Annotated in this window: 46 protein-coding genes and 1 tRNA gene (1 of these 47 running past the window's edge); 23 read left to right on the forward strand and 24 right to left on the reverse strand. The window is 55.3% G+C overall.

Features of this window, described 5'->3' with window-relative positions; translation table 11 throughout:
- On the forward strand, nucleotides 1-2 hold a 2-nt sliver of the coding sequence (gene argP, locus V7Q49_RS17490) for a DNA-binding transcriptional regulator ArgP (protein ID WP_106994367.1). It extends 892 nt beyond the left edge of the window; only 2 of the gene's 894 nt are visible here; its start codon lies beyond the left edge, outside the window; its stop codon straddles the left edge of the window (only 2 of its three bases are visible, at nucleotides 1-2).
- A gap of 60 nt (nucleotides 3-62) precedes the next feature.
- On the opposite strand, the gene V7Q49_RS17495 is transcribed toward argP, so the two are convergent.
- From V7Q49_RS17495 to V7Q49_RS17530, 8 genes are all read right to left on the reverse strand, one after another.
- The gene (locus tag V7Q49_RS17495; RefSeq protein WP_333853897.1) at nucleotides 63-854 is read right to left on the reverse strand and encodes an oxidative stress defense protein; all 792 of its coding nucleotides are present in this window, start codon (nucleotides 852-854) and stop codon (nucleotides 63-65) included.
- 92 nt (nucleotides 855-946) lie between these two features.
- Nucleotides 947-1,582 (reverse strand): arginine exporter ArgO, encoded by a 636-nt coding sequence (gene argO, locus V7Q49_RS17500; RefSeq protein ID WP_333853899.1) that lies wholly within the window; start codon nucleotides 1,580-1,582, stop codon nucleotides 947-949.
- A 140-nt stretch (nucleotides 1,583-1,722) separates the two neighbouring features.
- The gene (locus V7Q49_RS17505; RefSeq protein ID WP_333853901.1) at nucleotides 1,723-2,580 is read right to left on the reverse strand and encodes a small-conductance mechanosensitive channel MscS; all 858 of its coding nucleotides are present in this window, start codon (nucleotides 2,578-2,580) and stop codon (nucleotides 1,723-1,725) included.
- A 123-nt stretch (nucleotides 2,581-2,703) separates the two neighbouring features.
- On the reverse strand, nucleotides 2,704-3,633 hold the full coding sequence (allS, locus tag V7Q49_RS17510) for an HTH-type transcriptional activator AllS (RefSeq protein ID WP_333853903.1): 930 nt from the start codon (nucleotides 3,631-3,633) through the stop codon (nucleotides 2,704-2,706).
- On the reverse strand, nucleotides 3,551-4,426 hold the full coding sequence (locus V7Q49_RS17515) for a DUF2877 domain-containing protein (RefSeq protein WP_333853905.1): 876 nt from the start codon (nucleotides 4,424-4,426) through the stop codon (nucleotides 3,551-3,553). Before V7Q49_RS17515 ends, allS begins: the two co-directional genes overlap by 83 nt.
- Nucleotides 4,427-4,466: 40 nt before the next feature.
- Nucleotides 4,467-5,729 carry a DUF1116 domain-containing protein gene (locus V7Q49_RS17520; RefSeq protein WP_333853907.1) on the reverse strand — a complete coding sequence of 421 codons (1,263 nt, stop codon included), beginning with the start codon at nucleotides 5,727-5,729 and terminating at the stop codon, nucleotides 4,467-4,469.
- Nucleotides 5,730-5,745: 16 nt separating this feature from the next.
- A complete protein-coding gene (locus tag V7Q49_RS17525) occupies nucleotides 5,746-7,407 on the reverse strand; it encodes an acyl-CoA synthetase FdrA (protein WP_333853909.1) in 1,662 nt (553 codons plus the stop codon).
- A 13-nt stretch (nucleotides 7,408-7,420) separates the two neighbouring features.
- Complete coding sequence (locus V7Q49_RS17530) at nucleotides 7,421-8,644, reverse strand: MFS transporter (RefSeq protein WP_333853910.1); 1,224 nt, start codon at nucleotides 8,642-8,644, stop codon at nucleotides 7,421-7,423.
- Between the two features lie 334 nt (nucleotides 8,645-8,978).
- Between V7Q49_RS17530 and V7Q49_RS17535 the strand changes: the two genes are divergently transcribed.
- The gene (locus V7Q49_RS17535) at nucleotides 8,979-9,884 is read left to right on the forward strand and encodes a carbamate kinase (protein WP_333853975.1); all 906 of its coding nucleotides are present in this window, start codon (nucleotides 8,979-8,981) and stop codon (nucleotides 9,882-9,884) included.
- A 46-nt stretch (nucleotides 9,885-9,930) separates the two neighbouring features.
- On the opposite strand, the gene fbaA is transcribed toward V7Q49_RS17535, so the two are convergent.
- From fbaA to tkt, 4 genes are all read right to left on the reverse strand, one after another.
- Complete coding sequence (fbaA, locus tag V7Q49_RS17540; protein ID WP_166183909.1) at nucleotides 9,931-11,010, reverse strand: class II fructose-bisphosphate aldolase; 1,080 nt, start codon at nucleotides 11,008-11,010, stop codon at nucleotides 9,931-9,933.
- An 89-nt stretch (nucleotides 11,011-11,099) separates the two neighbouring features.
- Nucleotides 11,100-12,263, reverse strand: a complete 1,164-nt coding sequence (gene pgk, locus V7Q49_RS17545; RefSeq protein ID WP_333853912.1) for a phosphoglycerate kinase — start codon at nucleotides 12,261-12,263, stop codon at nucleotides 11,100-11,102.
- Between the two features lie 49 nt (nucleotides 12,264-12,312).
- Nucleotides 12,313-13,332: an erythrose-4-phosphate dehydrogenase gene (gene epd / locus V7Q49_RS17550; RefSeq protein WP_333853913.1), complete on the reverse strand. Its 1,020-nt coding sequence runs from the start codon at nucleotides 13,330-13,332 to the stop codon at nucleotides 12,313-12,315.
- Between the two features lie 356 nt (nucleotides 13,333-13,688).
- On the reverse strand, nucleotides 13,689-15,680 hold the full coding sequence (gene tkt / locus V7Q49_RS17555; RefSeq protein WP_333853915.1) for a transketolase: 1,992 nt from the start codon (nucleotides 15,678-15,680) through the stop codon (nucleotides 13,689-13,691).
- A 280-nt stretch (nucleotides 15,681-15,960) separates the two neighbouring features.
- Between tkt and V7Q49_RS17560 the strand changes: the two genes are divergently transcribed.
- A complete protein-coding gene (locus V7Q49_RS17560; RefSeq protein WP_333853917.1) occupies nucleotides 15,961-16,719 on the forward strand; it encodes a M48 family metallopeptidase in 759 nt (252 codons plus the stop codon).
- 44 nt (nucleotides 16,720-16,763) lie between these two features.
- Here the strand turns inward: V7Q49_RS17560 and speB are convergent, their stop codons facing one another.
- From speB to V7Q49_RS23565, 4 genes are all read right to left on the reverse strand, one after another.
- Nucleotides 16,764-17,684 (reverse strand): agmatinase, encoded by a 921-nt coding sequence (gene speB / locus V7Q49_RS17565; RefSeq protein WP_014071686.1) that lies wholly within the window; start codon nucleotides 17,682-17,684, stop codon nucleotides 16,764-16,766.
- 192 nt (nucleotides 17,685-17,876) lie between these two features.
- Nucleotides 17,877-19,853, reverse strand: a complete 1,977-nt coding sequence (speA, locus tag V7Q49_RS17570; protein WP_142487037.1) for a biosynthetic arginine decarboxylase — start codon at nucleotides 19,851-19,853, stop codon at nucleotides 17,877-17,879.
- Between the two features lie 8 nt (nucleotides 19,854-19,861).
- Nucleotides 19,862-19,993 (reverse strand): acid stress response protein YqgB, encoded by a 132-nt coding sequence (gene yqgB, locus V7Q49_RS17575; RefSeq protein ID WP_333853919.1) that lies wholly within the window; start codon nucleotides 19,991-19,993, stop codon nucleotides 19,862-19,864.
- An 87-nt stretch (nucleotides 19,994-20,080) separates the two neighbouring features.
- A complete protein-coding gene (locus tag V7Q49_RS23565; RefSeq protein WP_442913078.1) occupies nucleotides 20,081-20,233 on the reverse strand; it encodes a hypothetical protein in 153 nt (50 codons plus the stop codon).
- 420 nt (nucleotides 20,234-20,653) lie between these two features.
- Here V7Q49_RS23565 and metK point away from each other — a divergent pair, with 420 nt between their 5' ends.
- From metK to ruvX, 8 genes are all read left to right on the forward strand, one after another.
- Nucleotides 20,654-21,808: a methionine adenosyltransferase gene (gene metK, locus V7Q49_RS17580; RefSeq protein WP_333853921.1), complete on the forward strand. Its 1,155-nt coding sequence runs from the start codon at nucleotides 20,654-20,656 to the stop codon at nucleotides 21,806-21,808.
- 210 nt (nucleotides 21,809-22,018) lie between these two features.
- Complete coding sequence (locus tag V7Q49_RS17585) at nucleotides 22,019-23,416, forward strand: sugar porter family MFS transporter (RefSeq protein ID WP_333853923.1); 1,398 nt, start codon at nucleotides 22,019-22,021, stop codon at nucleotides 23,414-23,416.
- A gap of 72 nt (nucleotides 23,417-23,488) precedes the next feature.
- Complete coding sequence (locus V7Q49_RS17590) at nucleotides 23,489-23,986, forward strand: SprT family zinc-dependent metalloprotease (RefSeq protein ID WP_333853925.1); 498 nt, start codon at nucleotides 23,489-23,491, stop codon at nucleotides 23,984-23,986.
- Between the two features lie 94 nt (nucleotides 23,987-24,080).
- Nucleotides 24,081-24,788 carry a deoxyribonuclease I gene (endA, locus tag V7Q49_RS17595; RefSeq protein ID WP_333853927.1) on the forward strand — a complete coding sequence of 236 codons (708 nt, stop codon included), beginning with the start codon at nucleotides 24,081-24,083 and terminating at the stop codon, nucleotides 24,786-24,788.
- Between the two features lie 113 nt (nucleotides 24,789-24,901).
- Nucleotides 24,902-25,633: a 16S rRNA (uracil(1498)-N(3))-methyltransferase gene (gene rsmE / locus V7Q49_RS17600; RefSeq protein ID WP_333853929.1), complete on the forward strand. Its 732-nt coding sequence runs from the start codon at nucleotides 24,902-24,904 to the stop codon at nucleotides 25,631-25,633.
- 19 nt (nucleotides 25,634-25,652) lie between these two features.
- Nucleotides 25,653-26,600, forward strand: a complete 948-nt coding sequence (gshB, locus tag V7Q49_RS17605) for a glutathione synthase (RefSeq protein ID WP_333853932.1) — start codon at nucleotides 25,653-25,655, stop codon at nucleotides 26,598-26,600.
- A gap of 204 nt (nucleotides 26,601-26,804) precedes the next feature.
- Nucleotides 26,805-27,365 (forward strand): YqgE/AlgH family protein, encoded by a 561-nt coding sequence (locus V7Q49_RS17610; RefSeq protein WP_142487043.1) that lies wholly within the window; start codon nucleotides 26,805-26,807, stop codon nucleotides 27,363-27,365.
- Nucleotides 27,365-27,781 carry a Holliday junction resolvase RuvX gene (gene ruvX / locus V7Q49_RS17615; protein WP_180209603.1) on the forward strand — a complete coding sequence of 139 codons (417 nt, stop codon included), beginning with the start codon at nucleotides 27,365-27,367 and terminating at the stop codon, nucleotides 27,779-27,781. The genes V7Q49_RS17610 and ruvX overlap by 1 nt, the downstream gene beginning before the upstream one ends.
- A gap of 38 nt (nucleotides 27,782-27,819) precedes the next feature.
- On the opposite strand, the gene V7Q49_RS17620 is transcribed toward ruvX, so the two are convergent.
- A complete protein-coding gene (locus V7Q49_RS17620; protein ID WP_333853935.1) occupies nucleotides 27,820-28,509 on the reverse strand; it encodes an IclR family transcriptional regulator in 690 nt (229 codons plus the stop codon).
- Between the two features lie 99 nt (nucleotides 28,510-28,608).
- On the reverse strand, nucleotides 28,609-29,586 hold the full coding sequence (locus tag V7Q49_RS17625) for a type IV pilus twitching motility protein PilT (protein ID WP_333853936.1): 978 nt from the start codon (nucleotides 29,584-29,586) through the stop codon (nucleotides 28,609-28,611).
- 17 nt (nucleotides 29,587-29,603) lie between these two features.
- Between V7Q49_RS17625 and V7Q49_RS17630 the strand changes: the two genes are divergently transcribed.
- From V7Q49_RS17630 to V7Q49_RS17655, 6 genes are all read left to right on the forward strand, one after another.
- Complete coding sequence (locus V7Q49_RS17630; RefSeq protein WP_333853938.1) at nucleotides 29,604-30,305, forward strand: YggS family pyridoxal phosphate-dependent enzyme; 702 nt, start codon at nucleotides 29,604-29,606, stop codon at nucleotides 30,303-30,305.
- Nucleotides 30,306-30,326: 21 nt separating this feature from the next.
- A complete protein-coding gene (locus tag V7Q49_RS17635) occupies nucleotides 30,327-30,893 on the forward strand; it encodes a YggT family protein (protein WP_032613937.1) in 567 nt (188 codons plus the stop codon).
- Complete coding sequence (gene yggU, locus V7Q49_RS17640) at nucleotides 30,890-31,186, forward strand: DUF167 family protein YggU (RefSeq protein ID WP_333853941.1); 297 nt, start codon at nucleotides 30,890-30,892, stop codon at nucleotides 31,184-31,186. Before V7Q49_RS17635 ends, yggU begins: the two co-directional genes overlap by 4 nt.
- 3 nt (nucleotides 31,187-31,189) lie before the next feature.
- Entirely contained in the window at nucleotides 31,190-31,783 is a 594-nt protein-coding gene (locus tag V7Q49_RS17645) for an XTP/dITP diphosphatase (RefSeq protein ID WP_333853942.1), read from the forward strand.
- Complete coding sequence (gene hemW, locus V7Q49_RS17650; RefSeq protein ID WP_333853944.1) at nucleotides 31,776-32,918, forward strand: radical SAM family heme chaperone HemW; 1,143 nt, start codon at nucleotides 31,776-31,778, stop codon at nucleotides 32,916-32,918. Before V7Q49_RS17645 ends, hemW begins: the two co-directional genes overlap by 8 nt.
- A 63-nt stretch (nucleotides 32,919-32,981) precedes the next feature.
- Complete coding sequence (locus V7Q49_RS17655) at nucleotides 32,982-33,320, forward strand: endonuclease domain-containing protein (RefSeq protein ID WP_333853946.1); 339 nt, start codon at nucleotides 32,982-32,984, stop codon at nucleotides 33,318-33,320.
- An 81-nt stretch (nucleotides 33,321-33,401) separates the two neighbouring features.
- Here the strand turns inward: V7Q49_RS17655 and V7Q49_RS17660 are convergent, their stop codons facing one another.
- The 3 genes from V7Q49_RS17660 to trmB are packed head-to-tail and all read right to left on the reverse strand — an operon-like array spanning nucleotide 33,402 to nucleotide 35,219.
- A complete protein-coding gene (locus V7Q49_RS17660; RefSeq protein WP_333853948.1) occupies nucleotides 33,402-34,121 on the reverse strand; it encodes a DUF2884 domain-containing protein in 720 nt (239 codons plus the stop codon).
- A gap of 52 nt (nucleotides 34,122-34,173) precedes the next feature.
- Nucleotides 34,174-34,500, reverse strand: coding sequence for a YggL family protein (locus V7Q49_RS17665; protein ID WP_142487055.1), 327 nt, complete (start codon nucleotides 34,498-34,500; stop codon nucleotides 34,174-34,176).
- Nucleotides 34,500-35,219 (reverse strand): tRNA (guanosine(46)-N7)-methyltransferase TrmB, encoded by a 720-nt coding sequence (gene trmB, locus V7Q49_RS17670; RefSeq protein ID WP_333853950.1) that lies wholly within the window; start codon nucleotides 35,217-35,219, stop codon nucleotides 34,500-34,502. The genes V7Q49_RS17665 and trmB overlap by 1 nt, the downstream gene beginning before the upstream one ends.
- Nucleotides 35,220-35,363: 144 nt before the next feature.
- Between trmB and mutY the strand changes: the two genes are divergently transcribed.
- The 4 genes from mutY (at nucleotide 35,364) to V7Q49_RS17690 (ending at nucleotide 39,351) form a co-directional block, all read left to right on the forward strand.
- Nucleotides 35,364-36,416 carry an A/G-specific adenine glycosylase gene (mutY, locus tag V7Q49_RS17675; protein ID WP_333853952.1) on the forward strand — a complete coding sequence of 351 codons (1,053 nt, stop codon included), beginning with the start codon at nucleotides 35,364-35,366 and terminating at the stop codon, nucleotides 36,414-36,416.
- Between the two features lie 25 nt (nucleotides 36,417-36,441).
- Nucleotides 36,442-36,714, forward strand: coding sequence for an oxidative damage protection protein (locus V7Q49_RS17680; RefSeq protein ID WP_103176936.1), 273 nt, complete (start codon nucleotides 36,442-36,444; stop codon nucleotides 36,712-36,714).
- Between the two features lie 62 nt (nucleotides 36,715-36,776).
- Nucleotides 36,777-37,856 (forward strand): membrane-bound lytic murein transglycosylase MltC, encoded by a 1,080-nt coding sequence (mltC, locus tag V7Q49_RS17685; RefSeq protein WP_333853956.1) that lies wholly within the window; start codon nucleotides 36,777-36,779, stop codon nucleotides 37,854-37,856.
- 238 nt (nucleotides 37,857-38,094) lie between these two features.
- Nucleotides 38,095-39,351 (forward strand): nucleoside permease, encoded by a 1,257-nt coding sequence (locus V7Q49_RS17690; RefSeq protein ID WP_333853958.1) that lies wholly within the window; start codon nucleotides 38,095-38,097, stop codon nucleotides 39,349-39,351.
- A 38-nt stretch (nucleotides 39,352-39,389) separates the two neighbouring features.
- On the opposite strand, the gene V7Q49_RS17695 is transcribed toward V7Q49_RS17690, so the two are convergent.
- Nucleotides 39,390-41,525 carry an ornithine decarboxylase gene (locus V7Q49_RS17695; RefSeq protein ID WP_333853961.1) on the reverse strand — a complete coding sequence of 712 codons (2,136 nt, stop codon included), beginning with the start codon at nucleotides 41,523-41,525 and terminating at the stop codon, nucleotides 39,390-39,392.
- 397 nt (nucleotides 41,526-41,922) lie between these two features.
- Here V7Q49_RS17695 and V7Q49_RS17700 point away from each other — a divergent pair, with 397 nt between their 5' ends.
- Together V7Q49_RS17700 and V7Q49_RS17705 are read left to right on the forward strand one after the other, a co-directional pair.
- Complete coding sequence (locus V7Q49_RS17700) at nucleotides 41,923-42,633, forward strand: DUF554 domain-containing protein (protein WP_333853963.1); 711 nt, start codon at nucleotides 41,923-41,925, stop codon at nucleotides 42,631-42,633.
- A 95-nt stretch (nucleotides 42,634-42,728) separates the two neighbouring features.
- Nucleotides 42,729-42,804 (forward strand) — tRNA-Phe (locus tag V7Q49_RS17705).
- A gap of 55 nt (nucleotides 42,805-42,859) precedes the next feature.
- Here V7Q49_RS17705 and V7Q49_RS17710 read toward each other — a convergent pair.
- The gene (locus V7Q49_RS17710; RefSeq protein ID WP_333853965.1) at nucleotides 42,860-43,495 is read right to left on the reverse strand and encodes a deoxynucleoside kinase; all 636 of its coding nucleotides are present in this window, start codon (nucleotides 43,493-43,495) and stop codon (nucleotides 42,860-42,862) included.
- A 104-nt stretch (nucleotides 43,496-43,599) separates the two neighbouring features.
- A complete protein-coding gene (locus tag V7Q49_RS17715; protein WP_333853967.1) occupies nucleotides 43,600-43,941 on the reverse strand; it encodes a DUF1971 domain-containing protein in 342 nt (113 codons plus the stop codon).
- Nucleotides 43,942-44,158: the final 217 nt, after the last annotated feature.

The following is a 44,158-nucleotide window of genomic DNA, read 5'->3' on the forward strand; positions in this document are numbered from 1 at the left end:
AATAAAAAAGCCGGGTCGCATTAACGCTGACCCGGCCTGTTATCGGTTCTGAAAAACAAAACTTACGGTGCTTTGGTCGCCGTATCCTGCTGCTGATTCTGCTGAGCAGGTTGGCTCTGCTGAGTCTGGTCATTCTGCTGCTGAGTCTGCGTTGGCTCCAGCTGGAACACCACATCAACCTGATCGTCAAACTGAATCGTTGGCTGTTCGTAGGTATCCTGGGCAGAGACCGGGGCCGCTTCCGCTTTCATCATGCGGACCATCGGGCTCGGCTGATAGTTAGAGACGTGGTAACGCACGCTGTAAACCGGGCCCAGTTTGCTGTTAAAGCCTGAGGCCAGTTGCTGCGCCTGACGCACGGCATCATCAATCGCCGCTTTACGCGCTTCATCTTTATACTTCTCTGGTTGCGCAACACCCAGGGAGACAGAACGGATTTCGTTCAGACCCGCTTTCAGCGCACCGTCTAACAGAGAGTTGAGCTTATCAAGCTGACGCACCGTGACTTCCACAGTACGCACCGCGCGGTAACCTTTCAGGATACTTTTGCCATCCTTATAGTCATAATCCGGCTGGGTACGCAGGTTGGCAGAGTTGATATCTTTTTTACCGACGCCGTTCTGCTCCAGGAAAGAGAGATATTGCGCAACGCGATCGTCTGCCTGTTTCTTGGCGGTGGCCGCATCTTTTGCCGCCACGTTCACTTCGATGGCTAAGGTCGCGATATCCGGTGCCGCATCCACGCTTGCGGTGCCGGAGGTCACAATGTGTGGGCTGTCAGGCAGTTCGCTGGCCTGAACGGATGTTGCGCCAAAACCCATTAGTGCCGCCAGGGCGATTACATTCAACTTCACTTTTATTCCTCCATGTTGCGAAGAGTGCCCATGTAACAGGGCGCATGCCAGCAAGCTTAGCGGCTGCTGGTCGAATGTCCATAAGACAACGCTTAGTAGAATAGTTCACGAATGTGATGAATCCCCTCTTTCGCCAGCTGGAAAGCGATAAACCACATCACCACGCCGACCAGGCCGTTGATAATGCGCTGGGCTTTGGCGGTACGCAGGCGAGGAGCCAGCCAGGCGGCGAGCAGCGCCAGACCAAAGAACCACAGGAAAGAGGCGCTGACGGTCCCCAGGGCAAACCAGCGTCTCGGCTCGGCATCCAGCTGCCCACCGAGGCTGCCCAGCACCACGAAGGTATCCAGATAAACATGCGGATTGAGCCAGGTGACCGCCAGCATGGTGACGATAATTTTCCAGCGCCCCTGCTTCATCACTTCGGCGCTGGCAAGCTCAATATTGCTGCCCATCGCCGTTTTCAAAGCGCCAAAGCCATACCACAGTAAAAACGCAACGCCGCCCCAGGTGACTAAGGCCAACAGCCAGGGGGACTGCATCAGCAGCGCGCTGCCGCCGAAAATCCCGGCACAGATCAGCAGCATATCGCTCACCGCGCAGAGCAGCGCAATCATCAGATGATACTGACGACGTATACCCTGGTTCATGACGAACGCATTTTGTGGCCCAAGGGGCAGGATCATTGCCGCGCCAATCATAACCCCTTGAATATAAAAAGATAACATGGAAATTAATCTCAGAAAGCTGTCTTGAGGGCAGACTATACTGCGGGAGGATAATAAGAGGAAATGGATAATATTAATTGGCAATAAGCGGGGCTAATTAAACCCGGCACGCGTTGCACGCGCCGGGTTGCGGGAAAAGGTTATTCCGCCGGTTCTTTCACACGCTTGAAGTTTACGTCCATCTGCGGATATGGGAAGCTGATGCCGTTGGCATCAAAGTCGCGCTTCACGCGTTCCAGCACATCCCAGTAGACGTTCTGCAAATCACCGCTGTTGCTCCAGACGCGCACCACAAAGTTGATCGATGAGGCGCCGAGCTCATTCAGGCGAACGGTCATCTCGCGATCTTTCAGAATGCGGTCATCCGACTCGATAATGTTGGTCAGCAGCTGCTTCACCTTGTCGAGGTCTGAGTCATATGCCACGCCAATGATGAACTCATTGCGACGGACGGGCTCACGGGAGAAGTTGATGATGTTATTGGCGATGATTTTGCCGTTCGGGATCACCACCATACGGCCATCCGCGCTGCGCAGCGTGGTAGAGAAGATCTGCACCTGCAGCACAGTACCGGCCACGCCGCCCAGATCGACATACTCCCCGGAACGGAACGGACGGAAGGTCACCAGCAGTACCCCGGCAGCCAGGTTCGACAGCGAGCCCTGCAAGGCCAGACCAATGGCCAGACCGGCGGCACCCAGTACAGCGATCACCGACGCCGTTTGTACCCCGACACGCCCAAGGGCCGCAATCAGCGTAAATGCGATAACGCCGTAGCGCACCAGTGCCGAGAGGAAATCTGCGACAGTGGCATCAATATGACGCGCCCGCATCACGCGGTTAACCGCATTAGAGATGATGCGCGCCACAATCATACCGACGACGATAATGGCGATGGCCGCCACAATGTTTACGGCGTAACTCAACAGCAATGCCTGGTTACGCACCAGCCAGGAGCCCGCGTTATTGATGCTATCTACAACACCGAGATCTTCCATTCAATTTTCCTTGTTAATCACCCAAACACACGCTTACGAGATCTTAATCACGAAAACGCCACTGTTAAAGGTAAACAAAAACAGAAGAATATGCCATTTGCCGCACCGGATTCGTATCAAGATTTAGCCAGATGGATAATCGATCGCCTGGATAAAGTCAGCCACCAGCGGATCCTGTCGGCGAAACAACGTCACAATCTCATCAATCACTTTTCCGCTGCCGACGGACTTCCATGCAACCGAAAGCGGGGATTTTTGGCGCGGGTTTACCACATCACGTGCCACCAGCTGCCCGGCGTCGATATAGGGCTGACACTGACGTTCAGGCAGAAAACCGACACCCAGCCCACTGAGATGACAGGCAATTTTGGTGCCCATATCCGGAACCTTGATCTCTTTTTGCCCGCCGAGCAGCCATGCCACCCGACGCGTTAAATTGCGCGAGGTGTCATCAATATTGATGGCCGGATAGCGCCGTAACATGTCATCAGTTAAGGAATCGGCCGGATGGGTTGCAAGCGGATGGTCATGGGACACGACAAATCGCCAGCTCACGTCACCCAATGGAAGAAGGGAGATAGTATTGGACAGTGATTCCGACCCTGTCACACCGATAGCAAGATGAAAATCGTCATAGAGCAATGCATCCCACACGCCCATATAAACCTGGCAGGAAAGGTGAAAACGCGTGAAGGGAAAACGTTGATGTAGCCAGGTTAAGAGCCTGGCGGCAGACTGTGGCTGATAGAGCAGATTGTTTACAACAATATTGATTTGTCTTTCGACACCCGCATTGATTTGCTGCAGTTCATCCGGCATGGCATCCAGCCAGCTCAGCCACTGTCGGCAGTTTTCAAGCAGATGCGTTCCCGCGGGGGTTAAGCTCACTGAACGGGTTGTGCGCAAAAAAAGCTGCGTACCGGTCTGCTCCTCAAGCGTTTTGATCCGATAGCTGATCGCTGCTGGCGTTTTATGGAGTGAAGCGGCCGCTCGCGAGAAACTGCCTGTCTCCGCTACCCGTATAAATGTCCGCACTGTTTCCTGATCGAGCATGTCTTCGCCTTTTTTTCCGGGTCTGTAACCATCGCAACGTTATTACCATGCCGGCCACGATATCTGCGCCTGACGTATGGCCCATCAGCACCAGTCGACGAATTGCTCTGTGCGGATCGCGCCCGGCTTGCAGGCAACGCAGCAGATGAAGAACAGGGGTAGAAAACTCACCGTAGCGGGCGCTGTTGAGATAACTGCAGCTTACCGAAGTTGTGAGCGTGGTGAGTTGATCGGCCGAGGGTAAAAAAGGGCAAGCCTGGAGTTGCAGGGAAAAGTGTGAAGCATATAACACTGCCAGTGCGCCTGTGAGCATGTCGTCGCCGCCGGGTGTTAAGCCGGGCCCCATGCCGATTAATCCTGTCCAGGAAGGGGGCGTACCACGCTTCCATTGCATCAGCCCTTCCTGCAATAACCCTGCAGCGATGGCATCAGTTTGCAACCGACAAAGCGGGCCACACAAACCCGTTTGTTCTGTATAACCGAGCAAATCCGGCACGGACATCACACCGTTTTGAGGGATCAGATTGAGCCGACGTCGAAGCGAGACAGATGCCTCATGCCCCACCAAAGTCTTTCCCTGCTTGATCCATCGTTGGGCATCGTATACTTTCGCGAAATTCCGCGTGGAGAGTAACACCCCGGCTGGCGCAACCCCTTTGCCATAACGGATAAAGGTCAACAAAGTGCCATCAGCATGGCTGTAGTTGATCGCATGAGTGAAGCGGCTGTGCAGATTCCACTCCCCATCACTCAGACGGTCAACGCCGCCATAGGCCAGAGACTGTACGATCATAGTGAGAACTCCGGGGCGGTAAGACCGCCCCTTTTAGCCATTACGCGGTAACGTGATACAGCTCAGCAAGAGCCTCAAGTGCTTTTTCAAAGCACGGCAACGGTGCGCGCACCGTTCCGGCACCCACCTGGCCGATCCCCGCTTCCCGGTGGGCGATACCCGTATTGATCAGCGGCGTGATCCCGGTTTCGACAACCCGACGCACATCTAACGCCAGACAGGCCCCTTTGAAGTCCCAGGATGGGATCTGGAAGAGTGGGTTGCTGGCGAGATAAATTTCAGCCATCTCTTCTGAAACCTCCAGCGCAGCGCCCATTCCACCTGCGCCCACAAAGCGAGTGACGCCAGGCGCTGCAATCATCGCCGCCCCGCCAATCCCCAGCGTTTCGGTGATCGCGCTGTCGCCAATATCCGGGTTCGCATCCGCCTGGCTGTAACCGGTAAAGAACAGTCCCTGCGGCGTGTTCACCGGCGCGGTAAACCAGCGATCGCCGGTGCCACTGACGCGAATTCCAAACTCACGGCCATTACGCGTCATGGCTGTAACAATGGTACCGGCCTTAATTTGCGCCGCCGCATCCATCACCGCCTTGCTGTAGGCCATTGCCAGATTGAGGAAGAACTGATCGGTCACGCTCAGGAACTGCAGCACTTCGATAATTTCAGCCTGAGGGCGATCCAGACCCGCAATCACCGGGGAAAGCGTACGCAGTAATAAAGAAGACGCGGCGATATTACGCTGGTGGAACTCATCGCCCATGGTAATGGCCTGTGCCATCATCGCTGTCAGATCGATTCCATTGTCGATTTTGCTCAGCGCCGTCTGCAGGACGGGTGCCAGCGTATCGCGCATCCAGCGCAGCCGCTGCTGTACATCATCACCGTAGGCGCCAAAACGCATCACCTTGCCGATGCCTTCGTTCAGGTTACAGCAGGCCTGGTTACCATGAACCACATCACGCACAATCAGCACCGGCATGTTCGCCGAGGTGATACCGCCCATTGGTCCCACGGCACCAACATGGTGACAGGGGATGAACGCCACTTCACCCTGCTCCAGCAGGCGCACCGCATCCTCTTCGCGCTCAGCCCAACCTTCAAACAGTGCTGCCCCAATGCATGCGCCACGCATTGGCCCTGTCATATCCTCCCAGGCAATCGGTGGGCCCGCATGCAACAGCTTACGGCCGGAAGAGAGCTCAGTGACGGCTTCTTTGGCAGGACATACGGCAATCCAGTGCGGACGTGCGGCTTTAATTCGTTCGATAATGGCTTCATTGGCCTGTGCAATAGATGAATACATATCTGTACCTCTGAACTTAATGTAACTGTTTGAGTAAACTGGCGAGACGAGCGTTGCCACCGGCGACCGGTGCCCATTGATAGTGCACAACCGGTGTCCCGCTGCTTTGCAGATCCAGAGCAAAACTACGCAGACCGGCATTGATGACCTGCACGCCGTCGAGAAGTGCGCTGTGGTTTTCCGGTGCGCTCTGCGTCTGGTGTTTGATCAGAGAGGTGGCGAGCAAAACGGCCTCTTCCAGTGTCTCAACAACGGCTACACCGGCTCGCTGCAGTGTTTCGATTTGCCCGTTACGCCCCTGCGGATCGGCGTCGGTTCCGGTCAGCGTGGCAATAACCACTAACGGCTCAACGCGTCGTGAACGCACTTTTTCAATCGCCTCGACCACCGCCGCCGCAGGATCGGCACAGGCCCCATAGCCCAGCACCACATCCAGCAGCAGAACGCCCGTGTCAGGCTGAGCAGCAAGTTTTTCAATTTCGATGCTGCGGGTCGTTGGGTCGATCATCGGATGTGGTCTGCCGAGTGTGTAACTGTCATCCCCGAGATCGACGATGCGGTGCCCCCCGGACTCCAGCATGATTCCATCCTGATGACTTTCGCTCAGCGGCATATTTAGCTCCCCGGAAAGCAACATCGCCGCTTCTGCCGCCAGCGTACCGCCGGCATACAAACCGCAAATGCGCTTACCCACGACCTCAGGCTGAGAATGGCGCTGCTTAGCCACACGCATCAGCAGCACCGCGAGACGTGCGGCATCGGAGAGGGAATGCGCGAGCCAGACGTTGCCTTCGCGGCGTTGCTCCGGTTTACTCCCGAGGAAGAGCGCGACCACTGGCTTACTGACAGACTGCATGGCTGTAATAACCTGGGTGCGCACCTGTGGTGACGGCGGTTTGGAGACAAATGCGATGACCTTTGTTGCTTCATTGCCCGCCAGCATATCCAGTGCGGTGAGCGCGCTAAGGCCACCAACGTCAGCACTCAGATCGCGCCCCCCCAAACCAATGGCATGGCTTATCCCCTGCTGATGAAGTGCAATCTGAGACGTGATCTCCTGGATACCGGTCCCGGACGCACCAATTACGCCAACCCCCCCCTCAGGCAAGACGTTGGCGAAAGCCAGTGGGCTGCCAGCAATCATTGCCGTTCCACAGTCAGGCCCCATAACGATCAAACCGCGCTCGCGAGCCAGTTTTTTCAGTTCTACTTCCTGTGCAACCGGCACGTTATCGGAAAACAGCATCACGTTTTTATCTGCCAGTAATCCCTCTCTGGCGACCGATGCGGCGTACTCCCCCGCAACGGATACCAGCAGCAGATTAGCCTCAGGCAGTTTCTGGCAGGCACTTTCCCAGCGCCGCGCTTTCACCAGCTGGCGTGAACTTCCCGACGCAGTGGCAATCGCATTCAGTTCTTTCTCCAGCTGCTCGCGGATAAGCTCCAAAATCTCGGACTGTCCGGACTCCGTGCGCACAGCCACACAGATATCGTTTGGTGTCGCCAGGGAAAAATCGTCATGCCAGAAGCCCGTTGAATCCAGCATCGATTTATTTGCTGGGGTTCCCATCATGACGGAAACCTGATCAACTTCCGGGTGCTCACTTAATTTGCGGGAAATAATCATCAGGCTGACGGAATCCTGAAAACTTCCCTTTTTAACAAAGGCGTAAATCATTACCGCTACCTCTTTATGCACGTTTCTCTTTTAAGAACAGCATCCCGCACAGACCAATAGCCAGCAGAACCGCTGAGACATAAAAACTGGAAGCAAGGCTTCCTGTCATATCGCGAACTGCTCCTGCAATAATCGGTGCCAGAATGGATGAGCTCATACCAATGAAATTAAATAACCCGAATGCAGTGCTGTAATTGTTTTCATCAACGCTGTCTGCAACCAGCGCCACCAGGACCGGATCCAGCGCTAGCTTGCCCACCAGGCCATAAACGCAGAGCGCGACAATGACGCCGGTCATATTTGGCATCCAGACAATGGATAACATGCTGACAATCGCCACAGGCACTAAGAACAGAATTAAAGGCTTACGTTTGCCTAATTTATCGGAAAGGCTGGAGAACAGAAGCGCGCCCGGAATAGAGATCCACGCCACCAGCGAGGAGATAAATCCGGTTTCGCTGCCCGGAATGCCACGCTCATTCTGTAAGTAATAAGGAAGCCAGGTCAGGATCACGAAGAAGCCAAATAGACTGCAGAACACCATGATATAAGTGAGGATCAGGTTACGGTTCTTAAACAGATCGCTGAACTTGCCTTTTTTGACCGCCTGCCCTTCGACCTCTGCGGTGCGTTTCTTTTCTTTAACGAATAGCCAGATAGCAACCCCTACTAGGACAGAAGGAATAGCCATGGCATAAAAAGGCATCCGCCAGGAGTGACCCTGGTCATAGACCAGCCAGCTGGATGTCATCAATCCGAGGGCAATACCGAACGCCATACCGCTGTTAATTATCGCGCTACCCAGAGAACGATATTTTTTGGGGATCTGCTCAGACGATAAACCGTACTGAGGGCCGTAATATGTTCCTTCTCCGGCACCAGTAACAACGCGAGCAAAGAGCAGTGTGTACCAGCTTTTTGCCCAACCAGTCACAGCGGTAAAGACACCAAAGAGAATAAATCCAGGCACCAAAACTTTTTTCTTACCGATTTTATCGCCAAGGATCCCGGCGGGGATTTGCAATAAAGCATAAGAAAAATAGAACACTGAATTAAGTATTCCTAATTGCGTCCCGCTTAGGCCAAATTCTTTTTCCAGCTCCCCCATAACTGGATTTAATACTGTGCGATCGGCATACATAAAAACCCAGCCAAGCCAGAACAGTATAATAGTGACCCACCAGGCCGGTATTCCTTTTTTCTTTGTGGCCTCAGCCACGTCATACGATGCAGACATAAGCAATCTCCCGGTAGTATTTACCGCTGAATACCTCTTGTTATCGTGCTGATACGTGAGGCTTGATGTTATAACTGTCGTTACAGTATCGGGCTATTACGCTATTTCATTTGAGCAACGTCACACAAAATCTATTGTTATAAATTCCTGAGAATTGACGGCAAGTTTATTAAAAAAAATCTAATAATGACTTTCAAAATTAATTAAATAAACAAAAGCAAAACAGGATTAATTAATGAGATATTTTTTCTGCTCATCGAGTTGTAACGCTTATCACATTATCGTTTCCATAAAGCTTTATTTTGACCGCGAGATATCTACCAATGAGGTCACAATGAAAAAGAAAATTGTTATTGCTCTTGGCGGCAACGCGTTATTGCAGCGTGGAGAAGTCCTGAGTGCAGAAAACCAACAGCGCAGTATCAAGATCTTTGCCAAAATGGTCGCTGCGCTGGCGAGTGATTACCAGCTGGTGATCGTGCATGGCAACGGGCCGCAGGTAGGCCTGCTCGCATTGCAGAATGCGGCCTATACCGAATCGCCCGCCTGGCCGCTTGACATACTGGTAGCGGAAAGCCAGGGAATGATTGGCTCCGCTATCGCGCAGGAACTGACACAGTATGCAGGCAGCGTTCCGGTATCAACGCTCATGACCCGCGTTGAAGTGGATGCGAACGATCCGGCTTTTGCCCTACCTGGCAAATATATAGGCCCGGTTTATCAGCCTGAGCAACAGGCAATGCTTGAGGAGCGATACGGCTGGAAGATAAAAGCAGACGGCCAGTATATCCGTCGCGTTGTCCCCTCTCCGCTTCCCCTGAAGATCGTCGATGATAAGGCGATCGCAACGCTGATGGATGCCGGTCATTTGGTGATTTGCTGTGGCGGTGGTGGTATTCCGGTGATGGCTAACGGAGAGGGCTATCAGGGAATTGAAGCTGTCATCGATAAAGACCTGACCGCTGCGGTACTGGCGCAATCTATTAATGCCGATCATCTGCTGATTCTGACCGATGCCGATGCGGTTTATGAAAACTGGGGAACACCGCAGGCTCGCGCGCTTCGCCATGTGACGTTGCAGGAACTCGAACCTTATGCCGCACCGGACGGCGCGATGGGGCCGAAGGCCGCAGCGGTGATACAGTTTGTGAAGCAAACCGGAAACACGGCGTTTATCGGTGCCCTGAAAGACGCTCCACAAATCCTCGCTGGTGAGAAAGGAACCTGTATTACGGGCTAAAAAAAAGGCTTCCCGAAGGAAGCCTTTTTAGTGGGGCACAATCAAATTACAGAACGTCAACCGCGTTCAGCTCTTTGAATGCCTGCTCCAGACGCGTCACCATAGAGGCCTGGGCTGAACGCAGCCATACGCGTGGATCGTAGTATTTCTTGTTCGGCTGGTCTTCGCCTTTCGGGTTGCCCAGCTGGCCCTGCAGGTAAGCTTCGTTAGTTTTGTAGTACTGCAGAATACCGTCCCAGGTTGCCCATTGGGTGTCGGTATCGATGTTCATTTTGATAACACCGTAGCTTACGGAGTCTTTGATTTCCTGAGCAGAAGAACCGGAACCGCCGTGGAAGACGAAGTTCAGGCTGTTGTGCGGCAGGTTGTGTTTCTTAGAAACGTATTCCTGAGAATCACGCAGAATGGTCGGGGTCAGAACCACGTTGCCTGGCTTGTACACGCCGTGTACGTTACCGAAGGAGGCAGCGATGGTGAAACGCGGGCTGATTTTGCTCAGCTCGGTGTAGGCGTAATCAACATCTTCTGGCTGAGTGTACAGGGCAGAAGCGTCCATGTGGCTGTTGTCCACGCCGTCTTCTTCACCACCGGTGCAACCCAGTTCGATTTCCAGAGTCATGTCCATTTTGGCCATGCGCGCCAGGTATTTGGAGCAGATCTCGATGTTTTCTTCCAGAGACTCTTCAGACAGGTCGATCATGTGAGAAGAGAACAGTGGCTTACCGGTTGCCGCGAAGTGTTTTTCACCCGCGTCCAGCAGACCGTCGATCCACGGCAGCAGTTTCTTCGCGCAGTGGTCAGTGTGCAGGATAACCGGAACACCGTAGTGCTCAGCCATCTGGTGTACGTGATGTGCGCCAGAGATTGCGCCCAGGATTGCCGCGCCCTGAGGAACGTCAGTTTTCACGCCTTTACCTGCGATAAACGCAGCGCCACCGTTGGAGAACTGAACGATTACCGGAGCTTTAACTTTTGCTGCGGCTTCCAGTACGGCGTTAATAGAGTCGGTACCGACGCAGTTAACAGCTGGCAGAGCAAAGTTGTTTTCTTTTGCTACCTGGAACACCTTCTGAACGTCATCACCAGTGATCACGCCAGGTTTTACGAAATCAAAAATTTTAGACATGTTGCGAGTCCTGTATCTTCGGCCTTGGAAAGGGGCGTGCTCTTAAAAGCGCGCTGAAAATTGGGCAGGTTTCCCTGCCCTAAAATGGCTTACTTCTTAGCGCGCTCTTCGAGCATGGCTACTGCTGGCAGAACTTTGCCTTCCACGAATTCGAGGAATGCGCCGCCGCCAGTGGAGATGTAGGAGATCTTGTCGGAAATACCGAACAGATCGATTGCTGCCAGGGTATCACCGCCGCCAGCAATGGAGAATGCTTCGCTGTCTGCAATCGCGTTAGCCACGATTTCAGTACCTTTACGGAAGTTCGGGAATTCGAACACACCAACCGGGCCGTTCCACAGAATGGTTTTTGCATTCTTCAGGATTTCAGCCAGTTTCTCTGCAGAGGCATCGCCCAGGTCCAGAATCTGCTCTTCGTTTTTGATGTCAGAGACAGATTTCAGCTCAGCGGTTGCGGTTTCAGAGAACTCAGTCGCTACGCGAACGTCAGTTGGAACAGGGATATCACAGGTAGTCAGCAGGCGTTTGGCTTCGTCAACCAGGTCTGCTTCGTACAGGGATTTACCCACGTTGTGGCCCTGAGCGGCAACGAAGGTGTTGGCGATACCACCGCCAACGATCAGCTGGTCAGCGATTTTTGACAGGGAATCCAGAACGGTCAGTTTGGTAGAAACTTTAGAACCACCAACGATAGCAACCATTGGACGAGCAGGTTCTTTCAGGGCTTTGCCCAGCGCTTCCAGTTCGTCAGCCAGCAGAGGACCCGCACAGGCGACGTCAGCGAATTTACCGATACCGTGGGTAGAAGCCTGCGCACGGTGAGCTGTACCGAAAGCATCCATTACGAACACGTCGCACAGGGCAGCGTATTTTTTGGACAGGGTTTCGTCGTCTTTCTTCTCGCCTTTGTTAAAGCGAACGTTTTCCAGAACAACCAGCTCACCTTCAGCCACTTCAACGCCGTCCAGGTAGTCTTTAACCAGACGTACCGGGTTGGACAGTTTGTCTTTCAGGTAATTAACAACCGGCAGCAGAGAGAACTCTTCGTTGTATTCGCCTTCGGTCGGACGACCCAGGTGGGAGGTTACCATCACTTTCGCGCCCTGCTTCAGTGCCAGTTCGATGGTTGGCAGAGATGCACGGATACGCGCGTCGCTGGTCACTTTGCCATCTTTAACCGGTACGTTCAGATCCGCACGGATGAAAACGCGTTTACCTGCCAGATCCAGATCGGTCATCTTAATTACAGACATGGTGAATCCTCTCGTTGATTCTTAAAGTTTTGCAGACGCAATACGCGCCTTACCTGAAACCTTGTGCGGCCATGGCTAACGTGGTGTCGAGCATCCTGTTAGCAAAGCCCCATTCGTTATCACACCAGACCAGCGTTTTGATCAGATGCGCTCCACTCACGCGCGTTTGGGTGCCATCAACAATGGCGCTATGCGGATCGTGGTTAAAATCTACTGAGACCAACGGTAATTCCGTATAGTCAACTATACCATGAAATGCTTGCTGTGCCGCTTTTTGCAGCAACAGGTTGACCTCACAGGCTTTTACCGGTTTTTTTACGGTTACGCTGAGGTCGATCGCCGTCACGTTGATCGTAGGAACACGCACGGCGATGGCTTCAAAACGGTCTTCAAACTGGGGGAAAATTCGGGTAATACCGGCCGCCAGTTTGGTATCCACCGGAATAATCGACTGACTCGCCGCGCGAGTGCGTCGCAGATCCGGGTGGTACGCGTCAATGACCTGCTGATCGTGCATGGCGGAATGAATCGTGGTCACGGTGCCCGATTCAATGCCATAGGCATCGTCCAGCAGTTTGATGACCGGAATAATACAGTTGGTGGTACAGGAGGCATTGGAGACGATGCGGTGTTCCGCTTGCAGCTCATGATGGTTAACGCCGTAAACCACCGTGGCATCGAGATCGTTACTGCCGGGATGTGAGAAGAGCACCTTCTTCGCGCCAGCCGCCAGATGGGCTTCGCCGTGTTCGCGATTGCCGTAGACGCCGGTACAGTCGAGCACCACATCTACACCCAGCTCACGCCAGGGTAAGGCGTCGATTGACTGCTCGTGCAGCACACGAATCACATCATCCCCGACGAACAGCTGCTCTCTCTCCTGACGAACGTCCCAGGCAAAGCGCCCATGGCTGGTGTCATATTTCAATAAATGCGCCATGCCTGCGGCATCCGCCAGTTCATTGATGGCCACCACGGTCATTTCCGCCCGACGCCCGGATTCATATAAAGCACGAACCACGTTACGTCCGATGCGACCGAAACCATTAATCGCTACGCGTACGGTCATAAGTCTCCTGCAAAGCTTTCCCTGATTCGAGGTGGCTGACAGAGTAATCCAGCAACGCTCTGAGGGGAATCCTTGCCTGTCACAAACTCCAACTGATTGGTCATTTGTCGAACGTTTAATCGACTGAAACGCTTCAGCCAGAATAAGCGAAACGTGGAATAAAGGGAATGTCTGTCCAGACCAATAAGCCAGCTATATGACTTGCGTCACATTTCTGCTGGAATAATTCACAGTGTAGTTACATGTTTGAGGAATAGCGCATACAAAAAAGCCGGGTGGCGCGCTAGCGCTTACCCGGCCAACTTTCGTGCCATTTGTAGGCCCGGTAAGCGTAGTGCCACCGGGCAAAACAGCAATTACAGCAGTTCTTTCGCTTTCGCGACCACGTTCTCAACGGTGAAGCCGAACTCTTCGAACAGCTGCTCAGCCGGAGCAGACTCACCGAAGGTGGTCATGCCGACGATAGCGCCGTTCAGGCCCACGTATTTGAACCAGTAGTCAGCGATACCCGCTTCGATAGCCACACGGGCAGAAACGGCTTTCGGCAGCACGGATTCACGGTAAGCCGCGTCCTGCTTGTCGAAGGCGTCCGTAGACGGCATGGAAACCACGCGCGCTTTCACGCCTTCGCCTGCCAGCTGATCCCAGGCCGCAACGGCCAGTTCAACTTCGGAACCGGTGGCAATGAAGATCACCTGTGGCTGACCGTCGCAATCTTTCAGCACGTAACCACCGCGGGCGATGTTCGCCAGTTGCTCTTCGGTACGATCCTGCTGAGCCAGGTTCTGACGGGAAAGGATCAGTGCGGTCGGACCGTCCTGACGTTCAACGCCATATTTCCACGCTACCGCGGATTCAACCTGGTCACATGGACGCCATGTGGACATGTTCGGGGTGACGCGCAGGGAAGCCACCTGCTCAACCGGCTGGTGAGTCGGGCCATCTTCGCCCAGGCCGATGGAGTCGTGAGTGTATACCATCACCTGACGCTGTTTCATCAGCGCAGCCATACGCACCGCGTTACGGGCATATTCCACAAACATCAGGAAGGTGGAGGTGTACGGCAGGAAGCCGCCGTGCAGGGAGATACCGTTAGCAATCGCGGTCATACCGAATTCACGTACACCGTAATGGATGTAGTTACCGGCAGCATCTTCGTTGATTGCTTTAGAGCCAGACCAGATAGTCAGGTTAGAAGGCGCCAGGTCAGCGGAGCCGCCGAGGAATTCTGGCAGCCAGGGACCGAAGGCTTCGATGGCATTCTGAGACGCTTTACGGCTGGCGATTTTGGACGGGTTCGCCTGCAATTTAGCGATGAACTCGTTCGCTTTCGCGTCGAAATCTGCTGGCATGTCACCTTTCATACGACGGGTGTATTCAGCCGCTTCCTGTGGGAAGGCTTTAGCGTAGGCAGCAAATTTCTCGTTCCAGGCTGCTTCTTTCGCCTGGCCAGCTTCTTTGGCATCCCACTGCGCGTAGATCTCAGATGGGATCTCAAACGCGGCGTGTTTCCAGCCCAGCTGTTCGCGGGTCAGAACGATCTCTGCGTCACCCAGCGGCGCACCGTGGGAGTCGTGAGTACCGGCCTTGTTCGGGGAACCGAAACCGATGATGGTTTTGCACATCAGCAGGGACGGTTTGTCGGTCACAGCGCGTGCTTCTTCTACTGCGCGTTTAATCGCTTCAGCATCGTGGCCGTCAACACCACGCACCACGTGCCAGCCGTAGGCTTCGAAACGTGCTGCGGTATCGTCGGTGAACCAGCCTTCAACGTGGCCGTCGATGGAGATGCCGTTGTCGTCATAGAACGCAACCAGTTTGCCCAGCTTCAGGGTACCGGCCAGGGAGCATACCTCGTGAGAGATACCTTCCATCATGCAGCCGTCGCCGAGGAACGCATAGGTGAAGTGGTCAACAATGTCGTGACCCGGACGGTTGAACTGCGCCGCCAGCGTCTTCTCAGCAATCGCCATGCCCACTGCGTTAGCAATACCCTGACCCAGCGGGCCGGTGGTGGTTTCTACACCTGCGGTGTAACCCACTTCCGGGTGGCCCGGGGTTTTGGAGTGCAGCTGACGGAAGTTTTTCAGCTCTTCGATTGGCAGGTCATAGCCGGTGAGGTGCAGCAGGCTGTAGATCAGCATGGAGCCATGGCCATTGGACAGCACGAAGCGGTCGCGGTCAGCCCAGGCTGGGTTCTGCGGGTTGTGGTTCAGGAAATCACGCCACAGCACTTCGGCAATGTCAGCCATGCCCATAGGGGCGCCCGGGTGACCAGATTTGGCTTTTTGTACAGCATCCATGCTCAGCGCACGAATAGCATTAGCAAGCTCTTTACGTGAGGACATTTTGACTCCAGATCGGATGTTGAAGGCCATGCCCGTTTCGGCTTGACGACAGCGCGTTTTGGGCTACGCCGGAAAAAAGTGCCAACAATGTAACCCAAGCGACAAAGCATGTACATGGACCATTCTTTTGCCTGTTAAGAAATCTCTGGAACAGGCTCGCACGTTGCGCAATCTTCTCGCCCGCCTTCGTTGATATTCTTTATACTTAGCCATACACCGGCTTCGTTGCCGTGATGTCATTTCAGAATTTATCGTGTTTAACGAGTGCGGAAGCAACCTAATGAAAATGCGTGCGATAGTGCTGGCTCTGGGAACGACGCTCATTCTGAGCGGGTGTCAGAATATGGACTCTGGCGGTCTGATGAGCTCCGGGGCAGAGGCGTTTCAGGCCTACTCCCTGAGCGATGCTCAGGTCAAAACATTAAGCGATGAGGCCTGTAAGGAGATGGACGGTAAAGCCACCATCGCGCCGGCAGGCAGCACTTACGCTCAGCGTCTGGATAAGATTGCTTCTGCCCTTGGCGACAACATTAATGGCCAGCCGGTGAACTACAAGGTTTACATGGCCAAAGACGTCAACGCCTTCGCCATGGCCAACGGCTGCATCCGCGTTTACAGCGGGCTGATGGATATGATGACCGACAACGAAGTCGAAGCGGTTATCGGGCATGAAATGGGTCACGTTGCGCTCGGCCACGTGAAGAAAGGAATGCAGGTTGCCCTTGGCACCAACGCCGTGCGCGTGGCGGCGGCTTCTGCCGGCGGTATTGTCGGGAGTCTGTCCCAGTCGCAGCTTGGCGATCTCGGCGAAAAACTGGTCAACTCCCAGTTCTCCCAGCGTCAGGAATCTGAAGCCGATGACTACTCTTACGATCTGTTGCGCAAACGCGGCATCAACCCGTCAGGTTTAGCCACCAGCTTCGAGAAACTGGCTCAACAGGAAGCGGGCCGTCAAAGCTCAATGTTTGACGACCACCCTGCCTCTGCAGAGCGTGCGCAGCATATTCGCGATCGCATGTCCGCAGACGGCATTAAGTAACGCCAATAAAGAGGCCGGGCAACGTGTTCCGGCCTCTCTCTTTATTACTCGCCTTTTTTCGCCGCCTGGATGTAGAGCATCTCCAGCGCCAGCGTCGCAGCGGCCAGCGCCGTGATTTCAGACTGATCGTAAGCCGGAGCCACTTCCACCACGTCCATGCCGACGATGTTCAGATCTTTCAGACCACGTACCAGCTTAATGGCGCGATCGGAGGTCAGGCCGCCGATCACCGGGGTGCCGGTGCCAGGCGCAAAGGCCGGATCCAGGCAGTCGATGTCGAAGGTCAGGTAGACCGGCATATCGCCAACGATCTGCTTCACCTGAGCGATGATGTCATCCACGCCGCGATCGTTAACCTGGCCGGCGTCCAGCACGGTGAAGCCGTTGTCTTTATCGAACTCGGTACGAATACCGATCTGCACGGAGTGGTTTGGATCGATCAGGCCTTCGTTCGGCGCGGTGAAGAACATGGTGCCGTGGTCGAATTCGCAGCCGTTCGCGTAGGTGTCGGTATGGGCATCGAAATGCACCAGCGCCATCTTACCGAAGTGCTTTGCGTGGGCGCGCAGCAGCGGCAGAGTCACGAAGTGGTCACCACCGAAGGAGAGCATACGCTTGCCGGCAGCCAGCAGTTTCTCGGCGTGGGCCTGCAGTTTTTCACTCATTTCGCGCGCGTCACCGAAGGCGTACACCAGGTCGCCGCAGTCAACCACGTTCAGACGCTCGCGCATGTCGAAGTTCCACGGGAAACGGTTGTGCTCCCAGGCCAGGTTGGTGGAGACCTGACGAATGGCCGCCGGGCCATGACGGCCACCGGCACGGCCGGACGTTGCCATATCAAATGGCACCCCGGTGATCACCCAGTCCGCATCGCTGTCGTATGGCTGGAAGTTCATCGGAAGGCGTAAAAAACCAAAAGCGTTCGATACCAGGGAATTATCGTACTGATGCCCTAAAGTGCTCATGTCCTGACCTCTTTATAACGTCGGTGCATTAAAAATAGATGAAAAAAAATCCCCTCCGCGTCGTTAAACCCGACGAGGAAGGGATTGATTCGAATAGTGCCTGTTGCGGCGGATTATCGCCGCTATTTCATACGGGTTCAAGTGAGTATAGCCCGCAGGCCCGGTAAGCGTAGCGCCACCGGGCATCGGTATTTACTCGTCTTCCAGATAGGTGTAGCCGTACAGACCCGCTTCAAACTCTTCCAGGAACTGTTTCTGCAGCGTATCGTCCAGATCGGTCTTTTTCACCTGATCGCGGAACTGGGTCAGCAGCTTGTTCGGATCGAGCTGCACGTACTGCAGCATGTCCGCCACGGTGTCACCCTCGTCAGAGAGCTCCACTTCCACGTTGCCGTCAGGGAAGACAAACACGTCAACCGCTTCGGTATCCCCGAACAGGTTATGCATGTTGCCCAGAATCTCCTGATAGGCCCCGACCATAAAGAAGCCCAGCATTGGCGGGTTCTCTGGATCGTACTCCGGCATTGGCATAGTGGTGGCGATACCGTCACCGTCGATGTAGTGATCGATAGCCCCGTCGGAATCACAGGTGATATCCAGCAGCACCGCACGGCGCTCAGGCACCTGATTCAACCCTTCCAGCGGCAGGACCGGGAACAGCTGATCGATACCCCATGCATCTGGCATCGACTGGAACAGGGAGAAGTTGACGTACATTTTGTCCGCCATACGCTCCTGCAGCTCATCGATAATCGGACGGTGCGCACGGTTGCTCGGATCGAGCTGTTTCTGCACTTCATGGCACATGTTCAGATACAGCTGCTCGGCCCAGGCACGCTCCTGCAGGCTATATGTACCGGAGGAATAGCCGGTATGAATATCGTGCAGGTCCATCTGGCTGTCGTGCAGCCACTCGCGCAGAGAACGTCGGGTGCCCGGCTCGTGCATCTCAATCCAGGTTTCCCACATGCTTTGCAGGGCACGCGGGGCATCGTCTTCCGGTGGTGTGGCTTCAGTGTATTCGTTGCGCTCAACGCCGATGATGTTAGACACCAGTACCGTGTGGTGCGCGGTAACCGCACGTCCGGACTCGGTGATCACCGTCGGGTGCGGCAGACCGTTCTCTTCACAGGCATCGCCAATCGCCCAGATAATGTTGTTGGCGTATTCGTTCAGGCCGTAGTTCACCGAACAGTCGGACTTCGAACGGGTCCCTTCGTAGTCCACGCCCAGGCCGCCACCGACGTCGAAGCACTGGATGTTGACGCCCAGCTTGTGCAGCTCAACGTAGAAACGGGCCGACTCGCGCACGCCGGTGGCGATATCGCGAATGTTGGCCATCTGCGAGCCGAGGTGGAAGTGCAGAAGCTGGATGCTGTCCAGACGACCACGCTCACGCATGATTTCGACCAGCTGCAGAACCTGGTTCGCCGCGAGGCCAAATTTGGATTTTTCACCGCCGGAGGACTGCCACTTACCGGAGCCCTGCGAGGCCAGACGCGCACGCACGCCAAGGCGCGGCACCACGTTCAGACGCTCGGCCTCTTCCAGCACGATATTAATCTCAGACATCTTCTCGATGACCAGATAGACCTTGTGGCCCATCTTCTCACCGATCAGAGCCAGACGAATGTATTCACGGTCTTTATAGCCGTTACAGACGATCACCGAGCGGGTCATTCCGGCATGCGCCAGTACCGCCATCAGCTCTGCTTTGGAACCCGCTTCCAGCCCCAGCGGTTCGCCGGAGTGAATTAAGGATTCGATAACGCGACGATGCTGGTTCACCTTGATCGGATAAACCAGGAAATAGTCGCCGTTGTAACCGTAAGATTCACGCGCGCGTTTGAAGGCGGCGTTGATGGAACGCAGACGGTGCTGCAGGATCTGCGGGAAGCAGAACAGTGCAGGCAGGCGCTGGCCCTGCGCTTCACGCGCTTTCACCAGTTTGGCGAGATCGACGCGCGCTTCCGGTACGTCAGGATCCGGGCAAACGCTGATGTGGCCCAGTTCGTTGACGTCGTAGTAGTTATTGCCCCACCAGGCAATATTGTAAGTGCGCAGCATCTTGCTGGCTTCCTGGGAGCTCATCGCAACCTCCTGCATAGAACGTAGTACACCCTGTTCGCCTGCTGACGAAGGCGAAAACGAAGACATGTCGTCAGACATAGCGAACCTCAACTCTTACTATTCAGTGTAAAACAGCTGACTACTATCGCAGCGTCAATCTGCGATAACAACCCATTATCCGACCGGATTTCCAGCACAGAATGCTGAAAGCCGGGGCGTGCGACCGGTTTCTTATTCATATCATTGTAAAACACGTATCCGAACTCTGTATGACAAGGTCCGGCGAAACCACGAGAAAACTCTTGTATTTACAAGAGCGCCCTTGTTCAGTCTTCACAAAGCGTAGTGCCTGCCCTGGAATCCTGAGAAGCGCCGAGATGGGTATAACATCGGCAGGTTTGCAGATTAGAAATGCGAATGGCGGGGAGCATGTTCCGGCCTGAAGGGCAGAACTGACTAAGCGGAAAACGACGGTTCATTATCTCGTATCACCTCCACGCAAGCCTGATAAAACTCGCGACAAGTTAAAGCTAAAAGTTCACTGCTTTACCCGGCTGGAAGTGGCGACACGAAGAAACGTCGTGTGCTTTTTTGTATGAGCCGCGCGCCGCGTTTTATACCGACAAGACAGGGAAAATGCAAAATATAAATGTGCGCATTGCCGGGACCGTCAGCAAAAATTTCCAGTCGGGTTTTCAGGGCCGCAGGCGTCTATACAAAAAAAGCTGGAAATCGGGCGAAGAAGTGACCTAAAATAGCCGTCCAGATGTTAATCCATCCATACTGATTAACACTCAGACTGCCAGTGTCATCATCTGCAAGTCCTGGTGGAAAAACCTGCCACGGCTATCCCACACGACAGTTTGAGCTAAACAAATTCTCCTTAGGTAAATTAAAACATGGCAAAACACCTGTTTACGTCCGAGTCTGTATCAGAAGGGCATCCTGATAAAATTGCTGACCAAATCTCCGATGCGGTGCTGGATGCAATCCTCGAGCAGGATCCGAAAGCACGCGTCGCCTGTGAGACCTATGTCAAAACCGGCATGGTTATGGTTGGCGGTGAGATCACCACCAGTGCATGGGTTGATATCGAAGAGATCACCCGTAACACCGTACGTGAAATCGGCTATGTGCATTCTGATATGGGCTTTGATGCCAACTCCTGCGCCGTACTGAGCGCGATTGGCAAACAGTCCCCGGACATCAACCAGGGCGTTGACCGTGCCGATCCGCTGGAACAGGGCGCGGGCGACCAGGGTCTGATGTTTGGCTACGCGACCAACGAAACCGACGTGCTGATGCCAGCGCCAATCACCTATGCTCACCGTCTGGTGCAGCGTCAGGCTGAAGTGCGTAAAAACGGCACCCTGCCGTGGCTGCGTCCGGATGCGAAAAGCCAGGTCACCTTCCAGTACGACGACGGCAAAATTGTCGGCATCGACGCAGTGGTTCTGTCGACTCAGCACGCTGAAGATATCGACCAGAAATCCCTGCAGGAAGCAGTGATGGAAGAGATCATCAAGCCGGTTCTGCCAACAGAATGGCTGAGCTCTGCCACCAAATTCTTCATCAACCCAACGGGCCGCTTTGTTATCGGTGGACCAATGGGCGACTGCGGCCTGACCGGTCGTAAGATCATCGTTGATACCTACGGCGGCATGGCGCGTCACGGTGGCGGCGCCTTCTCTGGTAAGGATCCGTCTAAAGTTGACCGTTCCGCAGCCTACGCCGCGCGTTATGTTGCCAAGAACATCGTTGCCGCCGGTCTGGCTGACCGCTGTGAGATCCAGGTTTCCTACGCCATCGGCGTAGCAGAACCAACCTCCATCATGGTGGAAACCTTTGGTACCGAAAAAGTGTCCTCTGAGCAGCTCACCCTGCTGGTGCGCGAGTTCTTCGACCTGCGTCCATACGGCCTGATCCAGATGCTGGATCTGCTGCACCCAATCTACAAAGAAACCGCTGCTTACGGTCACTTTGGTCGTGAACATTTCCCATGGGAAAAAACCGACAAAGCCGCCCAGCTGCGTGAAGCTGCCGGTCTGAAATAATCGACTGACAACGTTCCTGAAAGGCCAGCCTCGCGCTGGCCTTTTTGTTTTTCGGCTTTATAACAAGCCCCATGAAATCGCTTACACCCAAATAAAATCAGCGCCCTTTCGGATTACTCTCTTTGTCACTCCTCCCCCTCTGACATATTTTTACTGTTTCCTAATCAAATCTTTACATTGATGAAACAGCTAAGCCAAATGGAGGGCAAAATGCCTGACAATAAAAAACAGGGGCGGACGTCTAACAAGACGATGACCTTCTTCGTCTGCTTCCTTGCCGCTCTGGCAGGATTACTTTTCGGTCTGGATATCGGCGTCATTGCCGGGGCCCTGCCGTTTATCACGGATGAATTCCAGATCAGCTCTCACACCCAGGAGTGGGTGGTTAGCTCAATGATGTTCGGTGCGGCGGTCGGCGCAGTCGGAAGCGGCTGGCTCTCCTTCAAACTCGGGCGTAAAAAGAGCCTGATGATTGGCGCTATTCTGTTTGTCGCCGGTTCGCTCTTCTCCGCCGCGGCCCCTAACGTAGAAGTGCTGATTATCTCCCGCGTGCTGCTGGGCCTGGCGGTTGGCGTTGCCTCCTACACTGCCCCGCTTTACCTGTCGGAAATCGCGCCGGAAAAAATTCGCGGCAGCATGATCTCCATGTATCAGCTGATGATCACCATCGGTATTCTCGGTGCCTATCTCTCCGATACCGCTTTCAGCTACAGCGGCGCATGGCGCTGGATGCTGGGAGTCATTATTATCCCGGCGATCCTGCTGCTGATCGGCGTCTTCTTCCTGCCTGACAGCCCGCGCTGGTTTGCGGCCAAACGGCGCTTTAACGATGCGGAGCGCGTGCTGCTGCGCCTGCGCGATACCAGTGAGGAAGCGAAACGCGAACTGGAAGAGATCCGCGAAAGCCTGAAGGTCAAACAGAGCGGCTGGGCGCTGTTTAAAGAGAACAGCAACTTCCGCCGGGCGGTATTTCTTGGCGTGCTGCTGCAGGTGATGCAGCAGTTTACCGGGATGAACGTCATCATGTATTACGCGCCAAAAATCTTTGAGCTGGCGGGGTACAGCAACACCAAAGAGCAGATGTGGGGTACGGTGATCGTCGGCCTGACCAACGTGCTGGCGACCTTTATCGCTATCGGTCTGGTGGATCGCTGGGGCCGTAAACCGACCCTGACGCTGGGCTTCCTGGTGATGGCCGTCGGCATGGGCGTGCTGGGTACGATGCTGCATGTGGGTATCGAGTCCTCAGCCATGCAGTATGTGGCCGTCGGGATGCTGCTGATGTTTATCGTTGGTTTTGCGATGAGTGCAGGTCCGCTGATCTGGGTGCTGTGTTCCGAGATCCAGCCGCTGAAAGGGCGTGATTTCGGCATCACCTGCTCCACCGCCACCAACTGGATCGCCAACATGATTGTCGGCGCAACCTTCCTGACCATGCTCGATACGTTTGGCAACGCCAATACCTTCTGGGTATACGGTGGCCTGAACCTGCTGTTTATCGTGCTGACGCTGTGGCTGGTTCCTGAAACCAAACACGTGTCGCTGGAGCATATTGAACGTAACCTGATGAAAGGCCGTCCGCTGCGCGAAATTGGCGCCCACGACTGATCCTTTCGGCTTCCTCCCGACCGGGAGGAAGCCGCTTGCACCGCCCCGCTACAGGCTCTATGCTCTGCCGTTATGAAAACACCCCGTCTCCCCATTGCGCTTCAGCAAGCCGCCATGCGCAGCCTGCGTGACAACCTGGCGCAGGCCAATCTGAAGCTCGCCCGGAACTATCCTGAACCCAAACTGGTCTGGCAGCAGCGCGGCACCGCAGCAGGCACCGCCTGGCTGGATGCCTGGGAGATCCGCCTCAACCCGATCCTGATGCTGGAAAACCAGCAGGCGTTTATCGACGAAGTGATCCCGCATGAGCTGGCGCACCTGCTGGCGTGGAAGCACTTTGGCCGCGTGGCACCCCACGGTAAAGAGTGGAAATGGATGATGGAAGCGGTGTTGGGCGTTCCGGCGCGTCGAACGCACCAGTTCGAGCTTGATTCGGTACGGCGTAATACTTTCCCCTACCGCTGCCAGTGCCAGCAGCATCAGCTCACCGTGCGTCGCCATAACCGGGTGGTGCGTGGTGAAGCCACCTACCGCTGCGTGAAGTGCGGCGAACCCCTTATTGCGGAGTAAACGGCAGAATCATCAGGAACATTCATGATCTGCCTGATTGCATACAGGAACAACTTTCGTTACGTTGCGGGCTCGTTTTGACACGGAGTTCACGATGTCCCGTAATTTCTCACTCGCGGTCGCTTTTCTGACGACGGCGTTCTCAGGCCATGCGCTGGCCGAAGGTATCAACAGTTTCTCTCAGGCAAAAGCCGCAGGCGTGAAGGTCAATGCTGACGTGGCGGGCGATTTTTACTGTGGCTGCAAAATTAACTGGCAGGGCAAAAAAGGGGTCGTGGATCTGGCCTCCTGCGGCTACAAAGTGCGTAAAAATGAGAACCGCGCCAGCCGCATCGAATGGGAACATGTGGTGCCAGCCTGGCAGTTCGGCCACCAGCGTCAGTGCTGGCAGGATGGCGGACGTAAAAACTGCGCCAAAGATCCGGTTTATCGCCAGATAGAGAGCGATATGCATAACCTGCAGCCCGCCGTGGGCGAGGTGAACGGCGATCGCGGCAACTTTATGTACAGCCAGTGGAACGGCGGCGAAGGTCAGTACGGTCAGTGCGCCATGAAGGTCGACTTTAAAGAGAAGCTTGCCGAGCCGCCCGCCCGCGCCCGCGGCAGCATCGCCCGCACCTACTTCTATATGCGCGACCGCTATGACCTCAACCTCTCCCGCCAGCAAACCCAGCTGTTTAACGCCTGGGATAAACTCTATCCGGTGACCGCCTGGGAGTGCCAGCGCGACGAGCGCATTGCCAAAGTACAGGGGAATCACAACCCGTACGTCCAGCGCGCTTGCCAGGCGCAAAAGAGCTAACCTACACTAGCGGCAATTGTTTATTTACACATCCCCCTCAGCCTAACCCTCTCTCCACAGGGGAGAGGGAACAGAATGTGCCGGGGACTCAGCTCTTGATGGACTTCTTAACTATGCGTGTTCCTCGTATTTATCATCCTGAATTGATCGCCGCTGGCAGTGAAATTGCCCTGTCTGAAGAGGCCGCAAACCACGTTGGCCGCGTGCTGCGCATGGGCGCAGGTCAGGCGATTCAGCTGTTTGATGGTTCAAACCAGGTGTTTGACGCAGAAATTACCCGCGCCGATAAAAAAAGCGTGCAGGTAAGTATCGTGCGTGGCGAAATCGACGATCGTGAATCACCGCTGCATATCCATTTGGGCCAGGTGATGTCGCGTGGCGAAAAAATGGAATTCACTATCCAGAAATCGATCGAACTGGGTGTAAGCCTCATTACGCCACTTTTTTCTGAACGCTGCGGCGTTAAACTGGATGCCGAACGTCTGAATAAGAAGCTCCAGCAGTGGCAAAAAATCGCCATTGCCGCCTGTGAACAGTGTGGCCGCAATCGCGTTCCGGAGATCCGCCCGGCAATGGATCTTGAAGCCTGGTGCGCGGAAGAGGAGCAGGGTCTGAAGCTCAACCTGCATCCCCGTGCCAGCGCCAGCATCAACACCCTGCCGCTGCCGGTTGAACGCGTGCGGCTGCTGATTGGTCCGGAAGGGGGTCTGTCAGCGGATGAGATTGCCATGACCGCACGCTACCAGTTTACTGATATTCTGTTGGGACCCCGCGTTCTGCGTACTGAGACCACCGCGCTAACCGCCATCACTGCCCTGCAGGTCCGTTTTGGCGATTTAGGTTGAAGCATTAACGGAGAAGACAATGATTAAGCTCGGCATCGTGATGGATCCCATCACAAGCATCAATATCAAGAAAGATTCCAGCTTCGCTATGCTGCTGGAAGCGCAACGTCGCGGCTATCAGCTCCACTATATGGAGATGAGCGACCTGTACCTGATTAATGGCGAAGCCCGTGCGCGCACCCGCATCGTCAACGTCGAGCAGAATTACGATAAATGGTACGAATTCGGTTCCGAGCAGGATCTGCCCCTGGCCGAACTCGACGTCATCCTGATGCGTAAAGATCCGCCGTTCGACACCGAATACATCTACTGCACTTATATCCTTGAGCGCGCAGAAGAGAAAGGGACGCTGATCGTCAACAAACCGCAGAGCCTGCGCGACTGCAACGAGAAGCTCTACACCGCCTGGTTCTCCGACCTGACGCCAGAGACGCTGGTGACGCGCAGCAAAGCGCAGCTGAAAGCCTTCTGGCAGAAACACGGCGATATCATCCTGAAGCCGCTGGATGGCATGGGCGGCGCGTCTATCTTCCGCGTTAAAGAGGGCGACCCGAACCTCGGCGTGATCGCCGAAACCCTGACCGAGCATGGCTCCCGCTACTGCATGGCGCAGAACTATATCCCGGCGATTGTCGACGGCGACAAGCGCGTGCTGGTGGTAGATGGTGAGCCGGTTCCGTACTGCCTGGCGCGTATTCCACAGGGCGGTGAAACCCGCGGTAACCTGGCGGCCGGTGGCCGTGGCGAACCGCGTCCGCTGACCGAAAGCGACTGGGAAATTGCCCGCCGCGTCGGCCCGATGTTAAAAGCCAAGGGGCTGATCTTTGTTGGTCTCGACATCATCGGCGATCGCCTGACGGAAGTGAACGTCACCAGCCCGACCTGCATTCGCGAAATCGAAGCTGCGTTCCCGGTCTCCATTACCGGCATGCTGATGGATGCGATTGAAAAACGTCTGAAGCAGTAATAGCCCCAATATTTATACACACAGCCATTCATGCTGCATCAAGGCGGCAAGCCTGAGAATCCCCAGGAGCATAGACAACTATGTGACTGGGGTTCGAAGGCGCAGCCAACGCAGAGGCAGGGTGAAGTGTATAGTGACAGTGTCGGGTTTTGTCCGCATACTGGGTGCTGTCGCTTTTTAAACCAGGAAACAGAACCTCTGACAATGAATTTACAGCATCACTTTCTGATTGCCATGCCTGCTCTCCAGGATCCGATTTTCCGTCGTGCGGTCGTTTACATCTGCGAGTACAGCGAAGATGGCGCGATGGGAATTATCATTAATAAACCGCTGGAAAATCTGTCTGTTGAAGGCATTCTGGACAAATTAAAAATTTCCCAGGACGAACGTGTTCCTGAAATTCGTCTCGATAAACCAGTGATGCTGGGTGGCCCGCTGGCCGAAGATCGCGGCTTTATTCTGCACACGCCGCCAGGTTTTTCCTCCAGTATCCGTATCTCTGACAACACCGTGATCACCACCTCCCGCGACGTGCTGGAAACCCTGGGCACAGAAAAACAGCCTGCCGACGTGCTGGTGGCGCTTGGCTATTCCTCCTGGGAAAAAGGCCAACTTGAGCAGGAGATCCTGGATAACGCCTGGCTGACGGCTCCGGCTGATTTAAACATTCTGTTTAAAACCCCTATCGCCGATCGCTGGCGTGATGCGGCAAAACTGATCGGCATTGATATCCAGACCATGCCTGGCGTAGCGGGGCATGCCTGATGAGCGGCACGCTTCTCGCGTTTGATTTCGGCACTAAAAGTATCGGCGTGGCGATCGGCCAGCGTATCACCGGCACCGCCCGCCCGCTGACGGCGCTGAAAGCGCAAAACGGCACTCCGGACTGGAACCTGATTGAGCGGCTGCTGAAAGAGTGGCAGCCGGATGAAGTGATTGTCGGTCTGCCGCTGAATATGGATGGCACCGAACAGCCATTGACGGCCCGCGCGCGCAACTTTGCCAATAAAATTCATGGCCGTTTTGGCGTGGCGATCAAGCTGCACGATGAACGACTGAGCACGGTAGAAGCCCGCGCCGGTCTGTTTGAGCACGGCGGTTTTCGCGCGCTTAATAAAGGCAGCGTCGACTCCGCCTCGGCGGTGATTATCCTCGAAAGCTTCTTCGAGCAGGGCTACTGATCCCCTGCCCTTTGCCCGGCTTCCCGGGCAAAACCCCTTTACTCTGCCAGCAGCGTGGCGTTGAGCGTCATCAGTTCAGCCAGACGCGTGCGAACGTGCTCATCGTCAACATTCCACATACCGGCAAAGGCCAGCGCGGCATGATGCACGCCCACGGGGACGGCCATCGACACTTCGCCGTCATCATGATGCCAGACCACGTGTCCTTGCTGGCGCTGCTGCGCCACATGCGGGGCGAGGTTTTGCCACTGCTCAGGCGTGAAACGCGGCATCAGCGCCTCGTCCGTCTCACTCGCCAGCAGCGACATGCCAATCACCGATTGCCAGGCAGGCAGCATATGGAAACCGGCCAGCGCCTGACTGGTCTGGCTGCCGGGCACGGCGTGCCAGATATAGATCACCTGATCCTCCCACAGCACCCCCAGCGCCACCACGATATCGCGTGGCGCATCGCGCTCCAGCCGGGGCAAGGCGCGGGAGAACAGCTCTGAGCCGCGGATTGACTGGGCCGCGAGGGCATGAATACCGGGGCCCGGCAGGTAGCGCCGGTGATCGTCCTGCATGGTCAGGCCAATGGAGGCCATGGTCATCAGCAAGCGGTTAACCCGGGTGGTGTTAATCCCCATCAGCCGCGCAAGTTCACGGCAGCCGATGGCGCGGCCGCTGGAAACCAGATATTGCAGACAGCGAATGCCGTCGATAAGACTTTGGTTCGGTTGTGATGACATAGCCGCTTTCAAGGTGTGCAATCAGAGGCTCGATTTTACCGCCCGTGCAGAAGGATACAAGGCCGCCAAAATCATTCTCTGCCGGAAACTGAACGCGCATTACAGCCGCCCCTGCGCCCTGCGCTCGGCCCGGCTCTGATCGAAGTTTAGCATCCCTGCCTGCAGCCCGGTCTGGATCACCCCGGGCAGTTGATAAGTTTTACCTTCACGGATCAAATTGGCCGCCGCAGGCGTATTAACCAGGAGCTCAAACAGCGCAACGCGCCCCTGCTGATTATCCCTTTCGAGCTTTTGCGCCAGCACCGCGCGCAGGCTGCCGGCCAGCTGCTTACGCACCGGCTCTTTCTCCTCGGCCGGAAAGGCATCCACCAGCCGCTCTACTGCCTGGGCGGCGCCCCGGGTATGCAGGGTCGCCAGCACCAGATGCCCGGTCTCTGCGGCGGTGAGCGCAAGGCGGATCGTTTCGCTGTCGCGCAGCTCACCTAATAGGATCACGTCGGGATCTTCACGCAAAGCCGCCCGCAGCGCATCGGCAAAAGTGGGACAGTGCAGGCCAATCTCCCGCTGCTGCACCAGACAACGCTTGCTCTGATGGATGAACTCCACCGGATCTTCCAGGGTCAGGATATGCCCGTCGCTGTGGTGATTGAGAAAATCGACCATCGCCGCAAGGGTGGTGGACTTGCCGCTACCGGTGGCACCGGTCACCAGAATCAGGCCGTTATCGCTGGTCAGCAGCTCGGGGATCGCCCGCGGCGTGCCCAGAGTACGCAGCTGCGGGCAGCGGTCCGGCAGCAGCCGCAGCGCCAGCGAGCACCCTTGCGTATGGGCGAAGGCGCTGCCCCGCAGCCGGAGTGTCTCCAGGCTGACGGCAAAATCCACCTGCCCCTGGGCGCACCACGCCCCCTGCTGTTCGTCGCTGAGCCAGCTTTTAAGCAGCATCACCACATCCGGCCCCGGAAAAGGCGCGAATTCCATTTTCCCTCGTCGCCGCCAGCGCGGTGGTGCGTTACTGCACAGGTGTAGATCCGACACGTTATGCTTTACACTAAGGGCCACAATTTCTTCCATATCCATTTAATGATCCTCGGAAAATGAACGACATTGCGCATAACCTGGCACAGGTCAGGGACAAAATCTCAGCCGCGGCAACAGCTTGCGGCCGTGCTTCAGAAGAAGTTACGTTGCTTGCAGTCAGTAAAACTAAGCCTGCGAGCGCCATCGCAGAAGCGATTGATGCAGGCCAGCGCATGTTCGGTGAAAACTACGTGCAGGAAGGGGTGGAAAAAATCCGCCACTTCCGGGAAAAAGGCACCGCGGATTTGCAGTGGCACTTTATCGGACCATTACAGTCGAACAAAAGCCGGCTGGTGGCAGAGCATTTCGACTGGTGTCATACCGTCGATCGTCTGCGCATCGCCAGTCGTCTGAGCGAGCAACGCCCGGCAGAGATGCCGCCGCTTAACGTGCTGATTCAAATCAACATCAGCGACGAAAACAGCAAGTCAGGTATTGCTCTGGAGGACCTGGATCAACTGGCGGATCAGGTGGCAGCGCTGCCTGGCCTTAGGCTTCGCGGGTTAATGGCGATCCCCGCCCCGGAGTCAGATTACGACAGGCAGTTTGCCGTTGCCCGGCAAATGGCTGTAGCATTTGAGGCGCTTAAAACACGCTTCCCAACGGTCGACACGCTTTCACTGGGCATGACGGACGATATGGCTGCCGCGATTGCGGCTGGCAGCACCATGGTGCGCATCGGCACAGCAATTTTCGGTGCGCGCGATTACACCCAATAATAAGGAAACCTGAGGAACGCCATGAAGACGTTGACCTTCCTGCTCTCAACGGTCATTGAACTGTATACGATGGTGCTTTTGTTACGCGTCTGGATGCAGTGGGCCCGTTGTGATTTTTACAACCCCTTCTCACAGTTTGTGGTCAAAGTGACCCAGCCAATCATCGGGCCGCTGCGCCGGGTGATCCCGCCGATGGGCCCGATTGATAGCGCCTCTCTGCTGGTGGCACTGATCCTCTGCGTGGTGAAAGCGATCGTGCTGTTTATGGTCATCACCTTCCAGCCGATCATCTGGATCGCGGCGGTGCTGATTCTGATAAAAACGATCGGTCTGCTGATTTTCTGGGTGCTGCTGCTGATGGCGATCATGAGCTGGGTGAGCCAGGGCCGTAGCCCGGTGGAATATTCCCTGATTCAGCTTGCCGATCCGCTGCTGCGTCCGATTCGTAATCTGCTGCCTGCGATGGGCGGGATCGACTTCTCCCCGATGATCCTCGTGCTGCTGCTGTACGTGATCAACATGGGTATCGCTGAACTGCTGCAGTCCACGGGCAACATCCTGCTGCCGGGGCTGTGGATGGCGTTATGAGTGCAGTCAGCACCTGCGCCGACGGGCTGGTTTTACGGCTGTATATTCAGCCGAAAGCCAGCCGTGATTCGATTATCGGGCTGCATGGCGACGAAGTGAAAGTCGCCATCACCGCCCCTCCTGTGGATGGCCAGGCCAATGCCCATCTCGTGAAGTATCTGGCAAAACAGTTTCGCGTCGCGAAAAGCCAGGTGCTGATCGAGAAAGGTGAACTGGGCCGTCACAAGCAGGTCAAAATTCTTAATCCGCAACAAATCCCGACGGAAGTCGCGGCACTGATACAACAGGATTAGCACATGCAAAAAGTTGTTCTCGCTACCGGTAATGCCGGTAAGGTGCGCGAGCTGGCCTCGCTGTTAAATGATTTCGGTCTGGATGTGGTCGCGCAGACCGAGCTGGGCGTGGACTCTGCCGAAGAGACCGGCCTGACCTTTATCGAAAATGCCATTCTGAAAGCGCGCCATGCCGCGCAGATCACCGGTCTGCCGGCCATTGCCGACGACTCTGGTCTGGCGGTTGATGTGCTTGGCGGTGCGCCGGGGATCTACTCCGCCCGCTATTCCGGCGTCGATGCCAGCGACCAGCAGAATCTCGAAAAGCTGCTGGAAGCGCTCAAGAACGTACCGGATGAGCAGCGCCAGGCACAGTTCCACTGCGTGCTGGTCTATATGCGTCATGCCGAAGATCCTACGCCGATTGTCTGCCACGGTAGCTGGCCGGGCGTCATCGCCCGCGAAGCATCAGGCAACGGCGGCTTTGGCTACGATCCGATTTTCTTTGTCCCGACCGAGGGCAAAACCGCCGCGGAGCTGACCCGCGAAGAGAAAAGCGCGATATCCCATCGTGGGCGCGCACTGAAACTGTTACTGGAAGCGTTACGTAATGGCTAATTTGCCACCTCTGAGTCTTTATATTCACATCCCGTGGTGCGTGCAGAAATGCCCGTACTGCGATTTCAACTCGCATGCGCTGAAAGGCGAAGTGCCACATGACGATTACGTTCAGCATCTGCTTGCCGATCTGGACGCCGACGTAGCTTACGCGCAGGGACGTGAAGTTAAGACTATTTTTATCGGTGGCGGTACGCCGAGCCTGCTCTCAGGCCCGGCGATGCAGACGCTGCTGGATGGCGTGCGTGCGCGCCTCAATCTGGCAGCGGATGCAGAAATTACCATGGAGGCCAATCCGGGTACGGTGGAGGCCGACCGTTTTGTTGACTATCAGCGTGCCGGAGTGAACCGTATCTCTATTGGGGTACAGAGCTTCAGCGAGCCTAAATTAAAGCGTCTGGGGCGTATTCATGGCCCGGGTGAGGCAAAGCGCGCCGCACACCTGGCGACCGGGCTGGGCCTGCGCAGCTTTAACCTTGACCTGATGCACGGCCTGCCGGATCAGTCGCTGGAGGAAGCGCTGGACGATCTGCGCCAGGCCATTGAACTGAATCCGCCGCATCTCTCCTGGTATCAGCTGACCATTGAGCCGAACACGCTGTTTGGTTCGCGCCCGCCGGTGCTGCCGGACGACGACGCGCTGTGGGATATTTTCGAGCAGGGTCACCAGCTGCTGACTGCCGCCGGGTATCAGCAGTACGAAACCTCGGCCTACGCGAAACCGGGCTACCAGTGCCAGCACAACCTGAACTACTGGCGTTTTGGTGACTATCTGGGCATTGGCTGCGGCGCGCATGGCAAAGTGACTTTCCCGGATGGACGTATTCTGCGTACCGCCAAGACACGTCATCCGCGTGGCTATATGGAAGGCCGCTATCTGGAGCGCAGCCATGACGTCGAGGCCGAAGATAAGCCGTTTGAGTTCTTTATGAACCGCTTCCGCCTGCTGGAAGCCGCGCCGCGCGCGGAGTTCGCGCTGTATACCGGGTTACCGGAGTCGGTCATTCGCCCGCAGATTGACGAGGCGCTGGCGCAGGGATATCTGACCGAATGCGATGCGTTCTGGCAGATCACCGAGCATGGCAAACTGTTCTTAAACTCCCTTCTTGAGCTGTTCCTCGCCGAAGAATCCTGAAGCCTGATTCAGGATTTTGCATCCCGTTCTGCTGGCTGAAGGAAAAGCTGGCAGAGTGGAGAGATGGAAAAATCAAAACAGTTACGAATAAATATGACGCCTGAAGAGGTACGTCTCTGGTATTTACTCCGGGGACGTCATTTTTATGGCTACAAGTTCCGCCGCCAGATGCCGGTTGGCTCTTACATCGTTGATTTTGCCTGCTATAAGGTGCGATTAATCATTGAGCTGGATGGCGGGCAACATCAAGATGATGAGGAGTATGATCTGCGCAGAACAGCATATCTGAATGCGCACGGCTGGCGCGTGATTCGGTTCTGGAATAACGAATTCAGGGCGAATGAGGAGGGAGTATTAATGACTATTCTGGAGCATCTGCAACGCCTGACGCCCTCACCCTAACCCTCTCCCACAGGGAGAGGGGACTCGTTCTCCCTCTCCCCTGGGGAGAGGGCCGGGGTGAGGGGCCCAGAGCGCACTAAACTACTTCAGCGACCCCACCAGCCCCTTGCGGCTCTCTTCCAGCGATACCACGCGCTTGCACACGTCTTTACCGAATTTCTGAAAATCGGCTTCCTGGTTCTTCCACTCGTTCTGAATCGAGGTTTGCAGGCCGCCCAGGCTACCCAGCACGCCCTGCAGCGGGTTGCCGCCGCCTTTCAGCACCGCTTTGGCACCCATTTCGTTGATGCTGTCCTGCAAAATGCCGCCCATCGCCTGATTCACCAGCTGCTGGCCATCGGCGCGCACCTGATCGATCGCCTGATAGTGGAACGTCAGGCCATCGGTACGATGTTCAATAATGCGGTTCATCTGCTCTTTTAACTGCGCGTCCAGTTTGGTCAGGCGCGAGCGCATATTGCTGCTCTCCCCTACCTCTTTGGCGATGATCTTATCCAGCGCGACGCGACCCTTCTCCACGCGGGTCTGGGCGCCCTCATCGATCCACGGCAGCGCGCTGCGCAGATCGGCCTGGTAATCTTTTGCCTGTTCACGTTGGGCAGCGCTCAGCTGGTACTGCTTGCCGTTAAACATGACGTTGCCATCCGGAGTGATCACCAGATTGCCGTTTTCACCTTTTACCTGCACGGTTTGCGGACTCAGGATCACGTCGTCACGCGGCGTGACTTCGCATTTGTATTCGGCGTGAGCGGTCAGAGCCGTGGTCATCAAAGCCGCAGCGAGCAGCGTTTTGCGCATCATATATTCTCCCTCATACAAAACGGGCCAGCAATTGCTGGCCCCTGATGCTCTATTAGTCCCACCAAATATCGAAAAGTTCGCTGATGCGCACATCTTCGAATTTGTGGTCTTCCAGCCACTTACGCACGATAGCCTGATGCTCTTCGGTGCACTGGCCGATCTCTTGTTTGCAGATCAAACCTTCCCACGCCAGGTAGCCGCTGCCGTCAAACGCCAGCTTGTTCGGCTCGATGACTTCATTGATGAACGCATCCACGTCTTCATCAATTTTTTCTACACTGGTGCCTTCCGGGAAACGCCATGCCACCGAAAAACCAATTTCCTGGAATTCTTCGATGTGCATTTTCTTACGCAGACGACGGCTACGGTTCTTTGCCATTATTTCACCCTCTCGAACATTAAGTCCCATACGCCGTGACCAAGACGATGGCCACGCTGTTCAAATTTCGTTACCGGACGTGAGTCAGGACGCGGCACGTAATCATTGCTCGCTGACTGGTTTTTATACCCGTCGAGACCTGACATCACTTCCAGCATATGCTCCGCATACTGTTCCCAGTCGGTGGCCATGTGGAAAACGCCACCCAGCTTCAGTTTACTTTTTACCAGCTCAGCAAAGGGTGCCTGAACGATACGGCGTTTATTATGACGCGCTTTGTGCCATGGGTCAGGGAAAAAGAGCTGAACCATGTTCAGAGAATTGTCAGGAATCATCTTGTGCAGCACTTCCACCGCGTCATGACACATCACCCGCAGGTTCTCGACGCCCTCTTCATGGGCCGTCGCCAGGCAAGCACCCACGCCCGGGGAGTGAACCTCAATACCGAGGAAGTTCTGCTCCGGACGCGCTTTTGCCATGGTCACCAGCGAAGCGCCCATACCAAACCCGATCTCCAGCGTAATCGGCGCGTCGCGGCCAAACAGCTCAACGAAGTCGAGCGGCTGTTCGGTGAACTCTACGCCCATCACCGGCCAGTAGTTATCCAGCGCGTGTTGCTGCCCCTTCGTCAGGCGCCCCTGACGGCGGACAAAGCTGCGAATACGGCGCAGCGGGCGACCGTTTTCATCAAATTCCGGTGATATGACGTCGTTTTTCATAAAAGAGTAGTCTGCTTGTGAGAATGTTCGGGAAACGGGCATTATCCAAAGTTAATGATGGGATGCAAGCATGGGAAAGATCCGGTTTACAGCCGCATGCCTCTGTGCTGCAATCTGCGTCCCTGATATCGCGAAGCGAAGACCATGCAAGCCTCTCAATTTTCAGCCCAGGTGCTGGACTGGTACGACAAATACGGGCGTAAAACCCTCCCCTGGCAAACTGAAAAAACACCCTACAAAGTATGGCTCTCTGAGGTGATGTTGCAACAAACGCAGGTCGCTACCGTTATCCCTTATTTTGAGCGCTTTATGGCGCGTTTTCCTACCGTGACCGATCTGGCGAAAGCCCCGCTTGATGAGGTGCTGCACCTGTGGACCGGGCTCGGCTACTACGCCCGCGCCCGCAATCTGCACAAAGCCGCCCAGCAGGTGGTGTCGCTGCACGGGGGTAAATTCCCTGAAACCTTCGATGAAGTGGCCGCCCTGCCGGGCGTCGGGCGTTCCACCGCCGGGGCTGTCCTCTCCCTCTCGCTGGGCAAACACTTCCCCATTCTCGACGGCAACGTGAAGCGCGTGCTGGCGCGCTGCTATGCCGTTGGCGGCTGGCCGGGCAAGAAAGAGGTGGAGAAGCGTCTGTGGGAGATTAGCGAAGAGGTCACTCCCGCTAACGGCGTTGAACGTTTTAACCAGGCGATGATGGATCTGGGTGCCATGGTCTGCACCCGCTCGAAGCCAAAATGCGAACTCTGCCCGCTGAATAATCTGTGTGTGGCCTATGCCAACCACAGCTGGGCGCAGTATCCCGGTAAAAAGCCGAAGCAGACGCTGCCCGAGCGCACCGGCTATTTTCTGCTGATGCAGCACGAAGAGACGGTCTGGCTCGCCCAGCGTCCGCCAAGCGGCTTGTGGGGCGGCTTATTCTGCTTCCCGCAGTTTGAGGATGAAGACAGTCTTCGCGACTGGCTGGCGCAACGCGGCATCCCTGCCGATACTCTTGTGCAGCTCAACGCGTTTCGCCATACCTTCAGCCACTTCCATCTGGATATTGTTCCGATGTGGCTTCCCGTGTCCTCATTCACCTCGTGCATGGATGAAGGCACCGCTCTCTGGTATAACTTAGCGCAACCGCCGTCAGTGGGGCTGGCAGCTCCCGTAGAGCGCCTGTTACAGCAATTACGTGTCGGGGCAACGGCTTAGCTCCGGGCGACAAAGAGGATTCAGTATGGCCAGAACAATTTTTTGCACCTTCCTGCAACGCGAAGCAGAAGGCCAGGACTTCCAGCTCTATCCGGGCGATCTGGGTAAGCGCATCTATAACGAGATTTCAAAAGAGGCGTGGGCGCAGTGGCAACACAAACAAACCATGCTGATTAACGAGCGCAAGCTCAACATGATGAACGTTGAACACCGTAAACAGCTCGAAGAGGAGATGGTCAATTTCCTGTTTGAAGGGAAAGACGTTCACATCGAAGGTTATACGCCGCCAGAAAAATAATACCCAGCGGGCGGGTGCCTGACATCCGCCCCGGAACAAACACAACACGCACTCCCGGAATGATGAAAAAATTTTTAGCGCTTGCTCTTGTTGCACCGTTACTTGTTTCGTGTTCCTCCAAAAATAAAGGCGATAGCTATAACGAAGCCTGGGTGAAGGACACCAACGGTTTTGACATTCTGATGGGGCAGTTTGCCCACAACATCGAAAACATATGGGGATTTAACGAAGTTCTGATCGCCGGACCGAAAGACTACGTTAAGTACACCGACGCTTACCAGACCCGCAGCCACATCAACTTTGACGAGGGTACCATTACCGTCGAGACCATCGCCGGGACCGACCCTGCGGCACGTTTACGTGAGGCGATCGTTAAAACCTTACTGATGGGTGACGATCCGGGCTCTATCGATCTCTACTCCGACGCCGATGACATCACCATCTCCAAAGAGCCGTTCCTGTATGGCCAGGTGGTGGATCAGACTGGTCAGTCGATTCGCTGGGAAGGTCGCGCCAACAACTTTGCTAATTACCTGTTGCAGACGCGCCTGAAAAGCCGCAGCAATGGCCTGCGCGTTATCTACAGCGTGACCATTAACCTGGTGCCAAACCACCTCGATAAACGTGCGCACAAATATGTGGGGATGGTCCGTCAGGCCTCACGTAAGTACGGTGTCGATGAGTCGCTGATCCTGGCGATTATGCAGACCGAATCGTCCTTTAACCCGTATGCGGTGAGCCGTTCCGACGCCCTGGGCCTGATGCAGGTTGTTCAGCACAGCGCCGGGAAAGATGTGTTTCGCGCCCAAGGGAGATCGGGCATGCCGGACCGCAGCTATCTTTTTGATCCGGCGAGCAATATCGATACCGGCACCGCCTATCTGGCGATGCTGAACAACGTCTACCTGAGCGGCATTGATAACCCGACCTCGCGCCGCTATGCGGTGATTACCGCCTATAACGGCGGTGCGGGCAGCGTGCTGAGGGTCTTCTCCAGCGACAAAGTCCAGGCGGCAAACATCATCAACAGCATGTCTCCAGGGGATGTTTACCAGACCCTGACCAACCGTCACCCCTCCGCAGAGTCCCGCCGCTACCTTTACAAGGTCAACACGGCGCAAAAGAACTATCGTAGAAAGTAGCTTTCTCTCTTTTAGCCTCTCCTCTGTGGAGAGGCTAAAAGCTTACCTCCCGCTGTCTATACCTCATCCATAGGAAAGTGTTATTTGCATCACAATCCAAACTGCAAATTAATGTTGATTGCATTTTTTTGCGGGAGGTAACAAAACATCACGCCACTCGCTGATAGAATTGCATCAAATACAAAACTGAAATGTTTCTACACCAACATACAGCCCGCTCTCTTGTGAGGAAAGTAACATGAACCTTAAGCTGCAGCTTAAAATCTTGTCGTTTCTGCAGTTCTGTCTGTGGGGGAGCTGGCTAACCACGCTCGGCTCCTACATGTTTGTCACGCTCAAATTCGACGGTGCTTCTATCGGCGCGGTCTATAGCTCTTTGGGTATCGCTGCCGTCTTTATGCCGACCTTGCTCGGGATCGTGGCGGATAAGTGGATAAGCGCCAAGTGGGTGTATGCGCTTTGCCATCTGGTTGGGGCCGGTACGCTGTTTATGGCGGCCGAGGTTACCACGCCAGGGGCGATGTTCATGGTGATACTGCTTAACTCGCTGGCCTATATGCCAACGCTGGGCCTGATCAACACCATCTCCTACTACCGTCTGAAAGACGCCGGTATGGATATCGTGACCGACTTCCCACCGATCCGTATCTGGGGCACCATCGGCTTTATCATGGCGATGTGGGGCGTGAGCTTCGCGGGCTTCGAACTGAGCCACATGCAGCTCTATATCGGTGCGGTCCTTTCCGTGGTGCTGGCGCTGTTCACCCTGACCCTGCCGCACATTCCGGTCTCTAACCAGCAGAAAAACCAGAGCTGGAGCACCATGCTCGGCCTGGATGCCTTCGCGCTGTTTAAAAACAAACGCATGGCGATCTTCTTTATCTTCTCCATGCTGCTGGGTGCGGAACTGCAGATCACCAACATGTTCGGCAACACCTTCCTGCACAGCTTCGATAACGACCCGCTGTTCTCCGGCAGCTTTATCGTTGAGCACGCGTCGGTGATGATGTCGATTTCGCAGATTTCCGAAACGCTGTTCATCCTGACCATCCCGTTCTTCCTGAGCCGCTACGGCATTAAGAACGTCATGATGATCAGCATCTTCGCGTGGATGCTGCGCTTTGGTCTGTTTGCCTACGGCGACCCGTCAGCCTTCGGTACCGTGCTGCTGGTGCTGTCGATGATTGTCTACGGCTGCGCCTTCGACTTCTTCAACATCTCCGGCTCCGTGTTCGTGGAAAAAGAGGTTCGTCCGGAAATCCGCGCCAGCGCCCAGGGCATGTTCCTGATGATGACCAACGGCTTCGGCTGTATTCTCGGCGGCGTGGTGAGCGGTAAGGTTGTGGAGATGTATACCACCAACGGTATTACTGACTGGCAGCCAGTATGGCTGATCTTCGCAGCCTACTCTCTGGTGCTGGCCTTCGCCTTCATGGCGCTGTTCAAGTACAAACATGTTCGTACTCCAACAGGTGCGCAGACCGTCGCGCATTAATCTGTTACGTTCCCCCCTCCTGCGAGGGGGGAATTTTTTTACTTCAGCACATACCCGTACAAACGCTTAATCCCGTCCGCATCCTTCTCGCTGTAAACGCCCTGCAGTTCCGGTGAAAAACCGGGCAGCAAATTGACGCCCTCTTCCAGCGCCAGGAAATAACGCTGCACCGCCCCACCCCACAGTTCGCCGGGGACCACGCACAGCACGCCCGGCGGGTAGGGCAACGCCCCTTCCGCCGCAATACGCCCTTCGGCTTCGCTGATGCGCACCAGCTCGACGTTACCGCGAATAAAGGCCTGGTTAGCATCCTGCGGGTTCATCGCCACGGTGGGCAGGCTCTCTTTGCGGAACATCGCTTTCTGCAGATCCTTCACGTCAAAGCTGACGTACAGATCGTGCATCTCCTGGCAGAGCTGGCGCAGGGTATAGTCGCGATAGCGCACCGGGTATTTCTTCCAGATGGTCGGCAGGACATCCGCCAGCGGGGTGTCGTCTTCGATGTGCTGTTCAAACTGGCCCAGCATTGCCACCAGTTGCGCCATCTTCTCGGCGCTCTCCGCCGGGGTAAGCAGGAAGAGAATGGAGTTGAGATCGCACTTCTCCGGGACAATGCCTTTCTCGCGCAGGTAGTGCGCCAGAATGGTCGCCGGAATGCCAAAGTCGGTATATTCCCCGCTTTCAGCATCGATGCCCGGCGTGGTCAGCAGCAGCTTGCACGGATCGACAAAGTATTGATCCTCGGCATAGCCCTCGAAGCCGTGCCATTTCGCACCTGGCTCAAAGCTGAAAAAGCGCAGCTCGCTGGCAATCGCATGAGTCGGATGATCCTGCCACGGACGCCCGGCCACCACCGGCGGGATAAACGGCCTGATCATCTTACAGTTGGCGATAATCGCCTTGCGCGCCTCTATGCCCAGCTCAACGCACTCCGCCCACAGCCGACGCCCGCTCTCCCCTTCATGGATCTTGGCGTTAACGTCGAGAGCCGCAAACAGCGGATAGAACGGGCTGGTGGAGGCGTGCAGCATGAAGGCGTTGTTGAGACGCTTATGCGGACAGAAACGCGCCTGGCCGCGGATATGGTTATCCTTTTTGTGGATCTGCGAGGTCTGGGAGAACCCGGCCTGCTGTTTGTGGACCGACTGGGTGACAAAGATCCCCGGATCGTTCTCATTGAGGTCCAGCAACAGCGGCGAGCTGTCGGCCATCATCGGGATAAACTGCTCGTAACCCACCCAGGCGGAATCAAACAGGATGTAGTCGCACAGCTGGCCGATCTTGTCGATCACCTGGCGGGCGTTATAAATGGTGCCGTCATAGGTGCCGAGCTGGATCACCGCCAGGCGGAACGGGCGCGCTTCACCGGCTTTTTCGGGGGCCACTTCGCGGATCAGCTCCCGCAGGTACGTCTCGTCAAAGCAGCGCTCATCAATGCCGCCAATAAAGCCAAACGGATTTCGCGCCGCTTCGAGGTACACCGGCGTGGCACCGGCCTGGATCAGCGCGCCATGGTGGTTAGATTTATGGTTGTTGCGGTCAAACAGCACCAGATCGCCGCGGGTCAGCAGCGCGTTGGTCACCACCTTATTGGCGGCGGAGGTACCGTTAAGGACGAAATAGGTCTTGTCGGCGTTAAACACCTTGGCGGCGAACTTTTGCGCGTGCTTGGCGGACCCTTCATGGATCAGCAGATCGCCCAGCTTCACGTCGGCGTTACACATGTCGGCACGAAAGACGTTCTCGCCGAAGAAATCGAAGAACTGGCGGCCTGCGGGGTGTTTCTTAAAGAATGCCCCGTGCTGATGTCCCGGACAGGCAAAGGTGCTGTTGTCCATCGCCACGTACTGACTGAGCGTGTCGAAAAACGGCGGCAGCAGGTTCTCTTCATAGCGACAGGCCGCGGCTTCCAGCTCTAACCACTCCTGCGCTTTGCCGTCGATGACCGCATCGACACCCGCAGGGGTTTCTACAGGCTGCGGCGAAAACATCAATACAGGCAGGTTAAAGCCGGTGCGTTTGAGCAACGCGAGGATGCCGCTGTGACTGTCAGCGACGGTAATGACGACTGCCGCCACATCCGTAAAATCTGTGTTATCCAGCGTCACCACTTCCCGGTGCGTGGACAAGGCGGACGCCAGCTCGCGGCTGACGGCAATTTTCATTGATTTCATAAGCGCAAATACCCGTGCAAGGCGAGAAAAAGCCCCGGACAGGGAGTCCCCTGCCCAACGAATGTGTCTGACCGGAGTTCAGCTCCGACCGCCAGACATCAGTAAAAGCAGAACGCGTCTGGTTTTACTGTTGTCCTGCAGTGAGCCTGCGTGACCCTCACCGCATGGTGAGCGTAGAATAAGATGTATCGATACGACCAGCCATTCGCGCAGCGAGAGAGAGTCTGTTCATTGGCGGCCCCGTATCTGAGAGGAGAAAATTCGCGCAATAATGTCACCTTTCGCCAGGGGGCGCAAGAAGGAATCATTATGCAAAAAATGGGATTACATTTGGCGATTACTCACTGAAAAGAGTAATAATAATGCAATATCAATGAGTAAATAACAGGAGTTCACAGTGGTTATTGGACCGTTCATTAATGCGGGGGCCGTGCTGCTGGGCGGCGTACTTGGCGCCGTGCTCAGCCAGCGATTACCGGAGCGTATTCGCTCTTCCATGCCCTCGATATTTGGTCTGGCCTCGCTGGGAATCGGTATTCTGCTGGTCATCAAGTGCGCCAACCTGCCGGTGATGGTGCTGGCAACGCTGCTCGGGGCGCTCATCGGGGAGTTTTGCTATCTGGAGAAAGGGATTAACGGCGCCGTCAGCAAAGCGAAAAATCTGCTCTCCCGCGGTAAACAGAAAGGTGGGGGTCATGACGCGTTTATCCAGAACTATGTCGCCATTATTATTCTGTTTTGCGCCAGCGGCACGGGGATTTTTGGCTCTATGCAGGAGGGGATGACCGGCGACCCCAGCATCCTGATTGCTAAAGCCTTCCTGGATTTCTTCACCGCGACGATTTTCGCGACCACGCTGGGTATCGCGGTTGCCGCGATTTGCGTGCCGATGCTGCTTATCCAGCTCGCTCTCGCCACCTGTGCCACAATGATCTTACCGCTGACCACGCCGGCGATGATGGCAGACTTCACCGCCGTCGGCGGTCTGTTGCTGCTGGCGACCGGGCTGCGGATCTGCGGAATTAAGATGTTTGCGGTGGTAAATATGCTGCCTGCGCTGGTGATCGCCATGCCGCTTTCCGCCCTGTGGACCGCGTTTTTTGCCTGAGACTGCAGCAAACTGGCGACAGAGTGTGCGGTCAGTAACGAAATCAACAAATTCCGTTGACGGCACGAGGCGGATCGGGTTTAATTCGCCCCGTTGCCCGGATAGCTCAGTCGGTAGAGCAGGGGATTGAAAATCCCCGTGTCCTTGGTTCGATTCCGAGTCCGGGCACCACTATTTAAAGAAACCAGCCTACGGGCTGGTTTTTTGCTTTTGGCTAAACAGAACCTTAAAACTCTCCCAGTTTTTCTACCATCGCATTCGCCAGCGCTTCCGGACAGGCAAACCCCGACTGAACCCGGTGCGTCAGCAGCGTTGAGCCATACTGACGGGTAATTTGCGGCAGACAGGCATCATGGAAGGCTTTAACGTCCTCAAAGTAGTCCAGCGTGTATTTATCCTCTCCAGGCCGTCCTCGCGCCATACAGTCGTTAAAACAGGCCACGGCATCGCGATCGATATAGACCACCAGATCGATATGCGGATAGCGCGTCAGGTAATCTTTGATCTGGTAGAAATAGGACATATACCGGGCCGATGGCTGTTCAGTCATCAGGAAATTCACATGGCAGAACACGATATCGCTGAACAGGGAACGTTCAATAACGTAGTTGCCTTCCGGGATGTTGTTTAACAGACGTTGTCTGGAAGCAGTAATATAGAGCTGAAAGGCCACCCTGGCGTCTGCGTCTTGCGGGTTCTCAACAAACACCTGCAGCAGTTCAAGAAACACCGGATCTTCATCCACGGGCTCCTTCATTACACTCCAGTATGCGCCTGTCTTTTCTGATAACGCCGCCGCCAGAGGTTCCAGCAGGGTACTTTTTCCCGCAGCAATATTGGCCTCGATAGAGACGATCTTCATAGCGATATCCCGATGAATAGCTTTACTCACGGCTGAAGAAATGGATTAGGGGCTTTCACACTATATGAAGGGGCTCCCTTATTAAGGATAAGGGAGCATCGGGATTATGCCTTTTTCGCGCTATAAACTTCTTCACCGGTGAACGCCGGCTCGGCCCAGAAATTAATATTAAACTGCGCATCGTCTGTCATCTCAATACGGTGCCAGTACTGCGGTGGGCTGGTCGCAAAGGTTCCTGCGTTAATCACGACTTTCACTTCTGGCTCTGTCGCCTCTTCATTGGCGAAGCCGTAGTAGGTCACTGTCCCTTCCATGACACAGAGCTGGCCAAAGATACCGGCTGCGGTGTTGTGGTGGCTAAGAAGCGCTGCGGGAACGTTGTCTTTAGTAAAAAATGGAGTGGAACGTTTGATGGTCCAGTTTTTGGGAATTCTGTGATGGCTCATAAGTACCTCCGGCTTTAAACATGCATTTAAAATACATCTTAATGATTAGCCCGTAAAGCATTATTGATAATAAATATCATTTACATGAAAGGAGACTGTACTGCAGAAAGGATAATAGTCTTTAAGCCGGGCAAGCGCAGCGCCGCCCGGTTTTTTAAGGCCCAACGCAAAAAGGCCATCCTTGCGGATGGCCTTTTTACTTGTTTGATGCCTGGCA

This window comes from Leclercia sp., from assembly GCF_036780805.1.
Taxonomy (GTDB): Bacteria; Pseudomonadota; Gammaproteobacteria; order Enterobacterales; family Enterobacteriaceae; genus Enterobacter.

What these genes read in the sequence shown, in the direction of transcription:
- V7Q49_RS17620 (WP_333853935.1), bottom strand. Translation starts at nt 28,509, where the DNA reads ATGTCATCACAACCGAACCAAAGTCTTATCGACGGCATTCGCTGTCTG.
- mltC (WP_333853956.1), top strand. Translation starts at nt 36,777, where the DNA reads ATGAAAAAATTTTTAGCGCTTGCTCTTGTTGCACCGTTACTTGTTTCG.
- rsmE (WP_333853929.1), top strand. Translation starts at nt 24,902, where the DNA reads ATGCGTGTTCCTCGTATTTATCATCCTGAATTGATCGCCGCTGGCAGT.
- ruvX (WP_180209603.1), top strand. Translation starts at nt 27,365, where the DNA reads ATGAGCGGCACGCTTCTCGCGTTTGATTTCGGCACTAAAAGTATCGGC.
- tkt (WP_333853915.1), bottom strand. Translation starts at nt 15,680, where the DNA reads ATGTCCTCACGTAAAGAGCTTGCTAATGCTATTCGTGCGCTGAGCATG.
- V7Q49_RS17665 (WP_142487055.1), bottom strand. Translation starts at nt 34,500, where the DNA reads ATGGCAAAGAACCGTAGCCGTCGTCTGCGTAAGAAAATGCACATCGAA.
- V7Q49_RS17690 (WP_333853958.1), top strand. Translation starts at nt 38,095, where the DNA reads ATGAACCTTAAGCTGCAGCTTAAAATCTTGTCGTTTCTGCAGTTCTGT.
- V7Q49_RS17515 (WP_333853905.1), bottom strand. Translation starts at nt 4,426, where the DNA reads ATGATCGTACAGTCTCTGGCCTATGGCGGCGTTGACCGTCTGAGTGAT.
- speB (WP_014071686.1), bottom strand. Translation starts at nt 17,684, where the DNA reads ATGAGCACTTTAGGGCATCAGTACGATAATTCCCTGGTATCGAACGCT.
- V7Q49_RS23565 (WP_442913078.1), bottom strand. Translation starts at nt 20,233, where the DNA reads ATGAACCGTCGTTTTCCGCTTAGTCAGTTCTGCCCTTCAGGCCGGAAC.
- V7Q49_RS17660 (WP_333853948.1), bottom strand. Translation starts at nt 34,121, where the DNA reads ATGATGCGCAAAACGCTGCTCGCTGCGGCTTTGATGACCACGGCTCTG.
- V7Q49_RS17625 (WP_333853936.1), bottom strand. Translation starts at nt 29,586, where the DNA reads ATGGATATGGAAGAAATTGTGGCCCTTAGTGTAAAGCATAACGTGTCG.
- V7Q49_RS17715 (WP_333853967.1), bottom strand. Translation starts at nt 43,941, where the DNA reads ATGAGCCATCACAGAATTCCCAAAAACTGGACCATCAAACGTTCCACT.
- V7Q49_RS17635 (WP_032613937.1), top strand. Translation starts at nt 30,327, where the DNA reads ATGAAGACGTTGACCTTCCTGCTCTCAACGGTCATTGAACTGTATACG.
- mutY (WP_333853952.1), top strand. Translation starts at nt 35,364, where the DNA reads ATGCAAGCCTCTCAATTTTCAGCCCAGGTGCTGGACTGGTACGACAAA.
- pgk (WP_333853912.1), bottom strand. Translation starts at nt 12,263, where the DNA reads ATGTCTGTAATTAAGATGACCGATCTGGATCTGGCAGGTAAACGCGTT.
- V7Q49_RS17585 (WP_333853923.1), top strand. Translation starts at nt 22,019, where the DNA reads ATGCCTGACAATAAAAAACAGGGGCGGACGTCTAACAAGACGATGACC.
- argO (WP_333853899.1), bottom strand. Translation starts at nt 1,582, where the DNA reads ATGTTATCTTTTTATATTCAAGGGGTTATGATTGGCGCGGCAATGATC.
- V7Q49_RS17645 (WP_333853942.1), top strand. Translation starts at nt 31,190, where the DNA reads ATGCAAAAAGTTGTTCTCGCTACCGGTAATGCCGGTAAGGTGCGCGAG.
- metK (WP_333853921.1), top strand. Translation starts at nt 20,654, where the DNA reads ATGGCAAAACACCTGTTTACGTCCGAGTCTGTATCAGAAGGGCATCCT.
- epd (WP_333853913.1), bottom strand. Translation starts at nt 13,332, where the DNA reads ATGACCGTACGCGTAGCGATTAATGGTTTCGGTCGCATCGGACGTAAC.
- trmB (WP_333853950.1), bottom strand. Translation starts at nt 35,219, where the DNA reads ATGAAAAACGACGTCATATCACCGGAATTTGATGAAAACGGTCGCCCG.
- V7Q49_RS17525 (WP_333853909.1), bottom strand. Translation starts at nt 7,407, where the DNA reads ATGATTTACGCCTTTGTTAAAAAGGGAAGTTTTCAGGATTCCGTCAGC.
- V7Q49_RS17530 (WP_333853910.1), bottom strand. Translation starts at nt 8,644, where the DNA reads ATGTCTGCATCGTATGACGTGGCTGAGGCCACAAAGAAAAAAGGAATA.
- V7Q49_RS17630 (WP_333853938.1), top strand. Translation starts at nt 29,604, where the DNA reads ATGAACGACATTGCGCATAACCTGGCACAGGTCAGGGACAAAATCTCA.
- V7Q49_RS17710 (WP_333853965.1), bottom strand. Translation starts at nt 43,495, where the DNA reads ATGAAGATCGTCTCTATCGAGGCCAATATTGCTGCGGGAAAAAGTACC.
- V7Q49_RS17560 (WP_333853917.1), top strand. Translation starts at nt 15,961, where the DNA reads ATGAAAATGCGTGCGATAGTGCTGGCTCTGGGAACGACGCTCATTCTG.
- V7Q49_RS17655 (WP_333853946.1), top strand. Translation starts at nt 32,982, where the DNA reads ATGGAAAAATCAAAACAGTTACGAATAAATATGACGCCTGAAGAGGTA.
- speA (WP_142487037.1), bottom strand. Translation starts at nt 19,853, where the DNA reads ATGTCTGACGACATGTCTTCGTTTTCGCCTTCGTCAGCAGGCGAACAG.
- V7Q49_RS17535 (WP_333853975.1), top strand. Translation starts at nt 8,979, where the DNA reads ATGAAAAAGAAAATTGTTATTGCTCTTGGCGGCAACGCGTTATTGCAG.
- V7Q49_RS17520 (WP_333853907.1), bottom strand. Translation starts at nt 5,729, where the DNA reads ATGTATTCATCTATTGCACAGGCCAATGAAGCCATTATCGAACGAATT.
- hemW (WP_333853944.1), top strand. Translation starts at nt 31,776, where the DNA reads ATGGCTAATTTGCCACCTCTGAGTCTTTATATTCACATCCCGTGGTGC.
- allS (WP_333853903.1), bottom strand. Translation starts at nt 3,633, where the DNA reads ATGCTCGATCAGGAAACAGTGCGGACATTTATACGGGTAGCGGAGACA.
- V7Q49_RS17610 (WP_142487043.1), top strand. Translation starts at nt 26,805, where the DNA reads ATGAATTTACAGCATCACTTTCTGATTGCCATGCCTGCTCTCCAGGAT.
- V7Q49_RS17590 (WP_333853925.1), top strand. Translation starts at nt 23,489, where the DNA reads ATGAAAACACCCCGTCTCCCCATTGCGCTTCAGCAAGCCGCCATGCGC.
- V7Q49_RS17695 (WP_333853961.1), bottom strand. Translation starts at nt 41,525, where the DNA reads ATGAAATCAATGAAAATTGCCGTCAGCCGCGAGCTGGCGTCCGCCTTG.
- endA (WP_333853927.1), top strand. Translation starts at nt 24,081, where the DNA reads ATGTCCCGTAATTTCTCACTCGCGGTCGCTTTTCTGACGACGGCGTTC.
- V7Q49_RS17680 (WP_103176936.1), top strand. Translation starts at nt 36,442, where the DNA reads ATGGCCAGAACAATTTTTTGCACCTTCCTGCAACGCGAAGCAGAAGGC.
- gshB (WP_333853932.1), top strand. Translation starts at nt 25,653, where the DNA reads ATGATTAAGCTCGGCATCGTGATGGATCCCATCACAAGCATCAATATC.
- yggU (WP_333853941.1), top strand. Translation starts at nt 30,890, where the DNA reads ATGAGTGCAGTCAGCACCTGCGCCGACGGGCTGGTTTTACGGCTGTAT.
- V7Q49_RS17505 (WP_333853901.1), bottom strand. Translation starts at nt 2,580, where the DNA reads ATGGAAGATCTCGGTGTTGTAGATAGCATCAATAACGCGGGCTCCTGG.
- yqgB (WP_333853919.1), bottom strand. Translation starts at nt 19,993, where the DNA reads ATGAATAAGAAACCGGTCGCACGCCCCGGCTTTCAGCATTCTGTGCTG.
- fbaA (WP_166183909.1), bottom strand. Translation starts at nt 11,010, where the DNA reads ATGTCTAAAATTTTTGATTTCGTAAAACCTGGCGTGATCACTGGTGAT.